Origin of the sequence: Pseudomonas germanica (assembly GCF_019614655.1) — a bacterium.
GTDB classification, from domain to species: domain Bacteria; phylum Pseudomonadota; class Gammaproteobacteria; order Pseudomonadales; family Pseudomonadaceae; genus Aquipseudomonas; species Aquipseudomonas neuropathica.
The window spans coordinates 3525039-3582371 of the sequence record NZ_CP071586.1 but is presented as its reverse complement, the minus strand read 5'-3'; the positions used below and the strand labels follow the sequence as shown (position 1 = coordinate 3582371).

Genomic DNA, 57333 nt, shown 5'->3' with positions numbered 1-57333 from the left:
ACCAGCACGTTCTGTCTCAGCCATACATGTACAAAAGGTCGTCGATCAGCCCTAGGTCCTGCTGCGTGTACTGGACCTTGTTGTAGCGTCTCATGCCCTCAAGCACACCCCTGATCGGAACTTGCCGCGAAGGATCCTGAACAATTTCGATCAGACGGTCGTAATCGGGATCTCTTCCCTTGAGGTGTTTTTCAATCAGTTCTTTGAGCGCTAAGCGCGCCACTGGATCGGATAGCACTGTCACTTCTCCCGCAAGATCGTGAATTCATCTTCCAACTCAGCGCAGACATCGCACGGGATGGTGTTGGATCATATTCCGCGCAGGCGGAGTGAAGATCAGCCTGCCGGGAATATACAAGCACGGTTATTCAGACGTCTGTTTTTGACTGCTCTGGACCCCGAAGCTGCCCTTGATGTCTGTTTGTTGTTGTCATAGGTTACGGACATTCATGGAGGATCTGACTGATGGCACGCGTGGGTTTGGTACTGACACCCGGTTTTGCGGACTGGGAATATGCTTTCATTGCTGGTACGGCGTCCCCGTTTTATGGGATCGACGTCAGGTTTTTTGCTCCCGATACGGGGCAGTTTCGTTCGCAGGGTGGATTGGCTCTAACTACCGAAGCAGCTCGATAGCGGTGATGGCAGACCGCATCATTACTGCTCCAGGCACCGCCCCTGTCAGCTTCACCTGCGCAGTGTTTGAAGGTGCCGGGTTATCTCCGGAAAGCATTTCTCAGTTCAGGTCAATGTTGGCAGCGGAACATGGGTGATCGCGTCGTCCCGGCATGTCGGGCACATTTTCAGGAGACATTTCATCGACTCATGACTGCCGCCAGTTTCGGATGGTTTTTTGCGTAATACAGCTCTGACTCAGCGTCATCTTCCAGGAAGTGCCATATCTTTTTTGATCGCATGGAATATATGACGACAATCAGAAATACCCCGAGATAAAGCCACATCAAACTGGATGCACCGGATTCGGACATGATGGCGCCCGTCATCATGAATGAAATCGAGCTACCTAGCTGACTGATCACTAATGTCGATGCCATCAGTCGTACGCGAACACCGGAGGGGATCGACATGACCCTCTTATCCATTCCGACCATCGTAATGCAAGCACTCGCGGCCCCGGCGAAAAACAGGCAAGTACTCAACTGCCAGATTTCGTCGGCTTGTGTCGCTGCACAGAGTGCAAACGTTAATAGGGCCCAACATCCAAGATACTTGTTGCGCTGATTTTCCTTTTTGCTAATCAGCGGGCTTAAGAAGAACAAACCTGCGACGGCTCCACCCGCGAACACTGCGTTGAACAAGCCCACGCTACCTTCAGCCAGACCGCGCGTGTGTATGAGCGCTGGCACCAGCATCGGTACGGTCGCTGTTACGGCCAGACCCAGTAGCAATCCGGAAAACGTCAAAAACTGTTCTGGCGGTAGAACGCATTTGAGTTTAAGCCCCAAAAGCATGTCATTAACAAGATCGGTTGATGATTTTCTGGGTTGCAGGGCAGGGGCTGCGCTGACCGGTAACGCCATGGCTAAAGCCACAATGACCAATCCCACTATCGACACAAATAGCAGTGAGACCTCCAGTGAGGAAACCGTAATCACAATACCCGCCAACAAAGGCCCAGCAACCCGGCCAACAGTAACAACGATGCGTCGGACGCGAAATGCAGCGTCCGTCCGATGTTTATCAACGGTTTCCGCAGGATAGATGCCCAAGAGAGGCTGGATCATTCCAAATGCTGATGCAGCGATCACATCGATCAGTATCAGCGCATCAAGGGAATACCAGTTTGCGGCAAAAAAGTAGCGCAATACGCTGGCCATCAAGATCGCAAAACAGCCTGCCTTGAGCGCCGTGCTGCGGCGCATTGATTCAACACGCGGCGCCAGACACAGCATTGAAATGATCGCCGCGAGCGCGAGCGCTGTTTCGTAGGCAGCCAGCTCCAGCAGGCTTCCTCGCTGCACGATGATCAGCGGTAGCGTGGTATTCCAGCAACCGAGGTAGATCCAAAGTAACAAGTCCAGGCAAAGATACTTTCGAAATGTACTCAAGTGATAATTTCCTTGCTTCGTACGAAGTTCGCAACAGCTCCATGCCATTGCGAACCCTTCATACGAATCAGCCGGCTACAAAATGATTAACCTTGAAGCTTTCTGCACTCACGCCAAACTTCGAAAAGAGGTGGTTGTGCATTTTATTCTTATAAATATCTCGGTTTTGATCAAAATACTCTCGATCATACCATCTTACGCCGAAGAACATGGTCAGGCCCCTTATCACCGTAGCCAGTTGCCAGTCGTAGAAAACAGCCTCAACCGGTCGAGCTCCAAGTCGTTCGTCAGACTCCATCACTGCAATAATACACTTATCCAGCTCGTCCTTACTTGAAAAAACCACTTCGCAGTTGGTCAGTGCAATGATTGGCTTATCAAGTTGACGTTCTTTGCCAAAGACAACTTCGTATGTTTGAGATTCCATTCTTGCCTCTACGTATTTATGGATGACTAACACGTTTACTTTCAGAAGCTTCCAGTCCAAAAAACAGACTGGTTCAACATGGAAGCTCTCGGCACAGACCATTGTGACGTCGTATGTAAAACGAAATCGAAATCACAGTAGTCGGCGAGAACCACCTTGTCAACTCAACAAGGCAGAGGGGCAGCAAGGCTTATTAACTGCGCAATATAAAAAGCTTTTACCGCCCAAAGTAACAGAGTTGCTTTGCAATGCAGTTGAGTGGCGGGGTAATTAAGATCAACTCGGAACGCGCTGTCAAACTATTTTTTTGTGCACCATTTTGGTAAATAAACAATGATCCGTAGAAGCTCTATTTTTGGAGGGTTAACTAATCAAGCATTAAAATGGGGCATGTAATAAAAGTTTCGTGCACATGCAGAGAGCAGAAGAATTTGCGTGAGTGTACACAAGACGTCGTTAGAAAATTTCCGGTCAGCCATGCCTTCACTCAAGATTTTCCCTTAAGGCAAACACCTATTGATAGTGCGCCCAAAAAGGCTATGGCCCATTCAACATCACGAGTATCCGCAAATATCAGCTTACGTCTCGGCTGACATCCGATGATGCTCCAGCAAGAAGTCCACGAACAACCGCACCCGCGCCGGCATCGCCGCGCCACCGACGAACACCGCATGAATCGGTTCCTGATCCCCGGGGTTGCAGGTTTCCAGCAGCGCAATCAGGTCGCCGCGCTGCAGATCCTCGCTCACGCTGAACTCTCCGATACGGGCAATGCCGGCACCCACTCGCGCGAATTGTGCCAGCGCTTCACCACTGCTGCATTCGATGTTGCCGCTGACCTTCAGGGAGAACGCTTTGCCATCGCGGATAAATGGCCAGTTGGGTTCGGCACGCTTGAAATTGAAGCGCAGGCAGTTGTGCTGGAGCAGGTCTTCCGGTTCCTGCGGGAAGCCGTGGCGCTGTAGATACTCGGGCGATGCCACCACAACCTGGCCGGTAGTGCCGATCCTGCGTGCGGTCAGCGGGCTGTCGGGCAGATGGCCGAAGCGCACCGCGACGTCGGCTTGTCCGGCGAGAATATCGACCACTTCGTCGCCGAGGGTGAGGTCGACGACGATGTTCGGGTAACGCGCGCTGAAGGCTGCGACCAACGGAACAATGGCCAAGCGTCCATGGCCAAGGGCGGCACTGACCCGCAAACGCCCCTTGGGCACGCCCTGATCGGCGATGGCTTCCTCGACTTCGTCCATGTCGGCGAGGATCCGCCGGGCGCCGCGCAGGAACGCTTCGCCCTCGGCGGTGAAGGTGATCGCTCGGGTGGTGCGCAACAGCAGGCGAGTGCCAAGCCGTTGCTCGGTGCGCGCAATGATCCGGCTGACGGCCGAGGGTGTCAGGCCCAGTGCACGCGCGGCGGCCGACAGGCTGCCTTCCTGCGCGACGGTGGTGAATACGCTCATTTCACCTGACCTGCCGTTGAAATCCACTTGTGCCTCCTACGCAAAGGTGATTGCCAAAAACGCTATCTACCGCCTGAAAGGGCGCGATCGTAGCATTGGCAGCATAGATGAGGAGCTTTCCATGCGTATCAATCCACCACTTGTTGCACTCGCCATCGGTGCCTTCGGCATCGGCGTTACAGAATTCGCCCCCATGGGCATGTTGCCGGGTATTGCTGCGGATCTGGGCGTTTCCATTCCCGCTGCCGGTTTGCTGGTCAGTGCTTATGCGCTGGGCGTATTGCTCGGCGCACCACTGATGACCCTGACCACCGGCAGGATTCCCCGGCGCTCTCTGCTGATCGGGCTTATGGCGATTTTCACCCTCGGTAATCTGATGTCGGCCCTGGCCACCGATTACTACAGTCTCATGGTCGCCAGGGTCGTGACCTCACTGAACCACGGTGCCTTCTTTGGCGTTGGCTCCGTCGTCGCCGCCACCTTGGTCGCCCCGGAAAAACGTGCCGGGGCGGTCGCGGCGATGTTCATGGGCTTGACCCTGGCGACCATCGGCGGTGTGCCGCTGGCTGCCTGGTTTGGCGAACTGTTCGGTTGGCGCACGGCTTTCTGGGGCATTACCGGCCTGGGCGTGCTGACCATGGCCGCGTTGTGGTTCGCTTTGCCCAACGTTCGGGCGCCGCAAAGCGTCGGTGTCATGGCGGAAATCCGGGTATTGGGGCGCGGCCCGGTGCTGGCCGCACTGGCCCTGACTGTCGTCGGCTCGAGTGCCATGTTCACTGTCTTCACCTACATCGCGCCAATCCTCAGCAGCGAGACCCATGCATCCACTGCCTACATCACCGCCATGCTGATGCTTTACGGTGTCGGGTTGACGCTGGGCAACATGTGGGGCGGCAAGGCCGCTGACCGCTCGATAGATCGCACCCTGATCGTCTCGCTGAGCGTACTGATTCTGGTCTTGTTGGCGTTCACCGTACTGATGCGCTGGCCGCTGCCAGCCGCCGTGGCCATCCTGATCTGGGGTATCGCCAGCTTCGCCTTGGTGCCGCCGCTACAGATGCGTGTCATGGAAGCGGCGAAGGACGCGCCCAATCTGGCCTCGGCGGTGAACATCGGCGCCTTCAACTTCGGCAACGCGATTGGCGCGGCGCTGGGCGGAGCGGTGATCAGTAGCGGGCTGGGTTATCCGGCGATCTCCCTGGCCGGCGCGGCAATGGCGGGCCTGGGGTTGCTGATGGTGTTGGGGTTTGCGTGGCGTTCCAGAACGGTTGAAGCGGCAACGGTGTGACAAGCTCCGGTCAGCCTGAAACAGCCGAGCTGGCTTAGTTACAAAAGCCCTTGATCGAGGCCCGCTTTGGCGGGCCTCTTTTTCACCGCCGTGAACAGCCTAATCAAAGCGTCGTGATTTGCCCATTGCGATCCAGTTCATACACCTTATTCCCCTGCAATTTCTCCTTCAACCACCGCTCGGCCTTACCCAGCGGCCGTTGCCGCGCCCACAGCAGATCCACACCAATCTGCCAGTCCGTATGCGGATATGCCGAGAGCTGCAGTTCCACCAGCTCACCCTCGGCCAGTTCACGCTGAACGAGCTGGCGGGGCAGGGTGGCCCAACCGAGCCCGGCGCGGACCATTTCCAATAACGCCAGATAGCTTTCCGCTTGCCACAACTGGGTCGAGCGCAGGTATTCGCTGCTCGGCAGTTTGCTCGCGTGGGCGCTGAAGGCCAGGCGGCGATGGACGTGCAGGTCGTCGAAGGTGACGTTGTCGAGTTGCGCCAATGGATGCTCGGGATGGCAGACGTGCAGCATGATCAGTTTGCCCAGTTGCTGGAACGCCAGTTCCTTGGGGTAGCCGGGCTGCGAAAACGCCACACCGAGTACCGCTTCGCCGCTGCTGACCAGTTCGCTGACGTCGCCATACACCGGATGGCGGATGATCAGGTCGACAAAGGGGAACGCGGCTTCGAAGGCCTTGAGCACCGGCATGATCGGGCCGTACGGCGTTTCAATCGCCAGTGTCAGGCTGGTTTCGACATTGTCCGAAAGGCAATCGGCGTGGGCTTCGAAGGTCATGCAGCGTTCGAGCACGGCTTCGGCCTGCACCAGCAATTTGTGGCCGCTGGCGGTGAGGGCAGGGCTGCGGTTGCTGCGATCGAACAGGTCGACGCCAAGGTCGGTTTCGAGGTTGGCAATCGCCGCGCTGATGGTCGATTGGGTCTTGCCCAGTTGGCGCCCGGCTGCGGAGAACGATCCGCTTTTGACCACTTGGACGAACATCAGCAGTTGATCGAGTGAGAAGCGCAAGCGGTGAACTCCCGGGTCGAAAATAAAGGTTTGGAGCGGCTAACGAATGCCTGATTGTGCCATCGAAAAAAACGATGGTTGCTAATTTGTTTCATCGTAATAAACGTTCAACTATGGCCCCGCGTCAAACGATCTCTGGGGCGGATCTGACTTTCAAGCGCCCCTGAGCATGCCCGCGATCTCAACAGATGCCGCACCTTCAGGAGCGTGTGAAATGACTACACAACGCATTCATCCGGTGGACGAGGTTTTGCCACTGCGACAGTTGTTCACGTTTGGCTTGCAGCATGTGCTGGTGATGTACGCGGGAGCGGTGGCGGTGCCGCTGATTCTCGGCAGTGCGATGGGGCTGACTTCGGCGCAGATCGTTTTACTGATTAACGCCAACCTGCTGACCTCGGGTGTGGCGACGTTGATTCAAACCCTTGGCTTCTGGAAGTTCGGCGCGCGGCTGCCGCTGATTCAGGGCTGCTCGTTCATAGCCCTGGCGCCGATGATCATGATCGGCAAGGAATTCGGCCTCAGTCAGATTTTCGGTGCGGTGATCGCGGCGGGCTTTATCACCATTGCGTTGGCACCGGTGTTCAGCCGCTTGCTGCGGTTTTTTCCGCCGGTAGTGATTGGCAGTCTGATCACCATCATCGGCATCTCGCTGATGCCGGCGGCGGCGATCTGGCTGGGCGGCGGCAATCCCGACTCGGCGGATTTTGGTAATTCCGCGAACTTGTTGCTGGGCCTGGTCACAGTCAGCGTGACACTGGTGATCTATGCCAAATGCAAGGGCTTCCTCGGCAACCTCAGCGTGCTCATCGGCCTGTTTGTCGGCAGCCTGATCGCAGCGGCTTGCGGCATGACTCACTTTAATCGGGTCAGTGAAGCCGCATGGTTCGAGCTGAGTGCGCCGATGGCCTTCGGCGCGCCGGAATTTGCGCCGGTGCCGATTCTGATCATGACCCTGGCGATGCTGGTGATCATGGCCGAGACCACCGGCAACTGCCTGGCGATCGGCAAACTGACCGGCAAAGCCACCACGCAACAGACCCTCGGCAACGCATTCCGCGCCGATGGCCTATCGACCATGCTGGGTGGCTTGTTCAACAGTTTTCCCTACAACGCTTTCACTCAAAACACCGGTTTGATCGCGCTTTCGAACGTGAAAAGCCGCTTCGTCGTGGCCGCGGCCGGGGCAATCATGGTGCTGATGGGGCTGTTCCCGAAACTCGGCGCGTTGATCGCCGCAGTGCCGACGCCGGTGCTCGGTGGCTGCGCGATCGTGATGTTCGGCATGACCACAGTGGCGGGAATTCAGGAACTGTCGCGGGTGCAATTCGAGGGCACGCGCAACGGCATCATCGTTGCGGTTTCGGTGAGTGTCGGCGTACTGCCGATGTCCTTTCCGGCGCTGTTCGAACACGTCGCCCCGACCCTGAAACTGGTGCTCGACAGCGGGATTTTCCTCGGTGCGATCACCGCCATTGTCCTCAACGTGCTGCTGAACAACGACAAAAAATCGACCGAAACCATCGGCGCTGAACTGGCCGATTGATTGTTTGTTTTCCACTGCCCAGGAGTTACTCATGAATCAATTCACTCAGCTCATCCCGGCCGGCGTCAGCGAGCTTGATCTGACCTTGCTGCGCCAGACCATCGCCTTGTCCGAGGCATCGAAACAACGCGGTCGCCATCCGTTCGCGGCATTGGTCGCCGATCGCAACGGCAAGGTGATTGTCGAAGCGGGGAATAACTCGATGCCGCCGGAAGGCGATCCTACCCAACATGCCGAACTGGTTGCAGCAGCGGCAGCGGCCAAGCTTCTGTCACCGCAAGAGCTGGAACTGTGCACGCTGTACACCAGTGCCGAACCTTGCTGCATGTGCGCTGGCGCGGTGTATTGGACCGGGATCGGGCGGGTGGTTTATGCGTTGTCGGAGCATGCCTTGCTGGGATTGACGGGGGATCATCCGGAGAACCCGACGTTCTCCTTGCCGTGCCGCGAGGTGTTCGCCAAGGGGCAGCGCAAGGTCAGTGTGTTGGGGCCGATGCTGGAGGGCGAGGCGGCTGAGCCGCATAAAGGCTTCTGGTCTTAAAGAATCGTTCGTGTTGACGCCTGCATTTCGAAGGGATGCTGGTATTTATTTTTCGCCCGAAAAAAAGGTGTTCATCACAGGCACCTTTTCAGTTTTATCTGAAGATGAGCGGCACTAAACCAAGTCATCAGGCTGCATGGTCAGAATGGTTTTCGCGACGTTTTCGGAAGACTCCATCCGCCGATGCGCATTGGCAGCCCGTGATAATGGAAATGTGCTATCGACAACCGGCTCAAGGCTTCCGGCACATCATTTTGCTGACGAATGAGTTCAGCATCGCAAACAAACGTTTAAAACGGTTCTGGGAGAAGCCTCTCCAAGCGAACGCACTTGCTCAACGTCAAGCGCCCCGGAAAATCGCGGAGAGGTCATCAAGTCGCCGCAGCAGAATAGGTATGTGCGAGGTGGTGGGTACGATGACGGGACCAGCTTTCGAGCAAGGCTTCAATTTCAGCATCGTTTACCAATCCAGCAGGATATCGGTGTAATCAATCAGGCCGCGTGAGTAAGGGTAGCAAGGGGTCAAAACGATTGAGGCGGGGTCCTGCCATCCAACGTTCATAAAAACTTAACGAGATTGCTGCAGAGTTAAGGAGCCCCTATTCAGCCGCGTTTGGCAAGCCATGCTCGGTGCTATCCCCATGAGCGTATTCGCTCGCCAGCGCATACGGGTTTCGTTCGATATCGATGACACGCTGGCCTGCCAGCTGCATCACTGTGCCGTCGAGCAGAGCTGGTTGCCGGCTTGCTTGCATCGTTGGCTCGGCGAGCCACTGCGATGCGGTACGCGCTCATTGACCCGCGAGTTGCGGCTTCAGGGCTGCAGTATCTGGGTTTACACGTCGTCCGGTCGGACCCCGGCCTATATCAGGCGCTGGCTGTTGTTGTATGGCATCCGCGTCGACGGGGTGGTCAACAGTGTGGTGCATAACCAGGCGTTGGCGACAAACGGACTGTCAAACGGCCCGTCGAAATTCCCCCCGGCCTTCGATATCGACTTGCATGTCGATGATTCCGAAGGTGTGCGCTCGGAAGGCCATGATCACGGTTTTCGCGTTGTTGTCGTGCACCCGGAGGATGAGCATTGGGCGCAGCGGGTTCTGGATGCCGTCGCTGACGTACAGGCACTGCTCGCCCGGCAACAACAGGGCAAGAGCAGGAATCCGCCGCAACAATGTCCGGAAGCCGTGTCCTGATTTTCAGTGCAGACAAAAACGCCGCTCAATGAGCGGCGTTTTTTGTAGCGGGCAGTGACGCGTCGCGGGTTATTGCGAGCCTCAGGCTACGCCGTTCCAGGGACGATCTCCGTGTTCATCCTTGATGCGGGTCGGCAGTCCCATGACGTCCAGCGCCTTGAGGAACGGCTCAGCCGGCAGTTCCTCGACGTTGGCCATGCGCTGCACATCCCACTCGCCACGGGCGACCAGCAGGGCAGCTGCAACAGGCGGTACGCCGGCGGTGTAGGAAATGCCCTGGCTGTCGGTTTCGGCAAAGGCTTCCTCGTGGTCGGCCACGTTGTAGATGAACACTTCGCGCGACTGGCCATCCTTGGTGCCCTTGACCAGGTCACCGATGCAGGTCTTGCCGGTGTAGCCGGGCGCCAGCGAACTCGGATCAGGCAGCACGGCCTTGACCACTTTCAGCGGCACGACTTCCAGGCCTTCAGCGGTCTTGACCGGTTGTTCGGACAGCAGGCCGAGGTTTCTGAGGACCGTGAACACGTTGATGTAGTGCTCGCCGAAACTCATCCAGAAACGCACGTTGGGTACGTCCAGATTCTTCGACAGCGAGTGCACTTCATCGTGACCGGTCAGGTACAGGTTCTGCGAGCCTACAACCGGCAGGTCGTCGGTGCGTTTGACTTCGAACATGGTGTTGCTGGTCCACTGGCTGTTCTGCCAGCTCCACACCTGCCCGGTGAATTCACGGAAATTGATTTCCGGATCGAAATTGGTGGCGAAATATTTGCCGTGGGAACCGGCATTGACGTCAAGAATGTCAATCGAATCAATGCGGTCGAAATACTGTTGTTGTGCCAGTGCTGCATAGGCGTTGACCACACCCGGGTCGAAGCCCACGCCGAGAATGGCGGTGATGTTCTTCTCTTGGCATTCGGCGAGGTGCTTCCACTCATAGTTGCCATACCAGGGCGGGGTTTCGCAGATCTTGCCCGGCTCTTCGTGAATGGCGGTGTCGAGATAAGCGACGCCGGTATCGATGCAGGCACGCAACACCGACATATTGAGGAACGCGGAGCCGACGTTGATGACGATCTCGGATCCGGTTTCACGGATCAGCGCCTTGGTCGCCTCGACATCCAGCGCATTGAGGGAGAAGGCTTTGATATCGGCGGGTTGTTTGAGGCTACCCTTGGCCTTGACGCTGTCGATGATGGCCTGGCATTTGGAGATGTTGCGCGACGCGATAGCGATACGACCGAGTTCATCGTTATGCTGCGCGCACTTGTGGGCCACCACCTTAGCGACACCTCCTGCACCAATGATAAGAACGTTCTTTTTCAATTGCTTTTTCTCTCCTTTGTCTGTCCGTTTCAAGAAAGGCTGGACAGGTAGTCTTCGTAACCGAATTGGCGAACTACTTCGACGGTACCATCGAGTTGTTTCACCACGATGGATGGCATTTTCAGGCCGTTGAACCAGTTCTTCTTGACCATGGTGTAGCCGGCGGTATCAATGAATGACAGTCGATCGCCAATGGCCAGCGGACGATCAAACTGGTACTCGCCGAAGATGTCTCCGGCCAGGCACGATTTGCCGCACACCATGTAGGTGTGTTCACCCTCGCTCGGCGCCAGCTTGGCGTTCAGGCGATAGATCAACAGGTCGAGCAAGTGGGCTTCAATGGAGCTGTCCACGACGGCCAGGTGCTTGCCGTTGTAGAGAGTGTCGAGCACGGTGACTTCCAGCGAAGCGCTGTTAGTGATCGCCGCTTCGCCAGGCTCCAGATAGACCTGCACGCCGTACTTTTGCGAGAACGCCTTGAGACGAGCGCAGAACGCGTCCAGTGCGTAGCCTTCACCGGTGAAGTGAATGCCGCCGCCCAGGCTGACCCAACTGACCTTGTGCAGCAGCTCACCGAAGCGTTCTTCAATGGTGCAGAGCATTTGGTCGAACAGGCCAAAGTCGCCGTTCTCACAGTTATTGTGGAACATGAAGCCGGAGATCTGGCTGATAACGCCTTCGATCTTCACCGGGTCCCATTCGCCTAGACGGCTGAACGGACGCGCCGGGTCGGCCAGCAGATAATCGGAGCTGCTGACTTGCGGGTTAACGCGCAGGCCCCGGACTTTGCCCTCAGAGCGCTCGGCAAAACGTTGCAGTTGGCTGATGGAGTTGAAGATGATCTTGTCGCAATTGTCGAGCATCTCCTCGATCTCATCGTCAGCCCAGGCCACGCTGTAGGCGTGGGTTTCGCCTTCGAACTTCTGGCGGCCGAGCTTGAGTTCGTACAGCGACGACGATGTGGTGCCGTCCATGTATTGCTGCATCAAGTCGAACACCGACCAGGTTGCGAAGCACTTGAGTGCCAGCAGGGCCTTGGCCCCTGACTGTTCGCGCACATAGGCGATCTTCTGCATGTTGGTCAGCAGTTTCTGTTTGTCGATGAGGTAGTACGGTGTCTTGATCATTTCGAGGCCTCCGGCAAGGCCAGCCAAAAAAGGATGCGCATTGTGCCCCGACTGACTACATATCGAAAGAGCAGAGCGTGAGGCTCACTGAGCGGATACCCAACAGAGTTGAACGCTCGGGACGTTGGGCCGGTATGCAACGTCTGCTTCAAGCAATCAGCAATCCCGAGAACCCCGGTAACTGCTCAGTCATAAATCGACGTCAGTATGGCAGTACCATCCAGTACCCGAGGTCTTCACCATGCCCTCAGCTCAAGATCAGTTGATACACCGCATTCAGCGCGAGCTGCTCGACCACAGTGACGAGGAGCTGGAATTGGAGTTGTCCGAAGACGGGCATGACCTGAACGCGCTGTTCGATGACCACGTTCCGAACGGTATTGAGAAGGACGACCGACGGCTTTATTTCAGCGAGTTGTTTCGCCTGCAGGGTGAACTGGTGAAGTTGCAAAGCTGGGTGGTCAAGACCGGACACAAGGTAGTGATCTTGTTTGAAGGGCGCGATGCCGCTGGCAAGGGAGGGGTAATCAAGCGCATAACCCAGCGGCTCAACCCTCGGGTATGCCGTGTCGCTGCCTTGCCCGCGCCCAACGACCGCGAGCGAACTCAATGGTACTTCCAGCGATATGTCTCGCACCTACCGGCAGCAGGTGAGATCGTGCTATTTGACCGCAGTTGGTACAACCGCGCCGGTGTTGAAAAGGTTATGGGATTTTGCAACGACTATCAGTACGAAGAATTTTTCCGGACCGTGCCAGAGTTTGAACGGATGCTCGCCCGTTCCGGCATTCAGTTGATCAAGTACTGGTTTTCCATTTCCGACCAAGAACAACACCTGCGCTTCCTTAGTCGCATTCACGACCCGCTCAAGCAGTGGAAACTCAGCCCGATGGACCTGGAGTCACGTCGGCGTTGGGAGGCCTATACCAAGGCCAAGGAAATCATGCTCGAACGCACCCACATTGCCGAAGCACCCTGGTGGGTGGTGCAAGCCGACGACAAGAAAAAAGCCCGACTTAACTGCATCAATCATCTACTCGGCCAAATGCCTTACGAAGAAGTCGAGTTACCGCTGATTGAACTGCCGCAGCGCGTGCGCGAGGAGGACTACTCTCGCAGTCCTACGCCACCGGAACTCATGGTGCCTCAAGTCTATTAAACGGCCGAACCAGGCGGCCCGACGACGGGTTGCCGGGTATCTAAATAACCTCATCCAATGCCTGCTCCAGCAGGCTGACCGTGCGCTCGATATTCTGCAGCTTCTCCAGCCCGAACAGCCCGAGGCGAAAGGTCTGGAAGTCGGCTGGCTCATCGCATTGCAATGGCACGCCGGCGGCGATCTGCAGGCCGTGCTGGGCAAATTTCTTGCCGTTTTTGATGTCGGCATCATCGGTGTAGCTCACCACGACGCCGGGGGCCTGAAAGCCTTCTGCGGCGACGCTTTTGAAACCTCTGCCGGTTAACAGGGCGCGCACCTGATCGCCCAGCGCCTGTTGTTCGTCGCGGATCTTGTCGAAACCGTACGCTTGCGTCTCTTTCATCACGTCGTTGAATCGCGCGAGGGAATCGCTGGGCATGGTCGCGTGATAGGCATGTCCGCCCTGTTCGTAGGCCTGCATGATTTGCAGCCACTTTTTCAGGTCGCAGGCGAAGCTGCTGCTTTGCGTGTGTTCGATGCGCGCAAGCGCCGCAGCACTGAACATCACCAGGGCGCAGCAAGGGGAGGCGCTCCAGCCTTTCTGGGGTGCGCTGATCAGCAGGTCGACGGCGCATTTGTGCATATCCACCCAAATGGTGCCGGAGGCGATGCAGTCCAGCACGAACAGGCCGCCCACTGCATGTACGGCGTCGCCGACCGCCCGCAGGTAATCGTCGGGAAGGAGGATCCCGGATGAAGTTTCAACGTGGGGCGCGAAGACGACTTTCGGTTTCTGCGCCGCGATGGCTGCCAGCACTTCGTCCAACGGCGGCGGGGCGTAGGCGGGCTGGCGACCCGTCTCGATCGGCCGGGCCTTGAGCACCGTAGTGGCCGCCGGGATGTTGCCCATCTCCAAAATCTGGCTCCAGCGATAACTGAACCAGCCGTTGCGTATCACCAGGCATTGCTGGCCGGTGGCGAACTGCCGCGCCACCGCTTCCATGCCGAAAGTGCCGCTGCCTGGAACCACCGCCACCGCTTCGGCGTGGTAGACCTGTTTCAGGGTTTTGGAAATGTTCTTCATCACGCCTTGAAAGGACTGCGACATGTGATTGAGCGAGCGGTCGGTGTAGACCACTGAGTACTCGACCAATCCCTCGGGATCGATGCTCGGATAGAGCTTGGACATGGTGACTCCTTCGGCAGAGAGGTAAACATCATTGGCAAGCAAGTGTAGGCAAAGGGCAGGGCAAGGGCACTGGCAATTCACGTTGGCCAAGTGGAGCCCTCTGGTTTAGTTTTGCATTCCAGGGTTTTTCTGACTTGAACTCACCGTACTGACGGATCGCACGCCCCCCATGCTTACAAACCTGTGGTATGTCGTTCTCCCATCGTCACAGTTGACTGATGGACTGATGCCGGTTCGATTGCTCGGACAACCTTTCGTAGCGTTCCGCGATGACGCTGGCGTCGCGCACGTGCTGTCGGATATCTGCGTGCATCGCGGCGGCTCACTGTCGGCCGGCAGCAAGGTCGGCAACAGCGTGCAGTGTCCCTATCACGGCTGGCGGTTTGGCGCTGATGGTGTGTGCACGCAGATACCGGCGCAGCCCGACCTGCGGATTCCCGCCAAGGCCCGCGTCGATGCGTACCCGACGCTGGAGCGATACGGCTGGATCTGGGCGTTTTTAGGTGATCTGCCTGAGTCTGAGCGTCCACCCTTGCCGATGCTCGACTGGATCGACGATCCCGCCATCCGCGTGGTCTCGGGCCACTTCGACTGGCAGGCCAGTTGGGACCGGATTATCGAAAACGGTCTGGACTTCGCGCACGCACCGTTTGTCCATGGATCAACCTTCGGCGATCCGGATCATCCCGAGATTGAATCATTCGAGGTCGACAGCGATGCGTGGAGCGGCAGCGCCCAAATGCTCATGCGCAGGCCGGCACGCAAAGGGCTGCTGCGGCGCAAATCCTCCACCGAGTTTGTCAGTGTGGCCACTGTTCCGGGGTTTCACCTGTCCGGCCCTTGTACAACGCTTGAGCTTGAGTTGCCCAACGGCTGGCGGATCTACATCGTCTCGGCGCATGTGCCGATTGACGCCAATCGCACGCGCACCTGGTGGATGATGGGCAGAACGTTCCTGCGCACCCGACTGCTGGATCGCAGGTTCATTGCGAGCAATATCCGTATCTTCGAACAAGATCACGCTGTGCTGAAAAACGTCCGGCCCGAGCGTGTGCCGGACTCTTTTCAGCAGGAGGTTTCGTTGAAATCCGATGCGCTGCAGATTGCCTTTCGCAAAGACGTGCAGGCACTGGAGTTGCGCGGCTGGCGCATTGATGAAGAGCGTCTTGCGCGAACGTTCACTGGACGCAAAGCCTGCGCAATACCCAGCCCTGAACGTCGTCAGATTCGCGCTTGGGCGATTGAACCGATTCCGCTCGTGGATATCACCCACGAATCTGAATAGCGGTGCGAGCCAGCCTGCGCTTGGCGCTGACTGGCGCAACCCCTAGCGCGTCTCACATTGCGGCGAAGGCTCGCCGCTCAGTGCATCGACCATCGGCGGATGCTCCTGCACCGCTTGACGCAAGTCTTCAGTCACCCGCAGCTCCGCACCAGTCGGCGAGAACGTCGCTGCCGCCGCAAAAGGTGCGGGATTGGCCGGAACCGGGCGTTTGCCACGGCGCCACAGGAAGAAGGTGACCATGCACAGATTGACCAACGCAAACACCCAAAACAACCCATTGGCGCCGAACGAATTCATCACCGGCGAGATCATCATCGGGCTGATCGCCGAGCCCAGCGAGTTGATCAGCAGCAAGCCCTGAATCATCGGCACCAAGGCTTCGGCCGGGGCGCGGTCGGCGGCGTGGCTGACCGCGACCGGGTACAGCGCGAACACACCACCACCAAGCAGAAACAACATCACCGCGAGCATGGTCGAGGACAACGGCAGCAGGACGATCACCAGCGATAGCACCGTGCATGCCACCGTCAGAATGGTCAGCACTTGCAAGCGATCCTTGCGGTCAGACCAGCGCCCGACTGGGTATTGCAGGAGCATCGCGCCGAGAATCGTCCAAGCCATCATGCTGCCGACTTCACCCACATTCAGACCGCTGCGTTGCAGATACAGCGGCAGCAAGGTGTAGATCGCCGCGATGGTCACACCCGAGCCGAAACAGCCGACCAGCCCGGTCGGCGTCACGCCTAGCAGTTGCCGGGGTTTGAGCGGTTCAACCTGATCAAGCAATGGCGATACGCGCGGCAGAATCACGATCGGCAGCACCGACAACGAGGCGAGCATGCCGGCGACCATGAACGGTGCGCTGTCGCTCAACCCGGTGATTTTCCCTAGCGTTGCCTGACCCAGCACACCGGCGCCGTACAAGACGATCATGTACAACGCGAGCAAGCGCCCACGAATCTTCGCGTCGCCCGCCAGCAGCAGCCAGCTTTCGATCACCAGAAACACGCCGACCGTGGCCCAGCCGTTGATCAGGCGCAGGGCGAACCAGCCCCAAGTGTCATAGAACAAGCCCTGCAGCAGAATGGTCACGGCGATCAGCGAGGCGAAACTGCCATAGGCGCGGATATGGCCGATGCGCAGAATCAAACGGTCATTGAACACCGCACCCAGGGTCAGGCCGATGAAGTAGGCCGATGAAACGATACCGATCATCGTGGTCGAGGCACCGGCAGCGTCCAGTCGAAGGGTGGTCAGCGACGACATGAAACCGTTGCCCAGCGCAACAATGAACAGCCCGAGCAGGGGCGCCAGCGCCATGGCCAGCAAACGCGGAGACATAAAAACCTCTAGAGGACGAACAGCGCAACGTGCGCCGCTGCGCATGCGATTGCCAAGCCGAAGTGTGTTGTGGTGCAGGCAGACACCGAGGGGGCTGCAAGAGAGCGCGGGATTCTAAGGCTTGTGCAGGATTTGCCAATAGCTGTTTGCTGCGACGTTAGGACGCAGGGGTTGCCCTTTATGCTTGTCCTGAGTGGCTGAGCAAAAAACAGCTTTTTGCCACCACCTAAGTGCTAAATTGCCGCGCGTACGATAAGTGTTCCGCAATCACGCAAGTTTCTGGAGATCAACAGCATGGAAGCCACCCGGATAGGCCGAAGAGCCGCAACACGTTACCTCGCAGTATTTGGCCTATCGCTGCTGTTCAACCCGTCAACCCCAGCCTTCGCCTTCAACCCCGACTTGCATTCGGCCTATGCACTGAAAGCAGCTCAGGCGTATCAACGCTGCCCGGGGGTGAAGTTGCCCGAACAGTTGGCGGAGGCTTTGGCGGCAGGCACTGACGCTGAGGATTCAAACCTGCTAACGCTCCCTCAGCGCGCTACCAATTGGCACTTCTATAACCGCAACAAAAAACTTGAGCCATTCTGGTTCGCCAACCGTAGCCTGGACGTGATTTTTTCCAAACGTATTGAAAAGCTGAACGCGCTGCTGGTGGAACCCGGTGCCGATCCCGTTGCGGTATACGAGCAAGCGGGAAGGGTCTTGCATTACATACAAGACATGAGCGTCCCCGGCCATGTCGTGCCGGCTTACCACGCCAAGTTGCCGGGCAATCATGCCGATCCGTTTGATGAGTTCGAGAGCATTGAAGCGCTGCCAGTGTTCGACTTGTCTGACGCGCAGTGTCAGGCGCTTCGTGATGAGGCGGATAAAGCCGATGCCACCCCTCAAGGTTTTCTGGACGCCGCTGCGACAGCAACCTTGCAGGCGATTGAGCAGATAGACGCGGCCGGCAAACCTGTCGTCGACGGTGCATGGCAAGCGTATTGGGTGTATCCCGCCCGAGATACCGATGAGGCCCGCAAAGGCTGGGGCCAATACGGTAGCTGCGAATTTGCAAGGGGCGATATCAACGCTGAGTGCAAGCGTGAAGAAGAGCTTGTGGCGTTGTTTGAGCAGCAATCGAGACAGGCTCAGACAAATTCGGTGTTGATGCTTTTTTATGTGCAAAAGAAGCTGGCCGAAGCAGGCCAAACTCGACCGTGAGAACCGCTGGCGAGAACCCTTCACGCACTGACTTTAACCTCAGCCTTGACCACTGATTTACGATACGTCAGCAAGACGATGCCCGTGACCACAATCACCCCGCCGAGAATCTGTCCTCTACTGAGCATTTGGTCCAGCACAATCCAGCCCATCAGCAGCGTTGCCAATGGCTCGATGTTCATGACCGGCGCATTGCGCGGCATGTCGAGTCGAGGTACGGAAATGAACAAGACGATAAAACCTGTGCCGTACAGCACCACCAGAGTGGCGAGGGCCAGCCATCCGGTCGAGGTGGCGGGCAGGTTCAATCCGCCGGGAAGAGCGCCCGTCAGCCCTGCGAGGTTGACGCTGCTGAACACGATGAAAATGGTCAGCAGACTGCGCACCGAGCCGCGTACCTGAGACAGTTTGTGGTCGGTGATCCACAGCGCGCAGGCGAACACGCTGGCGGCGCAGAACGCGAGCGCGACGCCGGTCAGCCATTGCGCACTGACGTCTGTCGTGGTCGAGAGGCGCCCGGGCACGTCCAGCACAAACACCAGACCCAATAGAATCAAACCCATCAATATCGCGGTGCGCGCGCTCGGTCGCGGGCCACCCAGCGCCCAGGTGAGCAATGCCAGCAGAATAGGGAATACGTTCGCCACCAGCAGGGCCAGCGCCACCGGCACCCGTGCGACAGCGGAATACAGACACAGACTCTGCGCAGTGATCAGCAACCCCAGCAGCAGTTGCCAGCGCCATGCGCCCGCCGGCAAACGCGGGCTTTGTCTTTGCCACAGCACCAGCATGGCGAGCACCAGCAAGGTCCCGCCGGAACGCATCAAAATCGCCAGCAACACTCCCGCACCATCATCAAATGCGACTCGCGCCGCCACATGATTGCCGGCAAACGCACAGCCCATGCACAACAGAATGATCACCGCCAGATAACGGGGGTAGGGTGGCGGCACGGTTTGCGTAGCGGTAGGGCGAGGCATGGCAGATCTCAGGATTGTTAGCCGTTCGAACGACTTGGTTTTTATTAGGTTGTCGTATAACTAGCCCGTTTTATCGCATTCGGCGACGTCGGGCAATAGACCTGGAAGCTCACAGCTACGCATATGTTCGGCGTTAAGCCGGTTTTTTACCTATTTGACTAAGCGTAGAGATCGTACGACTTGGTAGGGCAGGGGCGCATCGGCCCCTGCTTGGATTTACACATCATGAGAGGTGGGTGGTCTGCTTCTGCTCAGGCATGAAATGGATAATCGATGTAGCCACGCTGATCCCCGCCAAAGAAGCTGCTCGGATCCGGCACGTTGAGCGCCAGGCCATCGTGCAGCCGACGCGGCAAGTCCGGGTTGGCCAGGAACGGCCGGCCAAACGCGATGATGTCGGCACGATCGGCAATCAGCGCCTGTTCGGCAGATTGCGCATCGTAGCCGCCGGCCAGGATCAGCACGCCGTTCCAGGTCTTGCGCAACTGGGCAATGATCGCGTCCCAGCGCGGGTCGAAGTTCTCGTCTTTGACTGTGCCGACCATCGCCGGCTCGACCAGGTGCAGGTAGGCCAGATTCCAATGATTGAGCGCTTCGACGAGGTGGCCGAAGGTTGCCTCCGGAGTGTCATCACCCATGCCCATGAAGCGCCCCATCGGCGTCAGGCGTACGCCGACCCGCTCGGCGCCAACTTCTTCAGCCACGGCCGCGACCACCTCCAGCAGAAACCGCGCGCGGTTCTCCACGCTGCCGCCATAGGCATCGTCACGCTGGTTGCTGTTGCTGTTAAGAAACTGGTCGAGCAGGTAACCGTTGCCGGCATGAATCTCTACACCGTCCATGCCCGCCAGCAATGCGTTGCGCGCGGCCATGCGGTAGTCCTCGACGATGCCGGCGATTTCCGCGGTTTCCAGCGCGCGCGGCACCGGCACATCACCCCAGACGCCGTTACCGTTTTCGTCGACGATAAACGTCTTGCCAGGCACTGGCAGCGCGCTGGGCGCAACCGGCAGGCCAGCATCGGGTTGAAAACTGGGGTGGGACACCCGGCCGACGTGCCACAGTTGCATGAAGATCAGGCCGCCGGCCTCATGCACCGCCGCGCTGACGTCGCGCCACGCCTCAACTTGCTCAGGACTGTAGATGCCCGGCGTCCAGGCGTAACCCTGAGCCTGCCGGGAGATTTGTGTGGCCTCGGTGATGATCAGCGCGGCGCTGGCCCGCTGGCGGTAGTACTCGGCGTTCATCTGCGTCGGTACATCGCCCGGTTGGCCGGCGCGTGAGCGCGTCAAGGGGGCCATCGCCACGCGATGGGCGAGGGTGTAAGGACCGAGTGCGAGGGGTTGGAACAGACGACGGGTCATGGGTAGCTCCAGATTTCAATAAAGGAAATTCAAGCGCGGCAGCGGGGCCGCGAACCAGTGCCGCTAACTTAACCGCGCTCAGCGGGGCTGATAATCGGCGACCGGCGCTACGCTGTTTTGCGCGCAACGCAACGGCGCCCGTGCTCATCAGCGATGAACACGGGCGTGGCTCAGTCGGATTGGTTTGAGCGCGTGAGCGGTAGGTTCAGCCAGCGCCGGCCAGTGGCGTTGGCGACGGCGTTGCCAAGGGCGGCGGCCATCGGCCCTTGAACGATTTCAGCGGCACCGAGGAAGGGTTCTCCCGGTTGGTCGAGCAAATGCACATCGACTTTTTTCGGCAGTTGCGTGAAGCGCAGAATCGGATAACCGCTCCAGTCGTAGCTGCGAATGCCCCCCGCGTCGTAGGCGACTTTTTCGTACAGGGTCCAGCTCGCGGACTGCACGATGCCGCCCTCGACCTGATTGCGCAGGCCATCGGGGCTGACGATCTGGCCGACATCCACCGCCGTCACCACGTGATCGATGCGGATCTCGCCAGTCTGCGGATGCACGCGAAGTTTCACCGCGATGGCGCAGTAACCCATGATGTTTTTGTAGCGGGCAAAGGCGAAACCGATACCGGCGCCGGGCTCGCTGCTTTTTTGCGGCCAACCGATCTCATCACGCACACGTTCTACCACCGCGCGAGCACGCGGGTCGCTGAGATGGGCCAGACGCAAGGCGACCGCGTCGATGCCGGCCCTGACCGCCAGTTCGTCGATACTCGCCTCGATGGCAAAAATGTTGATGTGCGCGCCCAGTGAACGCATGGCCGAGGTGCGAAAGGGCATCTGGGTGACGAAGGTCATGTTGATGCGCGTCGAGTTCAACGCATACAGCGGTACCGCGTTGCGATCACCATCGCCTTCGGGCTGGGCGATCGGCACGGATGGCGCCGAGGCGAAGGGCCGCGCGAGCAAGCGTGCCGGCAGCAGACGCCCGGCGTTGACGATGCGTTCGTTATGCGGCGTGGTCCAGAGTTCGTAGGCCCAGTCCTGCAGACGACCCTGGCTGAGGCCTGCGTCGACTTCAGTGACCATCGCCGAGCTATACGGCTCCCAAAGATTTTCCTGTTCGCGCATCCATTGCACGCGCACCGGCGTACCGGGCACGCGCAGGGCAATCAATGCTGCATCGGCGGCGGCATCATCTGCGCCGTTGTGGCCGTAACACCCTGAGCCTTCAGTATGAATACAGCGCACCCGCTCTGGTGGCAGGCCGAGCATTTCGGCAATGCCGGCGCGCAGCGGGTAAACGCCTTGGGTGTGGGTCCAGACGGTGAGCGTGCCGTCCTTGAACCAGGCCACTGCGCAAGACGGGCCGATCGAGCCGTGCATCAGATATTGCTTGGTGACCCGCGCCTGAAAACGCGTGTCGGCCGCGCCGTTTGGCGTGCCGCTGTTGCTGATCGGATAGCGCCGTGAGGGCAGGCGTTTGAGCAGGTCATGAATCTGCGCCGCATCAGGAATCGCCTCGCCGCTGCTCCACTGCGCGACTTCGCTGGCACGGCGCATGGCTTTGATCGCTTGCCACTCATCACCGGCGACCACCGCCAGATAGTTGCCGTTGCGGATCACCTTGACCACGCCAGCCAGCGCTTCGATGGACGCCGCATCGAATGCTTGCAGCTTGCAGCCCGGACGAGGCGGGCGGATCACCCGCGCATGCAGCATGCCCGGCAGGCGCATGTCCTGGACGAAGGCCGCACCACCGCTGACCTTCGCCGGAATGTCGAGGCGCGGCAACGAATGGCCGATCAGTTTGAAATCAGCGGCGGCCATCGCCGGTGACTGAGCCTTGGCATATTGATGCACATCGACATGCTTGACCGCGTCGGCGTAACTCATCTGCTGGCCGGCCGGGCCTACGATCACAGCGTCGCGGGTGCTCAGCAGTGCTGCATCAACCTGCCAACTGCGCGCGGCGGCATCGACGAGCATTTCGCGTACCTGTGCGGCGGCGTTATACAACGCGGTACCGCTGTCGAAAATACTGTGGCTGCCGGCGGTGTAGCCTTCGTTGGGTGTCAGCGCGGTGTCGGCGGTGAATAGGTTGATCGCGGACGCCGGCACCTGCAAACGTTCGGCGGCGATTTGCAGCAGCGCGGTTTTCACCCCGGTGCCCAATTCGACCTTGCCGGTGTAGACGGTAATGCCGTCGGCGCCGATGCGGATCCAAGCGTCGAGAAACGGATTGGTGCGCAGGCTTCCGGGCAGGTCGGGGGCGAGGACCACGGTGCCGAGCGTATCGACTTCCGTATCCGCCAACACACGCCGCGCGACCGGCATCAGGGTGAACGCCATTAGCAACGCACCGCCACGCAGGAAGGCGCGGCGGCTCGGGTTCAATTCATTCGACTCACTCATGTCAGGCTCCCGTTGTGCCCGGCCACCTGTTTGATCGCCTCGATGATGCGCAAGTGCGTACCGCAGCGGCACAGGTTGCCGGCCATGTGCTCGCGAATGGTCGCCTCATCCGGGTGGCGATTACGCTCAAGCAACGCCTGCGCGCGCATCAGCATGCCGGCAATGCAGTAACCGCATTGCGCGGCCTGTTTCTCAATGAACGCCGCTTGCAGGGGGCCAGGATCTTCTGCGCTACCGAGGCTTTCCACGGTGCAGATTTTTTTGCCTTCGAGGCCGGCGCAGGGCGTCAGGCAGGCGAACACCGGTTGATCATCGACGATCACCGTGCAGGCACCGCATTGGCCGAGACCGCAGCCGTATTTGGCGCCGTTGAGGTTCAAGTGATTGCGCAGCGCATACAGCAGCGGCATGTCCGGCTCCAGCTCAAGCGGTTGCGCGGCTCCGTTGACGTTGAGGGTGATCTGGCTCATTTCGTCTCCTGACGTAACGCTTCAATAGTGGAAGAGAGGTCGGCCCACGGTTGATCGGGGCTGGCTTGCTGACGCAGATACGCGGCCAGTGCGCCGAGTTGCGCGTTGTCGAGGCTGGCGGCGAATGCAGGCATCAGCGGACCGGGCGATCCGGGTGTGGCGGGCAAGCCTTCAAGCACGGTTTTGAGGAAATTGCGCGAGCTGGCCGCTTGCAGCGCCGAGGTGTTTTGCAACCCCGGGCGACCATCGATGGTGCGCATCGGCGCCGCTGGGCCATGGCAACCGGCGCAGGCGCTGCTGAAGAGCAGGGCGTCGGTCGAGTGGTCTGCCGGGGCATTGGCGGCGCGCTGCGCTGTTGTCTCTGTCACCGAAAGCGGGTTTTCCAAACTGAGCAGGTATTCGGCAATCGCCTCGGCCTCACTGGCGGGCAAGCGGGCCAGACTCAAGCTGACCGGACGCATCGGCCCGGCGGGTGTGCCGTGGCCATCAACGATCTCAGCGCGCAGATAGCCGACCAGTTGCTCACGACTCCACGGGTTGCTGCGCTGGCCCATGCCGACCAGCGCCGGCGCGTGCCAGCCGTCAACGCTGCCGCCCTGTAGGTATGCCGAGGACTTTTCCGCGCCGATCAGGTTCAGCGGCGAATGGCAGCCGGCGCAATGGCCCGGGCCATCGACCAGATAACGCCCGCGATTCCACGCCTCGCTACGCCCCGCCAGAGGCGTCAGCGGCTCACCGTGCAGAAATAGCAGGTTCCAGAACGCCACCAACGGGCGAATGTTCATCGGAAAATTCATCTGGTTCTGCGCGGCCGGCGCGTGCACGGCGGGGCCGCTCATCAAGTAGGCGTAAGCGTCGGCGATGTCTGCTGCGCTCATGCGCCGGTAGTGCACGTAGGGGAACGCCGGATAGAGCAAGTGACCATCGCGAGCAATGCCCTGACGCATCGCCCGCTCGAAGGCCGGCAGCGACCATTGGCCGATACCGGTTTCTACGTCCGGGGTGATGTTGGTGCTGTACAGCGTGCCGAACGGCGTTACCAGCGGCAGCCCGCCGGCCAGATATTCACCGCCGGGGCGGGTATGGCAGACCGCACAATCGCCGGCCTCGACCACCCGCGCCCCGCGTTGCAATTGCGCAGTATCGAACAGCGTCGGGCGCTCGATGGGTGTAATTGCCGGACGCCACATCAACCAAACGGCACCGATCAGGCCGAGCACAGCGATGACTGCCACGCTGATCCATAGCGTTCTGGACTTCAGAAATGAGCTGTTCATGGCACAGGAAAAAACGCGGCAGGCGATGACAGGACGGATGGGCTGCGGGTCATGGAAACGCTCCTTGTGATGGCCGGGGAAGGGCGCCGCTGGGGACGACAGCGCCAGAGGCCAAAGCGTAGAGAAACCGTCTGCGCGGGAGAATCAGCGGCGCGCGCAACAGCGCGTTGCGCGAGAAGCAACGCCTGCGCCGTTGCGTCGGACGCATCACTGCGTTGCCCGCCGCGTGGATTCTGCGCATCGCCACAGGGCCGTAGCCTTGGCAGCACTTTCCTGAACTCAATGAGGTGTCATCATGCTCACAGGCAATCCGGCCGTTGCGGCGAATGCCGAACAGCCAACTTCACTGTCCGGCCTGATGGTCGCGTTCTTGGCATTTTGCTGTGGCGCGGTCGTGGCCAATCTTTATTACGCGCAGCCGATCGTCGAACTGATTGCACCGCAGATCGGACTGTCCAGCGCCAATGCCAGCCTGATCGTTTCGCTGACGCAATTTGGCTACGCACTGGGCCTGTTACTGCTGGTGCCACTGGCCGACCTGATGGAAAACCGCCGGCTGGTGGTCGGCTTCACCCTGGCGGCGAGCGTCACATTGCTGTGCGCCGGGCTGACCCATTCACCGTCGATGTTCCTGCTGTTGTCTTTGCTGATCGGTCTGACCTCGGTGGCCGTGCAGATCCTTGTGCCGTTGGCGGCACACCTGGCGCCTGAGGCCAGTCGTGGCCGCGTCGTCGGCAATATTATGAGCGGTCTGCTGTTGGGTATTCTGTTGTCGCGGCCACTGTCGAGCCTGTTGGTTGAAGTGTTCGGCTGGCGCGGGGTGTTTTACAGCGCGGCGGCCCTGATGGCGGTCATCGCGCTGATCACTGCGGTGGCGCTGCCGCGTCGGCTGCCGACGCATAAAGCTTCGTATGCTGCGTTGATCGGTTCGGTGTTTGCCTTGGCCCGGCGCTATCCACTGTTGCGTCAGCGCTCGCTGTATCAAGGGTTGCTGTTTGCCAGTTTCAGCCTGTTCTGGACCCTTGCACCGATTGAACTGATGCGTCACCACGGCTTCACTCAGGCACAAGTCGCGATCTTCGCGCTGGTCGGTGCGGTGGGTGCCATTGCCGCGCCGATTGCCGGACGTCTGGCCGATGCCGGGCATGGTCGTCGCGGCACGCTGGTCGCATTGCTGCTGGCGCCGGTTTCGCTGCTGATCGCCGCGCTCCCGGGCAGCGGCTATGTCTGGTTGGTGGTGTGCGCGGTGCTGCTGGATTTCGCCGTGCAATTGAACATGGTGCTCGGCCAGCGTGAGGTGTACGCCCTCGATCCCCACAGCCGTGCGCGCCTGAACGCCGTGTACATGACCAGTATTTTCGTCGGCGGCGCGCTGGGGTCGCTGGTTGCAAGCCCGTTGTACGAGCATTTCGGCTGGAACCTGTCCGCTGTCGCGGTGGCGCTGTTGCCAGCGCTGGCGCTCGGCTTGTTCCTGGGTCGCCAGGCCGATGTCTGAACAACCGGCGAGTGCGGGCAAGCACGGCGGTACAAGACGACGGGGGAACAGTGATGCACAATCATCCGCGTTCCCTTTCGACCGGACTCCGCTTATGGACAAGTTGCTGGCACTGAAGATGTTTGTGGAAACCGTGCGCTGCGGGGGCTATTCCTCGGCAGCGCGCAAACTCGGGATATCAACGTCGTCAGTGACCCGGCAAGTCGCGGGGCTGGAACACGAGTTGGGCGCGAGCCTGCTCAATCGCACCACGCGCAACACCAGCGTGACCGTTGCCGGCCAGACCTATTTCGAAAAAGCCGTGGCGATTCTCGACGCGATCGACGAAGCCGATGCCGTCGTCGCCGATCGTGGCGCCGAAGCGCAGGGCCGTCTGCGCATCAGCGTGCCGGTGGAGTTCGGGCGGCGCCTGATTGCGCCGCACCTGAGCCGTTTGCTTGAACGGCATCCCGGTCTGGAGATCAGTCTGTCGCTGAGCGATCAGGTCAGCGACCTGCTCAGCGAGCAGATCGATGTTTCCGTGCGGCTCGGATCGTCGGTGGTCAGTGAAGACATCGTCAGCAAACGCGTGGGGCAGTTCGAACGCTGGGTGGTAGCGAGTCCGGCGTATCTGGCGCGTAGCGCAGTGCTCTGTCACCCACGGGATTTGCTGGAGCATCAATGCCTGCGTTTCGATTACGGCGCCACCCACCAGCACTGGACTTTTCAGAATGAAGACGCGCCCATTCAGCTCAATGTCCACGGGCGGCTGCAAAGTAATAATGCCGACATCCTGCGCGAAGCCGCCATCGGCGGCGGCGGGGTGACGCTGCTGGCCGACTGGCTGGTGCGCGACGACGTCGCAGTCGGCCGGCTGACCCGCTTGCTTGAGCAGTACGAGGTCAATCCCGGCAGCGCCAGCACGTGCATCAACGCGTTGTATTTACCCAATCACCGTGGGTCCAGCCGGATCAATGTGTTTATCGACTTCCTGATGGAAATTCTCAGCCCGACGCCCGCGACCACGCCCGCTGCGTGATGCCTGCGGCTCAACGGCGCCCGGTCCGCGTACTCACATCCACCCAAACCGCCAACACCAGAATGCTGCCCTTGACGATCATCTGCCAGTAACTGTCGACGTCGAGCATCGACATGCCGTTATCCAGACTGGTGATGACCAGCGCACCGAGGAGGGCGCCGTACACCGTGCCGGAGCCGCCGCGCATGGAGGTACCGCCGATAAAGCAGGCGGCGATGGCGTCGAGTTCGCCCATGCTCCCGGCCGAGGGCGAACCGGCGGCGAGGCGCGCGGTGTTGACCACGCCGGCGAGGGCGCACATCACGCCCATGATCCCGAAAATCCACAGCTTCACCGCCTGCACATTGATCCCGGACAGGCGCGTCGCTTCCATATTGCTGCCCACGGCATAGACGCGCCGGCCGAACACGGTCTGACTGGTGACGTAACTGAACACGCCCAGCAGAATCAGCAACAACAAGACCGGCACGGGAATGCCGTCATAGCTGTTCAGCGTCTGAACGAAACCGGCGAGCACGGCGCCGATCACCAATACGCGGATGACGTCACGCACCAACGAATGCGCCGCGAGGCCGTGAAGGGCGCGATTGCGCCGCTGTTTCCAGGTCAGGAACACCGTCAGCGCGAACAGCAAAATGCCCAGGCCAGTGCCGATTGCGTGAGGCAGGTAACCCTGGCCGATGTAGACCAGTTCCGGCGATACCGGTGCGATGGTCGTGCCGCCGGTAATCCCCAGCAGAATCCCGCGAAACGCCAGCATGCCGCCGAGACCGACAATGAACGAGGGGATGCGCAGGTAAGCCGTCATGTAGCCGTTGGCGAGGCCGATCATCAGCCCACACAGGGCGACCAGACTGAGGTTGGCCAGCAGCGGAATGTGGTAGACAACATCGAGAATCGCCGCGAGACCACCGAGCAGGCCGAGTAATGAACCGACTGACAAATCGATCTCGCCGCTGATGATCACCAGCACCATGCCGCAGGCAAGAATGCCGGTAATCGACATCTGCCTTAGCAGATTGGAAAGGTTGCGCGGGGTCAGAAATCCGCCCTCGGTCTGCCAACTGAAGAACAGCCAGATCAGCACCACGGCAAACACCAGCGCGAGCATTTTGTAGCGGGTGAACAGTTGTTTGACCTGATTCATTTACGCGGTTTTCCGATCATTATTGTTATGGCTGCCAGGCTGGCTGAGGGCGGCGGCGAGTACCTGTTCCTGGGTGAGTTCATGGTTGATGAAGTCACCACGCAACTGGCCTTCGCCGATCACCAGCACGCGGTCGGAAACGCCAAGCACTTCGGCCAGTTCCGACGAGACCATGATGATCGACACGCCGGCAGCGGCCAGTGCGCCCATCAACTTGTAGATTTCGTATTTGGCGCCGACGTCCACACCTCGGGTCGGCTCATCGAGAATCAGTACCCGGGGTTTGGCCAGCAGCATCTTCGCCAGCACGGCTTTTTGTTGATTACCCCCCGAGAGGCTGGTGATCGGCAGGAACGGGCTGGCGGTTTTGAGGTGCAGGCGCGAGATTTCCTTATCGATGCTGCCCAGTTCGGCTTCGGCATCGATGCGGGTCAGTTTCGAGTAGTTGTCCAGCACGGCGAGGGTGATGTTCTGGCCAACGCCCAGGTCCGGAATGATGCCTTGGCGCTTGCGGTCCTCCGGCACCAGGCACAGGCCGGCGTGGATTGATTTGAGCGGCGTGCGGGTGTCGATGGGATGCCCATCGAGCCAGACTTCGCCCTCATGGCGACCGGGGTAGGCGCCGAACAGCGCGGTCACCAGTTCGGTGCGGCCGGCACCGACCAGACCGGCGATACCAAGGATCTCGCCGCGTTTGAGCACGAAGGAAACGTCGTCGACCCGTTTGCGCTTGGGGTTGTCGACGTCGTAGCAGGTAATGTGCCGGGCCTCGAAAATCACCTCGCCAATATCGTGCGGCTCGGAGGGGTAGAGGTTGCTCATTTCCCGCCCGACCATCTGCGTGATGATCTGCGCAATATCCATGTCGGCCATGGCGGTGGTGGCGATGTGTTCGCCGTCGCGGATCACCGAAATGGTGTCGCACACGGCGGCGACTTCATCGAGCTTGTGCGAGATGTAGACGCAGGCCACGCCTTTGGCTTTGAGGTCGCGGATGATATCCAGCAACACCTCGATTTCCGAACGGCTCAACGCCGATGATGGCTCGTCGAGGATCAGTAGGCGGGCCTGTTTGTTCAGAGCCTTGGCGATTTCTACCAGTTGCTGATAGCCGCCGCCGTACTGCGAAACCGGCAGCGACACGTTCATGTCGGGGACTTTCAGTTCGCGCATCAGCGCTTCGGCGCGGTGGATCATCGCCGGGTAATTCATGCGTCCGCCGGGCAGCGTCAATTCATGGCCCATGAAAATGTTTTCGGCCACCGACAGGTCGGGCACCAGCGTCAGCTCCTGGTGAATGATGACGATACCGGCGGCTTCCGTTTCACTGATCGATTGCGCCTTTAGCGGCTGACCGTCCCAGAGGATTTCACCGTCCCAGGTGCCGTGGGGGTAGACCGCCGAAAGGATCTTCATCAGCGTCGACTTGCCGGCGCCATTCTCGCCGCACAGGCCAACGCACTCGCCGGGCCTGACCTTGATGTCGATGCCGTTCAGCGCTTTGACACCGTCGAAGGTTTTGACGATGCCGTTCATTTGCAGCAGATAGTCGGACATGGAGAGGGCTCGTATATCAAAGACTCACACACCACGAAACCTGTGGGAGCGAGCCTGCTCGCGAAAGCGTCAGTTCAGACAATGCTTCGTTGACTGACACACCGCATTCGCGAGCAGGCTCGCTCCCACAAGGGTTTTCGCATCACCGGAGATTTGTGATGTGATCACTTCCCGGCAATTTGCGCCTTGGTGTAGAAGCCGTCCTGTTCGAGCAGGTCGATGTTGTCCTTGGTCAGCGGGGTTGGCGTGAGCAGGATGGTGTCGACTTTTTTGCTGCCGTTGTCGTACTGCGAGCTGAAGGCGGGTTTTTCGTTGCGTGCCAGTTGCACCGAAAGCTTGGCCGCTTCGGAGGCGATGAGTTTCAGCGGCTTGTAAACGGTCATGGTTTGCGTGCCGGCGATCACACGTTTGACAGCAGCAAGGTCGGCGTCCTGCCCGGAAATCGGCACCTTGCCGGCCAGTTGCTGCGCCGCCAATGCCTGAATGGCACCACCCGCCGTGGCGTCGTTGGAGGCAACGATGCCGTCGATTTTGTTGTCGTTGCGTGTCAGGGCGTTTTCAACAATGCTCAGCGCTTCGGTCGGGTTCCATTCCTTCACCCACTGCTGGCCGACGATCTTGATATCGCCCTTGTCGATGGCCGGTTGCAGCACTTTCATCTGGCCTTCACGCAGGATCTTGGCGTTGTTGTCGGTAGGCGCACCACCGAGCAAAAAGTAATTGCCCTTCGGCGCGGCATTCAGCACACCGCTGGCCTGCATCTCGCCGACCTTTTCGTTATCGAAGGAAATGTAGGCGTCGACATCGGCGTTGAGGATCAGACGATCATAGGACACGACTTTGATCCCGGCTTTCTTCGCTTCGGCCACTGCGTTGGTCAGCACCGTGGCATTGAACGGCACGATGACGATGACATCGACGCCCCGGGAAATGAGGTTTTCGATCTGGGAGATCTGCTTCTGCTCGTTGGCATCGGCCGATTGCACGAAGACCTTGGCGTCCATTTTTTCTGCCGCCGCGACGAAGTAGTCACGGTCACGCGACCAGCGTTCCAGGCGCAGATCATCAATGGAGAAACCGATTTTCGGGTGGGCTGCGTCAGCCAGCACCGGCAGCGACAGCAAGGCCAGAACAGTGGCCAATAACGTGCGTTTTACGTTCTTCATATGGGGCGTCCTTTTATTGTTGTTGGAAAGACACGGCCTGACGATGAGTATCGGGCTGGTAAAACTGTAGAGAATCCGCAGACGCCGCAGGCACAGAATTGTCGTGCAATTGTCACAGCGTCGAAGCGCCGGCAGATTCCCGTAGCAATCAGCGATAGAGGTAGCGGTTGACGATGTTCTCGAGCATTTCCTGGCGGCCGCTGACGGCTTGCGGGTTCAACTCGTTGGTGAACGCGAGCTCGGCCAACGACTCAAGGTTGAAGTCACCCGTCAACACCGCCTGCCCGAACGGCTGCTGCCAACCGGCGTAGCGTTGGTCCTTGAGCCGTTGCAGTTCGTCGTTCTGCACCATGGCCGCTGCGCGCTCCAGAGAAAGGGCGAGAACGTCCATGGCGCCGACGTGGCCATGGAACAGATCGATCTGATCGAGGCTTTGCCGGCGCACCTTGGAGTCGAAGTTGAAACCGCCATTCTTGAACCCGCCAGCCTTGAGGATTTCATAGGTGGCCAGGGTCATTTCTTCGACGCTGTTGGGGAACTGATCGGTGTCCCAGCCGTTTTGCGGATCACCCCGGTTGGCGTCGATGCTGCCGAAAATCCCCAGGGAGACAGCGGTCGCAATCTCGTGATGGAAGCTATGCCCGGCCAAAGTCGCGTGGTTAGCCTCGATGTTGACCTTGATTTCGTGCTCCAGCCCGAACTGCTGAAGAAAGCCAAACACGGTGGCGCTGTCGTAATCGTATTGGTGCTTGGTCGGCTCTTGCGGCTTGGGTTCGATCAGCAGGTCACCGGTGAAACCGATCTTGTGCTTGTGCTCGACCACCATGCGCATAAAGCGGCCGAGTTGTTCGCGTTCACGCTTCAAGTCCGTGTTGAGCAGGGTTTCGTAGCCTTCGCGACCGCCCCATAACACGTAGTTGGCGCCTTTCAGGCGATGGGTCGCGTTCATGGCGCTGAACACCTGGGCAGCGGCGCAGGCGAACACTTCCGGATCCGGATTACTCGCGGCGCCGGCAGCGAAACGCGGGTTGCTGAAGCAGTTGGCGGTGCCCCACAACAGCTTGATGCCGCTGGCTTCCTGGTGTTGCTCAAGGTGATCAACCATCTGCGCGAAATGGTTGCGATACTCCTTCAGCGAGCTGCCTTCCGGGGCGACATCGGTGTCATGGAAGCAGTAATAGTCGATACCCAGTTTGGAGAAAAACTCGAAGGCGGCGGCTGCTTTGCCGATCGCCAGTTCCATCGGGTCGCCGGCGTGTTGCCATGGGCGCTTGAACGTCCCCGCGCCGAACACATCGGAACCCGGCCAGACGAAAGTGTGCCAGTAACAGGCGGCCATGCGCAGGTGTTCACGCATGGGTTTGCCGAGGATGAGTTTGTCGGCGTCGTAGTGACGGAAGGAGAGGGGGGAATCGCTGTTTGGGCCTTCGTAGCGAATCGGCTCGACATCAGGGAAATACTGCATGGACCTTGTCCTTGTTGTTCTTGGCGGTGTCTCGATACTAGCAACGGCCCCGACCCCGCTGATTATGAAAAGCATCAACACGGAGTGCGATTTTGCGTATTGAGCTTCTTCGACCAGGCGCCTAGTCTGTGTCAATCGCCTCTGTGACAAGGGGCTCGGGACAAGCATAAAAACAATGAAAACCGTACCGCCTGTTCACCGCATCGCTCTGTTGTTCAACGGCAGCAAGATCTACGACCGTGGCATCATCAGCGGCATCGGCAACTACCTGAGCAGCACTCGGGCCTCCTGGGACCTGTTTTTGGAAGAGGATTTTCTCTGTCGTTTGAAAGGCATCGAGCGCTGGCAGGGCGACGGGATCATCGCCGACTTCGACGATCCGCTGATTGGCGAGGCGCTGGCCGATATCCAGATGCCAGTGGTAGCGGTAGGGGGCTCGTACGAGGATAAGCGCGCCTATCCGAAAGCGATTCCCTACGTCGCCACCGATAACAACGCACTGATAACGCTGGCCTACACGCACTTGATCGAGGCGGGACTGCAGCGTTTCGCCTGTTTCAGCCTGCCTGAAGCGCAAGCCAATCGCTGGGCGCAAGAGCGCGAAAAAGCCTTTCGCAAATTGATGAAGCGCGATGGTCTGCACGGCGAAATCTATCGCGGCATGGGCACCAGCGCACCGCTGTGGGACAGCGCCGTCGAACAACTGATCGCCTGGCTGCAAAGCCTGCCCAAACCCATCGGCATCATCGCCGTCAGCGACGCCCGCGCGCGCCAGTTGCTGCAAGCCTGTCTGACCGCCGGGATTGCCGTGCCGGAACAGGTGGCATTGATCGGCATCGACAATGATCCGCTGACACGCAGCCTGACCCGCGTGCCGCTGAGCTCGGTCATTCAGGGCACCGAAACCATGGGCCGTACCGCCGCGCAATTACTCCATCAGATGCTCCATGGCATGCCGTCCACCGGTACACAAATCCTGATTCCTCCCGATGCGGTCAACGTGCAGGTGTCGAGCTTGCACCAGCCTTTGGGCAATCCCTACGTCATGCAAGCGCTGCTGTTCATCCGCCAATACGCTTGCCAAGGCATCAAAACGGCGCAGGTGGCGGCGTATGTCGGTGTGTCGCGCTCATCACTCGAAGCGCATTTCCGCGCCGAGCGAGGCTGCAGCGTGCACGACGAGATCCTGCGTTTCAAACTGGCAGCGGCCACCAGCGGATTGAAAAATACTGACTCGGTGATCGCCGACGTGGCGCGCAGTTGCGGGTTTAAATCTGCGCAGTATCTGCACACGGTGTTTCGCCGGGAGTTTGGCTGTACGCCGCGTGAGTATCAGCAAGGGGCAGGGATGCGCTGATGGAATACCGGAAATGAGGTTAGAGTGGGCATCAATGTCTTGATTGTTGCGTGAACAATGAATCGTCCGCTGTTCGTTTCTCTGGATGGGCCCAAAGGCACCGGCAAAACCACACTGTTGGAAGCCGTTACGCAAGTATTGAGGGCGGGCAACCAGAAAGTCATCCGGCTTTGCGAGAGAAAAAGCGATCCGTTCAGGGGTGAAACCATGGCCTTGGTCAACACTCTGGCGAGAAATCCTTGCCGGGATCTGGAGTGGGCTGTGTGTCAGCGCCTCGCGGATAGCCGTCGCTGGATCTCCCAGAACGTTCTGACGAAGCAGCCGCTGGACAGCATCATCTTGATCGATCGCTGGTATCCCTCGGATGCCGCGTTTCGCCAAACCATCCCGTTTGCCGAGATTCTTCAATTGAATATGGAGCGAGATGTGCGGGTGCCAGATCTGCATGTCGGCGTCGTCACCGATCCGGATATTTCATGGGCCAGGGCTGCGAACCGATCACGAGGACTGGGCGGCACTGTGATCCAGAAGCACGCAGAGCATGTGGCGTGTACAGAAATGTTCGAGCAAGCGGTCAAGGATCACGGCTGGATGTTGTGCCGTAATGAAGGAACGGTTGAGGAGGCGACGATGCTGGTGGTTTCTCGGATCTATGAGGTGCTTGGGTTGAACGTCGAAGTGGATGCCAGGCTTGGCGCTCAGGGTATCGCGTAGACCTTGAAGTTCAGTGGACACGGCCCTGCCAACGCGGTTGCTCTGCGTTTTAGCGCTTAGCGTCGGCCAAGCCAGCCTCGATGAAGCGAACGGAACTCTCCATAGCCTGCTGACCTTCTGGCAGCATGGTGGCGTAGAAGTGCCAGGCGTGGAACATCGCAGGCCATACTTCCAGGTTCACGCGAACTCGGTTATCAGCCAGGTGAGCTGCAAGGCGCATTGCATCACTCAACATCAGCTCGTTCTCGCCGATCTGCACCAAGATTGGTGGAAGACCGGTGACGTCCGTGAACACAGGTGAGGCCAGAGGATTATTGGCCAATGTGTCGCCCAGGAATGCTCTGGCGAGGATTTCCAGGACAGGCTTGGAGTTCAGAGGATCCAGACCTTCAAAGCCCGAATCATGCCTTGATGCATAAACATTTCGTCGCGCGGCAGTCGCAAGCCTCGTGTGCTTCGCAAACCTTCAACAGAGGCAACGATGATGAATTCAACCTGGGCAGATCAAGTGGCACTTGTGAGTGGCGCGGGCAGTGAGCTTGGAATCGGTATGGCCATTGCCCATCGTCTTGGGGCTCAAGGGGCCAAGTTGATCGTCACGGCAAGCAGCGCACGCATCAATGAGCGGGTTGCGGAGTTACGTGCCGCCGGCTTCGAAGCAGTGGGTCGACCGGTCGACTTGACTCAGGAAACTCAGGTGAGTGAATTCGTCGCTTGGGCTGAGGCCGTTTGGGGCCGCATCGATATTCTTGTAAATAATGCCGGTATGGCGATGCAAGGGAGTCCAGAACAGTTCTCCGAGTTCACGAGTACGAGCCTCGAAAGCTGGAATCTTTCCATCGCTAGAAATCTGACAACTGCGTTTCTGTTAACCCAAGGGGTGTTGCCTGGGATGCGAGCGAGAGGCTATGGCCGCATAGTGAACATCAGCTCAACTACCGGCACACGGGCGAGTAATCCAGGGGAGGCTGCTTACAGTGCTGCAAAGGCGGGAATGGTAGGAATGAACATGAGTCTAGCTCTTGAGGTGGCTCATCAAGGTATCACTGTGAATTCAGTTGCCCCTGGCTGGATAGCTACAGGGTCGAGCACGCCTGATGAAGTCAAAGCCGCACGTTCTACGCCTCTCGGGAGAGCGGGGCGACCAGACGAAGTGGCCGCAGCCGTTGTATTCCTGGCTTCACCTGAAGCGAGTTACATCACAGGGGAATTGCTCGTGGTGGATGGAGGCAATTGCCTTGTTGAGAACAAAGCGGGTTAAGACATTTTAATTCCTGAGAGGGACCTCAACGAGCTTGAGGGATTGCGCTTGCGTCACTCGCTTTCAGGGATATCGCCCGATCAGGTCGTGCGTCGACGCTCATTTTGCGTCTCCTGCACAGAAATGCTGATAAAGGACGTTGATTTTGATGTCAATCAGCGTTGCCTGAGCTGCGCTGCGCCGACTCACTGCTCCAGCAAAAACCGCTCAATTTCCTCGACGGTACTGCGCGCCGTTCGAGTCACGCCGATCAGTGTCGCGGAAGCGGCGCCAGTCCAGTCGCCATAACCCACCAACCACAAACGCGGTTCCTGAATCGAATGCGTACCTTTGACGGCCACGCGCCCGTCGGCGGAACACACGCCCAGTGATTCCAGATAGCCGAGGGCAGGGCGGAAGCCGGTGCACCAGATCACCGCGTCGACCGGCGTTTGCGAGCCATCAGCCCAAGTCACGCCGGTCTCGGTGAAGCGCAGGAACGGCCGAACCGCGTGCAACACGCCGCGCTCCCGTGCCTCAACGACTGGCGGCACCATCACGATATCGCCCAGGCCGCCAACCGGTTGTTCAATGACGATGCCGGCCAGCTGCGCTTTCCAGCGTTCGGTGGCGCGTTCGAAGAGCACGCGTCCATCAACGTCATCGGCAAGAAACTCTGGTGGCTGCGGAGTGACCCAAGTGGCATCGGCCACTTGCGAGACTTCAGCGAGGATCTGTGCACCGGAATTGCCACCACCTACCACCAGGACTTTTTTTCCGGCAAACGGTTTGGCGTTAACGTAGTGGGCCGAATGCAATTGCTGGCCGGTAAAGGTTTCGCTGCCGGGGTAATGCGGCAGGTAAGGATGGCGCCAGGTGCCGGTCGCGCTGACCACGGTGCGGGCCAGCCAACTGCGGCCCTGGGCTTTTACGTTGAGGTGATTACCCCGACGTTCAATAGCGTTGACCCAGTAGGGCCGTGCGACAGGAAACTGGTAGCGTTGCTCATACTGGCGCAGGTAATCGAGTACGTTGTCGCGACTGGGGTAACCGTCAGTGACCGGAGGCATCATCCAACCGGCGATGGAACTCCAGGTCGACGGTGAAAACAGTCGCAGGGAATCCCAGCCATGCCGCCAGGCGCCACCCGGTGCTGCTTCGGCATCAATAATCACAAAGGAACGCCCGGTACGGCGCAGGAAGTAAGCCACGGCGAGTGCAGACTGGCCACCGCCAATAATTGCAACATCCACGTCGGCAGGCATGGGGAATCCTTGGGTCAGCGAGGTTCAGGTTAAGTTAATCCATTTGAAGTGGACGTTTGTTGATGTTGCTCAATCGGCGGCGTTGTAATAGATATGATTTAACATAATATACATTACACGTAACAAGATGTTTCGAGATTAGCCACGTTGCCCGCAAGATTTCATTCTCCTGCAATGCTCCAAACCGGCTTTCCCTCCAGCCTGATAATCCTCTGAATCTGCATCGCTCAATCCTCATCCCGCGTCAGCTGTTCAATCAATGCTCGATGCTGTGGAAACGCTGTCGTGAGCTTCTGGCGATTCCCCATCTCCATGTCGGCAAAATCAAATCCTGGCGAAACCGCTTCACTGATCAATCCAAATCCGTTTTTGCCGTCCAGCAATCGTGATGCTTTCCAGATGCCACCCGGTACGTGCAATTGCAGATGCTGTCCTGCCAGAACATCGTTGCCCATGACGACTGTCTGCAATGAACCGTCCGCATGGATCAGGCTGTATTCGATCGCGTCGCCCAGATGGAAATAATGCAGGATGTCGGACTGGTTGAAATGAAACTGGCCCACCGGTGATTGTTCGGTCAGCAGATAGTAGATCGACGTCATCAGGTAACGCGGTCCTGCAGCGGTTTCAAGCCAGTCACGATGGTCCGCCTGATAGGTTCTGCGAAAATAGCCGCCTTCGAGATGAGGCTCGAGATTCAGCGCATTGATCACGTCTTGTGCGCTTGCTTTACCTTGAGTCATCGCCCGCTCCGTTGATTTTATGGTGGTTTCTTATAGCTCAACTAAACGACCATTTAGTGTAGTTAAGCGCATATCGAAGACGAATGACGAATTTTCCAGACAAATTTCGATCTTTCGCTGATTCACTCCTCACTCGGGTCATAACTGTTCACATTGGGCACTTGCATATGCAAACGCCCAAGCAAGTCGACCAACGTATCGACCTCAGCCGGGGTCAATCCGCTGAGCAGGCGCGCTTCTCGCTCGAGTGCAACTTTGAGTACACGGTCATGCAGTTCTTTACCGCTAGCCGTCAATCGCACGGTGTAACGCCGCGCGTCCTTGGGATCCAGCTGACTGGTGATCCGCCCCGCTGCTTCCAGCGTCTGCAATGAACGACTGACCGCCGGAAGCAGCACGTCGGCGACGTAATCAGAGGCCACCAGAGTGATATGCCGGTCGCAGTTCGCCGGGTCAAAACTCAGCGGAGCGTCGACGATCTCCCAGGTCAGTGCCAACGCTGCACGCACCTTTGGCAGCAACTCCAGACCCAGCGCTGTGGGTTCCAGGCGGCGCCCCACTTGTACCAGTAACGGGTCGTTGAAGTGTTCACGCAAGCGGCCCAGTGCCGAACTGGCAGCTGACTGCCCCAGGCACACAAACGTAGTTGCGATAGGTACTGATTCGCCCTTTAGAAGAAGGTCGAACTGACCGAACGCTACATCAAACACTGCTTGGGATGAGCGATTGTAGAGCACGATGCCTTGCCCCGTTATGTAAGCGGAATGAGGGCGACCAGATCCGTATCACCTATGTCGACACCCGCTTGTGAAAGCAACGTTGTCACTTGTCCGCGGTGGTGCGTCTGATGGTTGAAAAAATGCATGACCAAGCCATAAAAGCTCCTGTCAGCAGGTATTCCTTTGATGCTTGTGTAATTGAGGGTGTGATCCAGGTCCGGCTCTGCAATGGAGCGAGACCACTCTACAATTTGCTGATCAATCCACACTCGATGTGCCGAAAGATCTCGGATATTCGAGAAAAGCAACTGGTCGAGGCTTTTGGGGGCAGGAAGCTGCTGAATCGGTGCCAGTGCCAAGTAGTTAGCAGGGTGCTTGGCGAATCGATTTAGCCAGACAGTGTCGCCGGCCACCACGTGGTTCAACGTCCCGAGAATTGAACCAAAGAATGCTTTCCTATCCACTAAGAGCTCTTCATCTGACAGGCTTCTGGCTGCCTCATAAATCTTTGCGTTCATCCATTCGTTATAGTTGGCCATCAGGCAAATATGACTGGTTCGGTTCATCGTGCTCGTCCTCGTCCTTTCAATGAATCGCTTTGCAATCGATCCACGCTTATCTTGCATCCCAGTCCAGTGTTGCGCTTTGTTGTGAGGAACCATCTGATCGTCTATGAAAGAAGCGCTCGCAACGGAGCTGGAATGGGTACAACTTCTTTACTTTCCGGTGAGACACAAACGTGTGTGACATTCGCGGTAAATGCCAGCACGCCTTCGCCTATAAAACCCTCAACCAAAAAAGTAAAAGAGTGCTCGCCCAACCTGGCCACGCTGACTTTAATAGTCAATTCGTCATCCCACGTCACCGGAGACAGCAACTCGATCGACATCGCACGCACCGGCGGCAATATATTAAAACTCATCACCGCCCTAAGCCCCGGCCCCCCTACCCATCTGTCGAGTGCTATACCAATGGCCTCTACAGCAAAATATGAGAATCGCGGGGTGTAAACCACCCCTGCCGGATCACAATCTCCGAACAAGATAGTTCTGCTTACAAAAACCGCATCAGGCATTTACTCCCCCCTACTCGCCAACGTCAGGCCGATATCGATGAGTTCTTCTCGCTCGGCCATCAAGGGCTTCTGCCTTTGATGGCGGCGATTGTCCCCACATCAGCGACTCAAAGATTTTCGCCTGGAACCTAAGCACTCAGTTGCTTGAACCAGTCAAGGCTCTCAACGGTAGTTCCAGAAGGACGGTATTCACATCCGATCCATCCTGCGTAGCCGCGCTGCTCCAGCGCCTCGAACAAGGCAGCAAAGTCGATACTCCCCGTTGCCGGCTCGTGACGACCCGGGCAATCGGCAATTTGCACATGCACGGTTCTGTCATAGAACCGCGCCAGCACATCGGCTGCATCTCCGGTCAAAAGCTGGGCATGGTAAAGATCAAGAATCAGCCCGACACTCGGGAAGGTCTCCAGTACCTGTTGCGCCTTGCTGAAGTCGGACATGTAATAGCCCGGCATCGCCTCTGCGCTGATCACTTCGATCAGCGGCCGCAGCCCCTGGTCTTCCAAGTACTTCACCGCATATTCCAGGTTGCCCGCGTAGGTTCGCTCAGCGTCATTCTGCGTGGTAACGCCCGACATGATGTGGACATCCGCACACGCCAAGGTCTTTGCGTAGCGGGCGGCCTGGAGCAACCCGTCACGAAATTCCTCTCCCCTGCCCTGTAACGCGGCGATGCCTTTGGTAACGCCAGCCGGGGCGGCGAACTGAATCAACGGCAAACCGTATTGGGCTAGATGGTCGGCAAGCAGACTTGCGTCGAATTCATACGGTGACGGGAACTCAACTGCCCGGAAACCGGCGGCTGCCGCGGCTTCGATGCGCTGCAGAAAAGGCAATTCATTGAATTGGAAGCCGAGATGAGCATTGAACTTGAGCATTGGGTAATCATCCATCCTGGGAAGAAACGACATCATTAGCCTGGAGCATCCTTTGCCGCTCCAGCACTGCACTATCGCAAGTGCGTTCAACAATTAAAACCAGGTTTCCATCTGGATGCCGTATTGCCACACCCCTCCCGCCTGGAAGTCGGACATGCCAAAGGAGTCGTTAGTACTGAACCTGTCCAGATCCGAAGACCAGTTCATGTAGCTGGCGAACACTCGCAACTCCGGACGCGTGAGTAGATCGCCGACGTCGAGTTTGAATGTCGGGGCGACCGTGAATTTCCAGAAGTTACCATCGACCGCATTACGTTGTAGATAGCCCTTGGGGTCGAGGTTCATGGTTTGCCAGCTCATTTCGTAGGCCATTTCGAAGTTGCTGTTGATTTTGTTGGCCAAGCGCACGTTGAGGGTCAGCCAGCGGTAGTCGTCACCTTTAACGTATCTATCCTTGCTCTGTTCAGCCAGCAAGCTGGGCCCGATGCGCCAGTCAGAGGTCAGCGGCGTCTCACCGTAAAGCGCCAGACGCAGCGCGCGGGCGTCGTCGATCAGTTCACCATCCGAGCCAACGTTCTTGACCTCTGCCCCCAGGCCTTGCCCATAGAGCAGCGCCGTTTTGAAGAAGCCTTCCCTGCCGAAAAAGGTTTTCTGGTGATTGGCCAGCATGCTGTGCAAACCGCTATCCGCAGGCGTCAAACCGGCCTTGTTGGTGTGGGTGCCGAAATCGTTTTTCTTGGCGCCGATGGCGTTGTACATCCACTGCCACTGGCCATCCTCGAAGAACTGGTTGGAGGTCAGGACGTAGCTTTCCACATCGGCATTGATACCGCCCTGACTGAAATCCCCGTAGCTACGCCCAATCAACGAGTAATTCGAGCGCCAATGCTTGTTCATCTGCACATCGTAAATTCCACCGCCGGTGCCGGCCAGGTAAACGACGTCGGAGTCCAGCCAGTGGATATCGAAATTATCTCTATCGAAGCGCTTGCCCGCCCACAGCGTAGCGTTCTCGAATACTGAATTGCCTTTGAACGCGGCGACATGGTCGAGCGTGGCGAATACCTGGCGTACGTTGAGGTTGCTTTCGTCGGCCGTCCAGTCATTGGAGCTTTCCACGCCGTCGGCGATGGAGACCGTGAACTTGGAACGGGTACCGTTTTGCGCATAGACCTCTTTCGACAGGTCGATACGCATGTAGGTGTCGTCCTCGTTACCGAGTCGCCCGACTGCCCCGCCCACCGAACCGGCCGGCGTTGTATAAGGGCCGCCACGCCCGCCACCCAGCCCCTCGTCAACCAGCAATCCGGAGCGCGCATAGCCGTTGAAGCTGAACCCATCGGTGAGGTTCCCAGTACTGCCCTCCTTTTCCAGGCTTTGCTGACGGGCTTCGAGTTTTGCCAGTCGGGTGTCCAGAGCAGGTGCCGAAATGGCTGTTGCGTTAGAGGCGACGGGTTGCAAGGGCGGCGTCGCGCGTTTGACCTGCTGCAATTCCTGGGCAAGTGCCTGGGTCTGCTGTTCGGCCGTGGCTGCACGCTTTTCCGCTGCGCTGGCACGCGCTTCAAGTGCGGCCATGCGCTCTTCCAGTGTCGCGCCCTGAGAAGCCGCCGCCGATGTGCCGAGCACGCCGACCAGTAGCCAGCTTGATCCTTTCTGCATGTTGATTCCCTGTTTTGTTTTTATTTTTTGGTTGCCGCAGTTGCCTTTTTTGCGTGAGTCGCGAGTTGTCACAAACGACAAAAAAAGGATGCCTCCTCGCAAATACGCTGCTACATTTGGCGATGTTAACGTTAACTTTTCTAAAAACAAAAATAAAGGACGCTCGATGAAACACCTGAAATCGCTCCTGCCCGTTGCATTGATCACCCTGTCTGCCGCACTGCCATCCGTGTCGAACGCAACCGATCTGACGATCTCTTGCGGTGCGGTGGGTGCGGAGTTGCAGCTGTGCAAAGAGGCCGTCGAGACATGGTCGAAACAGACCGGCAACAACGTCGAGGTGGTCTCCACGCCTAACTCGGCGACCGAGAGGTTGTCGTTCTACCAGCAGATCCTCAGTGCGCAGTCCACCGACATCGACATCATTCAAATCGACATGGTGTGGCCGGGGATGCTGGCCAAACACCTGCTGGATCTGCGGGAGGCGCTTCCCGCCAACGCGACCCAAGGCTACTTCCAGGCCCAGGTCGATAACGCCACGGTCAACGGCCGGCTGGTGACGATGCCGTGGTTCACCGACTCGGGGCTGCTGTATTACCGCAAGGACTTGCTTGAAAAATACAACAAACAGGTTCCTCAAACGTGGGAGGAAATGACCGCTACCGCCAGGGATGTGCAACAGGCTGAACGCAACGCCGGGAACGCCAATGCCTGGGGTTATATCTTTCAGGGACGTGCCTACGAGGGCCTGACGTGCAATGCGCTGGAGTGGATCAGTAGCCAACCGCAAGGCGGCCTGATCAATCAACGCGGCGACATCGTGGTCAACAGTCAGGCCTCGAGAGCGGCGTTGACCCTGGCGAAAAGCTGGGTCGGAGACATCTCTCCGCGTGGCGTGCTCAATTACACCGAGGAAGAAGGACGTGGTGTATTCCAGTCGGGCAATGCGCTATTCATGCGTAACTGGCCTTATGTCTGGGCCCTGGTGCAAAGCCAGGACAGTGCCGTAAAAGACAAGGTCGGCGTCGCTCCCCTGCCCCGCGGCGGCGAAACCGGCGAGCATGCCTCCACCCTCGGTGGCTGGGGCCTGGCGGTATCGCGTTACAGCGCGCATCCCAAACTTGCCGCTGAGCTGGTGAGCTACCTGAGTAGTGCCCAAGAGCAAAAACGTCGAGCGCTGAAAGGCGGCTATAACCCGGTAATCGAGTCGCTGTATCAAGATCCCGAGTTGCTCGCGGCCATGCCTTATTACGCTCAGCTGCACAGCATTCTCAACGCTGGGGTCATGCGCCCCGCCGCCATCACCGCCGATCGTTATCCACGGGTCTCCAATGCGTTCTTCGACCGGGTGCATGGCGTGCTGGCGGGCGAGTTGCCCGTGGATCAGGCACTGGCCGAACTGGAAAGCGAACTTACGCGCATCAAACGCCGGAACTGGTAAGCCACAAGGAAGGAAATCACCATGTCTGTCTCTACAACCCATGCCCCCTTTGACGAGCTGCTGCTCACGAGGGAAACGCCTGTACAACGTCGCCGGGTGCGCGCTGCCTGGCTGTTTCTGACGCCAATGCTGGTCTGCCTGGCCCTGGTCGCCGCCTGGCCGCTGCTGCGCACATTCTGGTTCAGTCTGACCGACGCCAGCCTGGCGGACACCGGTGGCGCAACCTTCATAGGCTTGAGCAATTATCTGTTGTTCAGCGGTTCCGGCTGGTCGGGCATCCTCGTCGATCCACAGTGGTGGAATGCAGTGCGCAACACGTTGTATTTCACGGTGGTCTCGGTGGGACTGGAGGTCGTGCTGGGGTTGTTGGTGGCGTTGCTGCTGAACATCAAATTCACCGGCCGTTCTCTGGTGCGGGCGTTGATTCTGATTCCGTGGGCGATTCCGACGATTGTCTCGGCGAAGATCTGGTCATGGATGCTCAACGACCAGTTCGGCATCATCAATCACCTGATGCTCAGCCTCGGCCTGATTGATGCTCCCCTGGCCTGGACGGCAGATGCCGACCTGTCGATGTGGGCGGTGATCATCGTTGATGTCTGGAAGACCGTGCCTTTCGTCACGCTGCTGATGCTGGCGGCCTTGCAGATGTTGCCGAGCGATTGCTACGAAGCGGCCAGGGTCGATGGCATTCATCCGCTGAAGGTGTTCTGGCGCGTCACCCTGCCACTGTTGATGCCTGCACTGCTGGTGGCGGCGATCTTTCGCATCCTTGATTCGCTGCGGGTATTCGACGTCATCTATGTGCTGACCTCGAACTCCTCGAGCACCATGAGCATGTCGGTGTATGCCCGTCAGCACCTGGTGGAGTTCCAGGATGTCGGTTACGGCAGCGCGGCGTCGACGCTGTTGTTTCTCGTGGTCGCGGTGATCGCCATGCTTTACCTCTACCTCGGACGCCGTCAACTGGAGGTCCGCGCATGAGCCCGTGCCTGCTGAAAAAAGCGCTGTTGCGCCTCGGATTCTGGTGCCTGATCGGGGTTTTGCTGCTGTATGCGGTTTTCCCGTTCTACTACGCCATCGTGACGTCGCTGAAGCCCTCCAGCGCCTTGTTCGAGGTGAGCTACTGGATCGAAAATCCTGACTTCTCCAATTACGCTGCGGTCCTCCACCAGGCCTCGTTCCTGCGAGCAATCGGTAATTCGCTGGTGGTTGCGCTGTGCGTGGTCACATTGGCGCTGTTCCTCAGCCTGACCGCTGCCTATGCCTTGGGCCGGGTGAAATTCCGTGGGCGTGGCACGGTGTTGATGATGGTGCTTGGCGTGTCGATGTTTCCCCAGGTCGCGGTGCTGTCGGGACTGTTCGAAGTGATCCGCGCCTTGGGCCTGTACAACACGTCGTGGGCGTTGATCCTGAGTTACACGATTTTCACCCTGCCCTTCACCGTCTGGGTGCTGACCACGTTCATGGGACAACTGCCCCATGAACTGGAGGAAGCGGCAATCATGGATGGTGCGTCGCCCTGGGTGACGCTGACCCGCGTGCTGTTGCCGCTGCTCTGGCCCGCCCTGGTCACCACGGGCTTGTTGGCCTTCATCGCCGCGTGGAACGAGTTTCTGTTTGCCCTGACGTTCACCCTCACCGACAGCCAACGCACGGTGCCGGTGGCCATTGCCTTGATTTCCGGCGGCAGCCCCCATGAGTTGCCTTGGGGCTTGTTGATGGCCGCCTCGGTGTTGGTCACCGTCCCACTGGTGATTCTGGTGCTGATCTTCCAGCGCCGAATCGTTTCCGGTCTCACTGCCGGCGCGTTAAAGGGTTGATGCCCAATAAAGACAAGGAACCGCATCGTGATGAAATTGAAACTGGACAACGTGAACAAACAATTGGGCGGCGCGCGGATTCTTCGCGACATCAACCTGGAGATCGCTGCGGGTGAATTCGTGGTATTCGTCGGCCCTTCGGGCTGCGGAAAGTCGACGCTGCTGCGGCTGATCGCCGGACTGGATTCGATCTGTGCCGGCGACCTGCTGATCGACGGGCGCCGGGTCAACGACCTGGAGCCGCGCGAGCGTGGCGTCGGCATGGTGTTTCAGTCCTATGCGCTGTACCCACACATGAGCGTCTACGACAACATCAGTTTTGGCCTCAAACTGGCCAAGACTGAAAAGAGCAGCCTGCGCGAGCGCGTACTGAAAACTGCGCAAATCCTGCAATTGGACAAACTGCTGCAACGCAAGCCAAAAGAGTTGTCTGGAGGGCAGCGTCAGCGTGTAGCAATGGGCAGAGCCATGGCGCGGGAACCGGACATTTTGTTGTTCGATGAGCCGCTCTCCAACCTGGATGCTTCCTTGCGGGTGCAGATGCGCAACGAAATCGCCCGGCTGCATGCGCGACTGCGCTCAACCATGATCTACGTCACCCACGATCAGGTCGAAGCGATGACCCTGGCCGACAAAATTGTCGTGCTCAATGGCGGTCACGTCGAGCAGGTCGGCTCACCGCGCGAACTCTACGAGCGCCCTGCCAGCCGCTTTGTCGCCGGTTTTCTCGGTTCGCCGAGAATGAATTTCCTGCCGGCCCGCCTGCATGCGCCGGGCGAAACCAGCCTGGTCGATGCAACTGTTTTGGGGATGACCACCCTGCCCTTCGACAGCTCGGACCTGGCGGCAGAAGCCTCGCTGAGCCTGGGCGTTCGTCCGGAACACCTGTCGCTCAAAGCGGCGCAGGGCACGGCAGGCGTCGTCGTGACCGGGGTCGAATACCTGGGCAGTGAAACCTATGTGCACCTGGATACCGGGCAGGACGAGCCACTTATCTGTCGTTGTGAAGTCAACGCCGGATGGCAGGCGGGCGATCGGGTCGAACTGCAGCTGGACATCAACAAGATCCATCTGTTCGGCAGCGACGGCACGGCATTGAAGCGCCACCCGCACGCCATTGAATCCGCGCAGGATGACCTCTCTTTGCGCTCAGTCCGAGCAGGCGCCCTATGACCTTGTCTTTGAATACTCCGAGCGATCCCATGTCTTCGACCCTTGACCTTGCGCAGCGCGCCCTGGCTGACAGCCAGTCTCGCGTCATCGAGGATTATCGACCCGGTTATCATATTGCCCCGCCGGCAGGCTGGATGAACGACCCGAACGGGGTCGTGTACTTCCGTGGCGAATATCACGTTTTCTATCAGCATCACCCCTTCGACGCGAAATGGGGGCCGATGTATTGGGGCCACGCCAAGAGTGCCGATCTGGTGCATTGGCAACACCTGCCCATTGCGCTGGCACCCGGCGATGACTGCGACCGCGACGGCTGTTTTTCCGGGAGCGCCGTGGTCTGTGGCGATACCCTGGCCCTGATCTACACCGGGCACACCTGGCTGGGCGAAGTGGGTGACGAACGCTTGATCCGTCAAGTGCAGTGCCTGGCAACCAGTACCGATGGCATCCGCTTCGTCAAACACGGGGCCGTCATCGACAGCGCGCCGCAAGACGCCATCATGCACTTTCGTGACCCCAAGGTCTGGCAGGCGGATGGCTATTGGTACCTGATTGCCGGCGCACGTTTGGGCGATCTGCCGCTGCTCCCGCTGTACCGGTCCACGGATCTGCGCGTCTGGGAATTCCTCGACTATGTGTCCGCCGGCAGCGAAGGCGATGGCTATATGTGGGAATGCCCGGACCTGTTTCGACTGAATGGACGCGATGTGCTGCTGTACTCTCCGCAAGGCATGCAAGCCGACGGTTACGATCGGCTCAACAAATACCAGACCGGTTATCGAGTGGGCCAGCTCGATAACCAGTGGCACTTCACGGGCGGGCCTTTTATTGAGCTGGATAACGGCCACGATTTCTATGCGGCGCAGACGCTGTTGGCCGCCGATGGTCGGCGCCTCGTATGGGCGTGGCTGGACATGTGGGAAAGCCCGATGCCCAGCCAGGCCCATCACTGGTGCGGCATGCTCGGATTGCCCCGCGAACTTGAGCTGCGCGCCGATCGCCTTTGCGTGTATCCGGCACGCGAGCTCAGCGCGCTGCGAATGGCGCAATTGCCGGGTACGCCGTGGTGGGGAGATTCGGGAACTCGCTGGGTACCGCAAGTAAACGGCGACATGCTCGAAATCCATGTGCATCTGGATCTGCTCGGCTGCACTGACGGCCACTTGGGAGTCGCTTTGCGTTGCAGCGACGATGGCCGTGAAGAAACCCTGCTCTATTACGATGCATCACTGCAGCGTCTGGTGCTTGATCGCAGCCGCTCGGGTGCGCAAGTCACAGGCCAGCGCAGCGTGGCGATAGACCCGACACAAGAGCGCTTGGAACTGCGCGTGTTTCTTGATCGCTCATCCATCGAGGTATTCGACGAAAACGGCCGCTTCAGCCTCAGCAGTCGCCTCTATCCGCGTTCCGACAGTCTGGGCGTGAAGCTGGTGGCAAGCGGGAGTGGCGGACGCGTCTCGATTGCCAAGGCATGGCCGCTCGGTTCTGCATGGTCATGAGCGGCGTCATTCGGGTCGCGAGAAGCCCGGGCCCTGTGTCATGATTCTGCGTCAACCTGACCGGCCGCACCTCGCATGACTTCAGTGAAAGACGTTGCACAACTGGCCGGCGTGTCCCTGATGACGGTGTCTCGAGCGCTCAATACTCCGGAAAAACTGAGCCCCGAAACCCTTCTACGGGTGCGTCGTGCCATTGATGAACTGCAATTCGTACCCAGCCTGTCAGCGCGCAAGATGCGCGGTGACAACCTGCAGTCGCGAACCATCGGTGTGTTCGCGCTGGACACTGCGACCACACCTTTCGCGGTCGAGCTGCTGCTGTCCATTGAGCAAACTGCGCAGCAAGCCGGCTGGAATGTCTTTATCCTCAACCTGCTAAGCAACCCGCCCACCGACCAGAACATCGACCTGATGCTGTCGCACCGTCCGGATGGCTTGATCTTCAGCGCCATGGGGTTTCGCCAGGTCAGCATTCCCGAGCGCTTGAAGAGCAAGCCTTTAGTGCTTGCCAATTGTCTGGCAGATGACAGCAGCCTCGTCAGCTATGTACCCGACGACGAAATGGGCCAGTATCGCGCCGTACACCACGCGTTGAGCCTCGGCTACCAGCGTCCGCTGTGTATCAATCTGCCGAAACAAAGTCTGGCATGGGGGCTGCGACAAAAAGGCCTGCAGCGTGCCTGTCAGGCATTCGGACTGGCGCCTGACACGCTCCTGCAATACGACCTTTCCGATCATGATGCCTATGGTGAAACAGCCGCTATCCTCGACCGGCATGTCATTGATGGTCGTCCCCAATTCGATATTCTGATCTGTGGCAACGACCGCATTGCCCTCTGTGCCTATCAACTGTTGTTGGGGCGCGGCCTGAAAATTCCCGACGATGTCGCCGTCCTCGGCTACGACAACATGATCGGCATTGCCGAGTTGTTCATCCCTCCGCTGACCACCGTGCAACTGCCGTACTACGAAATTGGGCGCCAGGCTGCACGGCATCTGATCGAGACCCTGGAGCTTTCGGGCACTCAGCGAGTTGACTGTCCATTGGTGGTCAGGACATCACTGTAAGAGTGGGTCAGCTCGCTGATAGCACGCTTTTGATTTTCCGAGTGGAATCAGAAATCCACTGTCGCTGAAAGCAGATAAGTTCTCGGTGTCGACAACGTCAACCCCGGTTCACTGTCATCCGAAGCGCCTGCTGAACTCCAGTAGCTTTTATCCAGAACGTTCTCGACATTGGCGCGCAGGGTGATGGTTTTTTCATCGACTTTGAAGGCGTACCGCGTACCCACGTCGAAGCGCTCCCAAGCGTCGATCTCCTTCTCGTTCGACTGATCCAGATACTGCGAACTGGAATAGATGCCACGGGTTGTCAGCGTCAGCCCCTGCACAGTCGGCACGTCCCACTCTGCGCCCAGATTGACGTTGTATTTCGGCGTCGCCGGCGCACGGTTGCCGTCGAACGTGCCGTTGGTGGTGTGGGTCAGCTCGCTGTCGATGTACATCACGCCGCCGAGCAACCGGACGCCTTTGAGCGGTTCGCCAAACATGCTCAGCTCCACGCCGTTGTTCTGTCGTTTGCCGTTCGGGCCGAAGACCCGGGTCGTGGCGTTGGTTTCATAGGCGGGTTGCTTGATCCTGAATACTGCTGCCGTTAACGCATACGAACCGGCGTCGTACTTGGCTCCGATCTCGACCTGACGACTGATAAACGGCGGGAAGATTTCGTCTTCGTTCACTGACGTTGACGGCGCAATCTTGCCTTGGCTCAGGCCTTCCATGTAGTTGGCGTAGAGCGACAGCTTGTCAGTCGCCTTGAACAGTATGCCGCCCGAGGGCGAAACCTTTTCCTCGTCGTAAGCCGTGTCGCCTTTGACGTCATCGCTCCAGTCATCGACTTTCACTCGTTGCCAGCGCGCACCGAGGGTTAACAGAAGCCGATCATCAAAGAAGCCCAAGGTGTCGGACAACGCCACGCCGCTGAAGCGGTTTTCGGTGTACACCTTGGCGTCGTAGCGCGTCGGCGTACCGGGTTTGGCGGTTTCCACCGGGTCATACAGATTGCTGCGCCCGGCCGCATAACGCGCGCCGCCATTCTCGAAATCCATATAAAAGTAGCTGGCCACCAGATTGACCTCATGGCTCACCGGCCCGGTATGGAACCAGTTGCGCACGCCGGCCGTTGCGGTACGGACATTCTCGTCGCGGGTGAAATCACGCGGTTGAACGCTGAAATCACCGGCATCGTTGGTGACGGAAACGGCGTGGCGCAAGAAGTCATGATTACTTTTGCGCGCGCCGACGCCGCCGTACAGCATCACCGAATCATTGACGTCGAACTCAGCGTTGAGCGTGCCGAAGGTGTCCTCGGTTTTCGCCTGAGTCCACGGTTGCGCGTAGTTGCGATGCACCTTGTTCGCGCTCGGAACCTTGGCATTGACCGCGACCTGCACGCGCTCCTGCGGCGCGTCGGTGTCGCGTTCGGTGTGACCGATATCGGTCGAAAGTCGCAAGCGCTCACCGCGAAAATCCAGGCCGAGCACGGCCATGTCGCGGTCGACACTTTGATCATCCCACTCGGTATCACCGGACTGTTTGACGCCGTTGAAGCGCAGGCCGAACTGATTGTCCTCACCGAACCGCCGGCCGACATCCACCGCGCCACCGACCTGATTGTTCGATGCATAGTTGGCCGTCAGCGAGGTGATCGGTTTGTCGGTGGCACGCTTGGGCACCACATTGATGCCTCCGCCCACGCTACCCCGTGGCGAGATGCCGTTAATGAGTTGGCTCGGGCCTTTCAGAATGTCGACGCGATCGGCCATTTCCATGTCGATCGTGTAAGTCGGCAGCACCCCATAGAGGCCGTTATAGGCGACGTCGCTGTTGAACAAACTGAAACCACGGATGGTGAACTGCTCGTAACGTCCACCGGCCGGATTGGTCGCGCGCACCGATGGATCGCTGGAAATCAGATCGCCCAAGGTGCGCGCCTGCTGATTCTTCACCGCCTCGCTGGTGTAGGTGGTCATGCTGAACGGGGTTTCCATGAAGTCTTTCGACCCCAGCAAACCCTGCGAGCCACGCCGCGCGACTTGGCCGCCGGCAAACACATCGGCATCGCTGGAACCGGTGGCACCGAGAATCGACGTCGGCGCCAGTTGCAGGCTGCTGCCCTCGGCGGCTGGAATCAGTGTATAGGCCTGCTCACCCAGCGGTTGCAGTTGCAGACCGGAACCCAGCAACAAGCGAGCGAACCCCTCCTCCACAGCGAATTCACCGGACAAGCCGTTGCTGTTGCGGCCACTCACCAGTGCCGGATCGACCGACAGATTGACCCCGGCCAACCCGGCAAAGCGGGTCAGTGCGGCGCTCAAACTACCGGCCGGCACCTGGTAACTGCGCCGAGCGGCGTCTTCGGCCCAACTGGACTGGATCAACACAGGGCTGGCACTCAGGCTCAGCAGGAGGCTCAACTGCAACAACGGACGCAAACGACTTGGGAATACTGCGGGCATTGGAAGAAGCTCTCGATTTTGTTCACTTACCTGCAATGACCGGTGAGGCGAAAAAAAGGGACAGGCTTCAGACGAAATTTTTTCGCGGCGCCAGCGTTACCCAGAAACGCGTGCGCGAATGGACCTCCAACGGCAGGCTCGCCGCCAGCAGCGTCAGCACTTTATCGGTGTCGTCGAGGCGGAAACTGCCGGTGACACGCAGACGTTCAAGTGCCGGCTCCCAGCGCAGAAGCCCCGAGCGATAACGGCTCAACTCGCGAAGAAAGTCCCCCAACGGCTGGTTTTGCGCCATCAACACACCGTCACGCCAGCCCGGCATTTTGGCGTCGAACAGCGCGACCGACCCGGCGCCGGAAGCCTGCAGATTGACCTGTTGCCCGGCGTTCAACTGCAGCGCCGGCCCGTGCAACGGCTGCAATTGCACCGAACCGCTGACCACCGACACGGTGCAATCACGCTGGTTGAGGCGCACGCAGACTTCGCTGCGGCTGACAATGATCCGACCGTACGGCGCGTTGACCGTCAACGCCGTGCTACCCGGAACGTTGAGCGCCATTTCGCCGCGCACCAACGTCAACTGACGGCTGGCCAGATCGACGTTCACCGCACTGGCGGTGTTCAGTTGCAAGGTGCTGCCGTCGGCCAGCCGTGTTCGCGTGTGTTCGCCGGTGGAAGTCTGCAAATCCGCGCGCCAGACGTCGAGCGGCAACTGGCGACTGATCAACCACGCCGTCGGCACCAGCGCCGCCAGACCCAGCGCCCTTTTCAGAGCTGCACGCCGCGCCAGATCCGGGCGATCGAGTGTGGCCATGGCCAATTCTGCTGGCAGACTGGAAAAGCGCTGGCGCAGTAATTGAATCTTCTGCCAGGTGTTTTCATGGCGGCTATCGCTGTCGCGCCAGTGCTTGAGTCGCACGTGATCGGCTTCACTGGCCTCGCCGGATTCGAGCAATGCCAACCACTGTGCGGCGGCACGGGCAACTTCGCGCGATTCGGTGCTGGGCGCAACACGCATCATAGATCCAACATCAAGCAATGTTCGTAAGCCATTGCCATGTAACGTTTTATACTGCGTTCAGAAACCTGCAGCCGTTCGGCAATTTCACGGTAAGCGAGGCCTTCGAGCTGACTCAGGAGAAAGGCCCGACGCACCGCTCGCGGCAAACCATCGAGCAGCTCATCCAGCGCTTGCAGGGTTTCCAGCAGCAGCCAACGTTGCTCGGGCGACGGCACGCATTCCTCGGGCAACTGCGCGAGTGCTTCGAGATAGGCCTTTTCCAGGCTGCGGCGGGTGTAGAAATTGCTCAGCAGGCGTTTGCCCACGGTCAGCAGATACGCGCGCGGCTCGCGCATATCTACAATCGGCTGAGCGCTGCACAGCACGCGCAAGAAGGTATCCTGGCTCAGGTCCGCCGCATCCCACGCGTTGCCCATGCGCCGCCGCAGCCAGGTTTCCAGCCAGCCTCGATGGTCGCGATACAGTTCGTGCAGGTGCTGCGGCGATGGCGTCGCTGCTTCAGTCATCTCAAGAGTCCTGCGCGAAGTCAGTTTCAAATGAGAGTGATTCTATTTAACTTGAGCGCCGACACAAAGCCTTTTTAACCGCGACAGCTTTCATGAGCGCTTCAAGGTCTCGCTCGGCAACTCCTTGAACAACGCCCGGTAACTGCTGGAAAACCTTCCCAAATGCCAGAACGACCAGTGCATCGCCACCTCCGCCACGGTGGTTTCCGTGGGTCGGCGCTTGAGCAATTCACGGTGTGCGCTGTTCAACCGGCGCAGGCGCAGCCAGTGACTCGGGGTCATCCCGGTGTAGGCCTTGAACGCCTGCTGCAATTGCCGCAACGGCACCCCGGCCACTTGCGAAAGCTCCAGCAGATTGACCGTGTCTTCCGGCGAATCGGCCGCCCACTCCCCTACCCGTTTCATGATCATCCGCTCTTCAGTACGCCGCTGTAATCCGCCGCGATCAAGACTGGTGTGAGCGTTGTCGAGAATGAACAGGCAGTCTTCGAGCAGTTGCTTTGTCAGCGCATCTTTATCAAGCAGATCAACAGCTTGCGACATCTTCGTGAGAGTCGAGCTTAACCAGCGACTGAACAAGGCGTTCTGCCCGCAGTTGAGTTGGGTCATGAACAACCCTTCGAGTTTCGCCACATTCAGACCGTGCTGGCGGACAAACTCCGGACCGAACACCACGGCGATTTCCTGGTAGTTCTCCGGGGTGATCCAGATGTTGCGGCTCTCTTCATTGAGCAGATACAGCGCGTTGTCACTGCGATCGAAACAGAACGCCAAAGCACCCGACGGCGCGCTGAAGTTCTGCTCGACGCGGGTGTTCATCTGCTCTTCGTAGACCTCGACACCCTGCAGATCCAGATAGCGGATCTGCCCGGCGAAATGGCCCGGCGACATCTGTTGGTAATGCTGGACCCAGCCCGGTGTGGCGCGGACTTGTTCGGCCACATCGGCGGTGTTGAACGCTTGAACCTGGAGCGAATTGCACGTTGTCATGGGGTGACCTTGCGCACTCTTTTGGTGCGCTTTGGTGCTGCTTAAAGTGGATAGATGGAACTGCAAGGCTCGCCCAAGATAGTCGTCAACGCGCCACAGGGGAAGGGGCGGAAGATGAAACCCGCCCTCCCCGGCGTCTATAAAACCAATAACGAGGTCTTTATGAATGCCCCTTTCGATCAGCTGTTCACGTGGCTGAAAGATCACAAGATTACCGAAGTCGAATGTGTGGTCAGCGACCTGACCGGCATTGCCCGCGGCAAGATCGCACCGACCAACAAGTTCCTGCATGAGCGAGGCATGCGCCTGCCGGAAAGTGTCCTGCTGCAAACGGTAACCGGGGATTTTGTCGACGACGACATCTACTACGACCTGCTCGATCCTGCCGATATCGACATGGTCTGCAAGCCCGTGGCTGACGCGGTCTACGTGATTCCGTGGGCGATCGAGCCGACCGCCATCGTCATCCACGACACCTTCGACAAGTTCGGCAACCCGATCGAACTGTCGCCGCGCAACGTGTTGAAGAAAGTCTTGCAGCTGTACACCGACAAAGGCTGGAAGCCGATTGTGGCGCCGGAAATGGAGTTCTACCTGACCCAACGCTGCGAAGACCCGGATCTGCCGCTGAAGGCACCGCTGGGCCGCTCGGGCCGTGCTGAAAGCGGTCGGCAGTCGTTCTCCATCGATGCCGCCAACGAATTCGATCCGTTGTTCGAAGACGTCTACGACTGGTGCGAACTGCAAGGCCTGGACCTCGACACGCTGATCCACGAAGACGGCCCGGCGCAGATGGAAATCAACTTCCGTCACGGCGACGCCCTCGATCTGGCGGACCAGATCACTGTGTTCAAGCGCACCATGCGTGAGGCCGCACTCAAGCACAACGTTGCGGCGACATTCATGGCCAAGCCGATCGGCGACGAGCCGGGCAGCGCCATGCACATTCACCAGAGCGTGGTGGACATCGCCACGGGCAAACCGATCTTTGCTAACGCTGACGGGCAGATGAGCGAACTGTTCCTGCATTACATCGGTGGTTTGCAGAAGTACATCCCGAAAGTGCTGCCGATGTTCGCCCCAAACGTCAACTCGTTCCGCCGCTTCCTGCCGGACACCTCGGCGCCGGTCAACGTCGAATGGGGCGAAGAAAACCGCACCGTCGGCCTGCGTGTGCCAACGTCCAGCCCGGAAGCCATGCGTGTGGAAAACCGTCTGCCGGGCGCCGATGCCAACCCGTACCTGGCAATCGCCGCGAGCCTGCTCTGCGGTTATATCGGCATGGTCGAAGCCATCGCGCCGAGCGCTGCGGTACAAGGCCGCGCTTACGAACGTCGCAATCTGCGCCTGCCGATCACCATCGAAGAAGCGCTGACGCAAATGGAAGAGTGCGAAGCCGTTGCGCAATACCTCGGCGACAAGTTTGTCCGTGGCTATGTCGCGGTAAAGCGTGCCGAGCATGAAAACTTCAAACGCGTGATCAGTTCGTGGGAGCGTGAGTTCCTGATGCTGAGCGTCTGAGCAAAGCCAAAAGATCCCCTGTGTCGATCGTTCCCACGCTCTGCGTGGGAATGCAGCCCGGGACGCTCCGCGTCCCATCCAAAGCCGAACGCGGAGCGTCCGTTGAGGCATTCCCACGCAGAGCGTGGGAACGATCATTCGAAAAAGAGGTGTCGAAATGCGTCTGTTGAAATCCGTACTCCCGGTCGCCCTGAGCGTGCTGTTCAGCGCGGTAGCCCATGCCCAACCCCAGGTCAGCGTCTACAACTGGACCGACTACATCGGCGAAACCACCCTCGCCGATTTCCAGAGCCAAAGCGGGATCAAGGTGATCTACGACGTTTTCGACTCCAACGAAACCCTCGAAGGCAAACTGCTCGCCGGTCGCACCGGGTATGACGTGGTCGTGCCGTCCAACCACTTCCTCGCGCGTCAGGTGAAGGCAGGCGCCTTCCTCAAACTTGACCGTGCGCAACTGCCGAACTTCAAGAACCTCGACCCGAAACTGCTCGAACTGCTGGAGAAAAACGACCCGGGCAACGAGCACTCGGTGCCGTACCTGTGGGGCACTAACGGCATCGGCTACAACGTCGACAAGGTCAAGCAAGTGCTGGGCGTCGACCACATCGATTCCTGGGCCGTGCTGTTCGAGCCTGAGAACCTGAAGAAACTCAGCCAGTGCGGGGTGTCGATGATGGACTCCGCCGACGAAGTCTTCCCGGCGGTACTCAATTACATGGGCATGGACCCGCGCAGCGAAAACCCGGAAGACTATAAAAAGGCTGAAGCGAAACTGCTGAGCATCCGTCCATACATCACCTATTTCCATTCTTCGAAATACGTGTCGGATCTGGCCAACGGCGATATTTGCGTAGCCTTCGGTTACTCCGGCGACGTGTTCCAGGCCGCCAACCGTGCCAAGGAAGCCAAGAACGGCGTGAACATCGCTTACGCCATTCCGAAGGAAGGCGCCAATCTCTGGTTTGATCTGTTGGCCATCCCCGCCGATGCGAGCAACACCAAAGAAGCGCACGCTTTCATCAATTACCTGCTCGATCCGCAAGTGATCGCCAAAGTCAGCGCTTCGGTCGGTTACGCCAACCCGAACCCGGCCGCCAAGCAATACATGGATCCGGAGCTGGTCAACAATCCTGAGGTCTATCCGCCTCAAGAAGTTCTCGACAAGCTCTACATCTCTACCACCCCGCCCCAGGCGATCATGCGTCTGATGACCCGGTCCTGGAGCAAAGTGAAGTCGAACAAATGAATCAGTACACCCAAGAACACGCTCGCTCTTACTACGCCGCTTCGGCCCGGGCGAGCACACCTTATCCGCTGCTGGACGGTGACTTGACTGCCGATGTCTGCGTGATCGGCGGCGGATTCACCGGGGTCAACACGGCCATCGAACTGGCGCAACGCGGGTTGTCGGTGGTGTTGATCGAAGCCCGGCGCATCGGCTGGGGCGCCAGTGGGCGCAATGGCGGCCAGTTGATTCGCGGGATCGGTCATGAGGTCACGGGGTTCGCCAAGTATGTCGGTCAGGAAGGCGTGCGTTACTTGCAGCGCGCCGGCATCGATTCGGTCGAACTGGTGCGTCAGCGCATCGGCGACAACGGCATCGAATGTGATCTGCGCTGGGGCTTCTGCGATCTGGCCAACACCCCGGCGCAGTTCGCTGCCTTCAAGGATGAATTGGTCGACCTCGCCGAAC

The 57333-nt window shown here is 58.8% G+C and carries 50 protein-coding genes and 3 pseudogenes (1 of these 53 cut by a window edge); 22 read left to right on the top strand and 31 right to left on the bottom strand.

Annotation, left to right across the window (positions count from 1 at the left end):
• Positions 1–16: 16 nt before the first annotated feature.
• Complete coding sequence (locus tag J0G10_RS15985) at positions 17–238, bottom strand: hypothetical protein (RefSeq protein WP_220556199.1); 222 nt, start codon at positions 236–238, stop codon at positions 17–19.
• Positions 239–465: 227 nt separating this feature from the next.
• On the opposite strand from J0G10_RS15985, the pseudogene J0G10_RS30005 reads away from it, so the two are divergent.
• Positions 466–773, top strand: a pseudogene (locus J0G10_RS30005) (hypothetical protein).
• Between the two features lie 42 nt (positions 774–815).
• On the opposite strand, the gene J0G10_RS15980 reads toward J0G10_RS30005, so the two are convergent.
• From J0G10_RS15980 to J0G10_RS15970, 3 genes are all read right to left on the bottom strand, one after another.
• A complete protein-coding gene (locus J0G10_RS15980) occupies positions 816–2069 on the bottom strand; it encodes an MFS transporter (protein ID WP_220556198.1) in 1254 nt (417 codons plus the stop codon).
• Between the two features lie 67 nt (positions 2070–2136).
• On the bottom strand, positions 2137–2496 hold the full coding sequence (locus J0G10_RS15975; RefSeq protein WP_220556197.1) for a hypothetical protein: 360 nt from the start codon (positions 2494–2496) through the stop codon (positions 2137–2139).
• 578 nt (positions 2497–3074) lie between these two features.
• Complete coding sequence (locus J0G10_RS15970) at positions 3075–3980, bottom strand: LysR family transcriptional regulator (RefSeq protein ID WP_220556196.1); 906 nt, start codon at positions 3978–3980, stop codon at positions 3075–3077.
• A 94-nt stretch (positions 3981–4074) separates the two neighbouring features.
• Here J0G10_RS15970 and J0G10_RS15965 point away from each other — a divergent pair, with 94 nt between their 5' ends.
• Positions 4075–5241 carry an MFS transporter gene (locus tag J0G10_RS15965; protein ID WP_220556195.1) on the top strand — a complete coding sequence of 389 codons (1167 nt, stop codon included), beginning with the start codon at positions 4075–4077 and terminating at the stop codon, positions 5239–5241.
• A gap of 103 nt (positions 5242–5344) precedes the next feature.
• Here the strand turns inward: J0G10_RS15965 and J0G10_RS15960 are convergent, their stop codons facing one another.
• Positions 5345–6259 carry a LysR family transcriptional regulator gene (locus tag J0G10_RS15960; RefSeq protein WP_220556194.1) on the bottom strand — a complete coding sequence of 305 codons (915 nt, stop codon included), beginning with the start codon at positions 6257–6259 and terminating at the stop codon, positions 5345–5347.
• A 214-nt stretch (positions 6260–6473) separates the two neighbouring features.
• On the opposite strand from J0G10_RS15960, the gene J0G10_RS15955 reads away from it, so the two are divergent.
• The gene (locus J0G10_RS15955) at positions 6474–7805 is read left to right on the top strand and encodes a nucleobase:cation symporter-2 family protein (RefSeq protein ID WP_220556193.1); all 1332 of its coding nucleotides are present in this window, start codon (positions 6474–6476) and stop codon (positions 7803–7805) included.
• Positions 7806–7836: 31 nt separating this feature from the next.
• Positions 7837–8346: a nucleoside deaminase gene (locus J0G10_RS15950; RefSeq protein ID WP_008077533.1), complete on the top strand. Its 510-nt coding sequence runs from the start codon at positions 7837–7839 to the stop codon at positions 8344–8346.
• Positions 8347–8460: 114 nt separating this feature from the next.
• Here the strand turns inward: J0G10_RS15950 and J0G10_RS30000 are convergent.
• Positions 8461–8580: pseudogene (locus J0G10_RS30000) on the bottom strand (zinc-binding dehydrogenase); the annotation flags it as partial.
• A gap of 389 nt (positions 8581–8969) precedes the next feature.
• On the opposite strand from J0G10_RS30000, the gene J0G10_RS15940 reads away from it, so the two are divergent.
• Positions 8970–9542, top strand: coding sequence for a hypothetical protein (locus tag J0G10_RS15940; protein ID WP_220556192.1), 573 nt, complete (start codon positions 8970–8972; stop codon positions 9540–9542).
• A gap of 81 nt (positions 9543–9623) precedes the next feature.
• On the opposite strand, the gene J0G10_RS15935 is transcribed toward J0G10_RS15940, so the two are convergent.
• Entirely contained in the window at positions 9624–10868 is a 1245-nt protein-coding gene (locus J0G10_RS15935; protein WP_220556191.1) for a saccharopine dehydrogenase family protein, read from the bottom strand.
• 29 nt (positions 10869–10897) lie between these two features.
• A complete protein-coding gene (locus J0G10_RS15930; protein ID WP_095048979.1) occupies positions 10898–11995 on the bottom strand; it encodes a carboxynorspermidine decarboxylase in 1098 nt (365 codons plus the stop codon).
• A gap of 241 nt (positions 11996–12236) precedes the next feature.
• Between J0G10_RS15930 and ppk2 the strand changes: the two genes are divergently transcribed.
• A complete protein-coding gene (ppk2, locus tag J0G10_RS15925; RefSeq protein ID WP_095048978.1) occupies positions 12237–13154 on the top strand; it encodes a polyphosphate kinase 2 in 918 nt (305 codons plus the stop codon).
• Between the two features lie 40 nt (positions 13155–13194).
• On the opposite strand, the gene J0G10_RS15920 is transcribed toward ppk2, so the two are convergent.
• On the bottom strand, positions 13195–14322 hold the full coding sequence (locus tag J0G10_RS15920) for an aminotransferase class V-fold PLP-dependent enzyme (RefSeq protein ID WP_220556190.1): 1128 nt from the start codon (positions 14320–14322) through the stop codon (positions 13195–13197).
• A gap of 169 nt (positions 14323–14491) precedes the next feature.
• Here J0G10_RS15920 and J0G10_RS15915 point away from each other — a divergent pair, with 169 nt between their 5' ends.
• On the top strand, positions 14492–15607 hold the full coding sequence (locus tag J0G10_RS15915; RefSeq protein WP_220556189.1) for an aromatic ring-hydroxylating dioxygenase subunit alpha: 1116 nt from the start codon (positions 14492–14494) through the stop codon (positions 15605–15607).
• A 42-nt stretch (positions 15608–15649) separates the two neighbouring features.
• Here the strand turns inward: J0G10_RS15915 and J0G10_RS15910 are convergent, their stop codons facing one another.
• A complete protein-coding gene (locus J0G10_RS15910; RefSeq protein WP_095118906.1) occupies positions 15650–16948 on the bottom strand; it encodes an MFS transporter in 1299 nt (432 codons plus the stop codon).
• Positions 16949–17242: 294 nt separating this feature from the next.
• Here J0G10_RS15910 and J0G10_RS15905 point away from each other — a divergent pair, with 294 nt between their 5' ends.
• Positions 17243–18157, top strand: coding sequence for a phospholipase C/P1 nuclease family protein (locus J0G10_RS15905; protein ID WP_220556188.1), 915 nt, complete (start codon positions 17243–17245; stop codon positions 18155–18157).
• Positions 18158–18177: 20 nt separating this feature from the next.
• On the opposite strand, the gene J0G10_RS15900 is transcribed toward J0G10_RS15905, so the two are convergent.
• The 5 genes from J0G10_RS15900 to J0G10_RS15880 form a co-directional block, all read right to left on the bottom strand.
• Positions 18178–19137 (bottom strand): EamA family transporter, encoded by a 960-nt coding sequence (locus tag J0G10_RS15900; protein ID WP_220556187.1) that lies wholly within the window; start codon positions 19135–19137, stop codon positions 18178–18180.
• Positions 19138–19388: 251 nt separating this feature from the next.
• Entirely contained in the window at positions 19389–20501 is a 1113-nt protein-coding gene (locus tag J0G10_RS15895; protein WP_220556186.1) for an alkene reductase, read from the bottom strand.
• A 170-nt stretch (positions 20502–20671) separates the two neighbouring features.
• Positions 20672–22906, bottom strand: a complete 2235-nt coding sequence (locus tag J0G10_RS15890; RefSeq protein ID WP_220556185.1) for a xanthine dehydrogenase family protein molybdopterin-binding subunit — start codon at positions 22904–22906, stop codon at positions 20672–20674.
• On the bottom strand, positions 22903–23376 hold the full coding sequence (locus tag J0G10_RS15885) for a (2Fe-2S)-binding protein (protein ID WP_220556184.1): 474 nt from the start codon (positions 23374–23376) through the stop codon (positions 22903–22905). Before J0G10_RS15885 ends, J0G10_RS15890 begins: the two co-directional genes overlap by 4 nt.
• Positions 23373–24611, bottom strand: coding sequence for a c-type cytochrome (locus tag J0G10_RS15880; protein ID WP_425355393.1), 1239 nt, complete (start codon positions 24609–24611; stop codon positions 23373–23375). The genes J0G10_RS15885 and J0G10_RS15880 overlap by 4 nt, the downstream gene beginning before the upstream one ends.
• A 337-nt stretch (positions 24612–24948) precedes the next feature.
• Here J0G10_RS15880 and J0G10_RS15875 point away from each other — a divergent pair, with 337 nt between their 5' ends.
• Positions 24949–26148, top strand: a complete 1200-nt coding sequence (locus J0G10_RS15875) for an MFS transporter (RefSeq protein ID WP_095048968.1) — start codon at positions 24949–24951, stop codon at positions 26146–26148.
• 94 nt (positions 26149–26242) lie between these two features.
• The gene (locus J0G10_RS15870; protein ID WP_220556182.1) at positions 26243–27166 is read left to right on the top strand and encodes a LysR family transcriptional regulator; all 924 of its coding nucleotides are present in this window, start codon (positions 26243–26245) and stop codon (positions 27164–27166) included.
• 10 nt (positions 27167–27176) lie between these two features.
• On the opposite strand, the gene J0G10_RS15865 is transcribed toward J0G10_RS15870, so the two are convergent.
• The 4 genes from J0G10_RS15865 to xylA form a co-directional block, all read right to left on the bottom strand.
• Entirely contained in the window at positions 27177–28313 is a 1137-nt protein-coding gene (locus J0G10_RS15865) for a sugar ABC transporter permease (RefSeq protein WP_007913196.1), read from the bottom strand.
• Complete coding sequence (gene xylG / locus J0G10_RS15860) at positions 28314–29870, bottom strand: D-xylose ABC transporter ATP-binding protein (RefSeq protein WP_220556181.1); 1557 nt, start codon at positions 29868–29870, stop codon at positions 28314–28316.
• A 164-nt stretch (positions 29871–30034) separates the two neighbouring features.
• Positions 30035–31036 carry a D-xylose ABC transporter substrate-binding protein gene (xylF, locus tag J0G10_RS15855; protein WP_220556180.1) on the bottom strand — a complete coding sequence of 334 codons (1002 nt, stop codon included), beginning with the start codon at positions 31034–31036 and terminating at the stop codon, positions 30035–30037.
• Between the two features lie 148 nt (positions 31037–31184).
• On the bottom strand, positions 31185–32501 hold the full coding sequence (gene xylA, locus J0G10_RS15850; protein WP_220556179.1) for a xylose isomerase: 1317 nt from the start codon (positions 32499–32501) through the stop codon (positions 31185–31187).
• A 175-nt stretch (positions 32502–32676) separates the two neighbouring features.
• Between xylA and J0G10_RS15845 the strand changes: the two genes are divergently transcribed.
• Together J0G10_RS15845 and J0G10_RS15840 are read left to right on the top strand one after the other, a co-directional pair.
• Positions 32677–33858: a XylR family transcriptional regulator gene (locus J0G10_RS15845; protein WP_220556178.1), complete on the top strand. Its 1182-nt coding sequence runs from the start codon at positions 32677–32679 to the stop codon at positions 33856–33858.
• Positions 33859–33915: 57 nt separating this feature from the next.
• On the top strand, positions 33916–34572 hold the full coding sequence (locus J0G10_RS15840; RefSeq protein WP_095125971.1) for a dTMP kinase: 657 nt from the start codon (positions 33916–33918) through the stop codon (positions 34570–34572).
• 49 nt (positions 34573–34621) lie between these two features.
• On the opposite strand, the pseudogene J0G10_RS15835 reads toward J0G10_RS15840, so the two are convergent.
• Positions 34622–34972: pseudogene (locus tag J0G10_RS15835) on the bottom strand (alpha/beta hydrolase fold domain-containing protein); the annotation flags it as partial.
• An 84-nt stretch (positions 34973–35056) separates the two neighbouring features.
• Here J0G10_RS15835 and J0G10_RS15830 point away from each other — a divergent pair.
• Positions 35057–35833, top strand: a complete 777-nt coding sequence (locus tag J0G10_RS15830; RefSeq protein ID WP_220558868.1) for an SDR family NAD(P)-dependent oxidoreductase — start codon at positions 35057–35059, stop codon at positions 35831–35833.
• A gap of 185 nt (positions 35834–36018) precedes the next feature.
• Here the strand turns inward: J0G10_RS15830 and J0G10_RS15825 are convergent, their stop codons facing one another.
• From J0G10_RS15825 to J0G10_RS15790, 7 genes are all read right to left on the bottom strand, one after another.
• The gene (locus J0G10_RS15825) at positions 36019–37077 is read right to left on the bottom strand and encodes an ArsO family NAD(P)H-dependent flavin-containing monooxygenase (RefSeq protein WP_220556177.1); all 1059 of its coding nucleotides are present in this window, start codon (positions 37075–37077) and stop codon (positions 36019–36021) included.
• Positions 37078–37304: 227 nt separating this feature from the next.
• Entirely contained in the window at positions 37305–37820 is a 516-nt protein-coding gene (locus J0G10_RS15820) for a cupin domain-containing protein (RefSeq protein ID WP_220556176.1), read from the bottom strand.
• Between the two features lie 122 nt (positions 37821–37942).
• On the bottom strand, positions 37943–38557 hold the full coding sequence (locus J0G10_RS29995) for a hypothetical protein (RefSeq protein ID WP_245397980.1): 615 nt from the start codon (positions 38555–38557) through the stop codon (positions 37943–37945).
• Between the two features lie 14 nt (positions 38558–38571).
• Positions 38572–39105 carry a DinB family protein gene (locus J0G10_RS15805; RefSeq protein WP_220556175.1) on the bottom strand — a complete coding sequence of 178 codons (534 nt, stop codon included), beginning with the start codon at positions 39103–39105 and terminating at the stop codon, positions 38572–38574.
• 104 nt (positions 39106–39209) lie between these two features.
• Complete coding sequence (locus J0G10_RS15800) at positions 39210–39614, bottom strand: acyl-CoA thioesterase (protein WP_095048932.1); 405 nt, start codon at positions 39612–39614, stop codon at positions 39210–39212.
• A 128-nt stretch (positions 39615–39742) separates the two neighbouring features.
• A complete protein-coding gene (locus tag J0G10_RS15795) occupies positions 39743–40492 on the bottom strand; it encodes a hydroxypyruvate isomerase family protein (protein ID WP_220556174.1) in 750 nt (249 codons plus the stop codon).
• Between the two features lie 93 nt (positions 40493–40585).
• Positions 40586–42151 carry a carbohydrate porin gene (locus J0G10_RS15790; protein WP_220556173.1) on the bottom strand — a complete coding sequence of 522 codons (1566 nt, stop codon included), beginning with the start codon at positions 42149–42151 and terminating at the stop codon, positions 40586–40588.
• Between the two features lie 166 nt (positions 42152–42317).
• On the opposite strand from J0G10_RS15790, the gene J0G10_RS15785 reads away from it, so the two are divergent.
• From J0G10_RS15785 to J0G10_RS15760, 6 genes are all read left to right on the top strand, one after another.
• Positions 42318–43592 (top strand): ABC transporter substrate-binding protein, encoded by a 1275-nt coding sequence (locus J0G10_RS15785; protein ID WP_220556172.1) that lies wholly within the window; start codon positions 42318–42320, stop codon positions 43590–43592.
• A 21-nt stretch (positions 43593–43613) separates the two neighbouring features.
• Positions 43614–44576, top strand: a complete 963-nt coding sequence (locus J0G10_RS15780; RefSeq protein WP_095048929.1) for a carbohydrate ABC transporter permease — start codon at positions 43614–43616, stop codon at positions 44574–44576.
• Positions 44573–45415, top strand: a complete 843-nt coding sequence (locus J0G10_RS15775) for a carbohydrate ABC transporter permease (RefSeq protein WP_220556171.1) — start codon at positions 44573–44575, stop codon at positions 45413–45415. Before J0G10_RS15780 ends, J0G10_RS15775 begins: the two co-directional genes overlap by 4 nt.
• A gap of 27 nt (positions 45416–45442) precedes the next feature.
• The gene (locus tag J0G10_RS15770) at positions 45443–46588 is read left to right on the top strand and encodes an ABC transporter ATP-binding protein (RefSeq protein ID WP_245397979.1); all 1146 of its coding nucleotides are present in this window, start codon (positions 45443–45445) and stop codon (positions 46586–46588) included.
• Positions 46589–46617: 29 nt separating this feature from the next.
• Positions 46618–48087: a glycoside hydrolase family 32 protein gene (locus tag J0G10_RS15765; RefSeq protein ID WP_425355392.1), complete on the top strand. Its 1470-nt coding sequence runs from the start codon at positions 46618–46620 to the stop codon at positions 48085–48087.
• Between the two features lie 75 nt (positions 48088–48162).
• Positions 48163–49155, top strand: a complete 993-nt coding sequence (locus J0G10_RS15760) for a LacI family DNA-binding transcriptional regulator (RefSeq protein WP_220556168.1) — start codon at positions 48163–48165, stop codon at positions 49153–49155.
• Positions 49156–49202: 47 nt separating this feature from the next.
• Here the strand turns inward: J0G10_RS15760 and J0G10_RS15755 are convergent, their stop codons facing one another.
• The 4 genes from J0G10_RS15755 to J0G10_RS15740 form a co-directional block, all read right to left on the bottom strand.
• Positions 49203–51605: a TonB-dependent receptor gene (locus J0G10_RS15755; protein ID WP_220556167.1), complete on the bottom strand. Its 2403-nt coding sequence runs from the start codon at positions 51603–51605 to the stop codon at positions 49203–49205.
• A 67-nt stretch (positions 51606–51672) separates the two neighbouring features.
• Entirely contained in the window at positions 51673–52620 is a 948-nt protein-coding gene (locus J0G10_RS15750; RefSeq protein ID WP_220556166.1) for a FecR domain-containing protein, read from the bottom strand.
• Positions 52620–53129 carry a sigma-70 family RNA polymerase sigma factor gene (locus tag J0G10_RS15745; protein ID WP_220556165.1) on the bottom strand — a complete coding sequence of 170 codons (510 nt, stop codon included), beginning with the start codon at positions 53127–53129 and terminating at the stop codon, positions 52620–52622. The genes J0G10_RS15750 and J0G10_RS15745 overlap by 1 nt, the downstream gene beginning before the upstream one ends.
• Positions 53130–53219: 90 nt before the next feature.
• Positions 53220–54119, bottom strand: coding sequence for a helix-turn-helix domain-containing protein (locus tag J0G10_RS15740; RefSeq protein WP_220556164.1), 900 nt, complete (start codon positions 54117–54119; stop codon positions 53220–53222).
• A gap of 162 nt (positions 54120–54281) precedes the next feature.
• Between J0G10_RS15740 and J0G10_RS15735 the strand changes: the two genes are divergently transcribed.
• The 3 genes from J0G10_RS15735 to J0G10_RS15725 all read left to right on the top strand — a co-directional run.
• The gene (locus tag J0G10_RS15735; RefSeq protein WP_095048920.1) at positions 54282–55640 is read left to right on the top strand and encodes a glutamine synthetase family protein; all 1359 of its coding nucleotides are present in this window, start codon (positions 54282–54284) and stop codon (positions 55638–55640) included.
• Positions 55641–55797: 157 nt separating this feature from the next.
• A complete protein-coding gene (locus J0G10_RS15730) occupies positions 55798–56886 on the top strand; it encodes a polyamine ABC transporter substrate-binding protein (RefSeq protein WP_220556163.1) in 1089 nt (362 codons plus the stop codon).
• Positions 56883–57333: the 5' portion of an NAD(P)/FAD-dependent oxidoreductase gene (locus tag J0G10_RS15725; protein ID WP_220556162.1), read on the top strand. It continues 851 nt past the right edge of the window; only the first 451 of its 1302 coding nucleotides appear in the window; it begins with the start codon at positions 56883–56885; the stop codon falls past the right edge of the window. The genes J0G10_RS15730 and J0G10_RS15725 overlap by 4 nt, the downstream gene beginning before the upstream one ends.

Coding starts and splice junctions, on each gene's coding strand:
- J0G10_RS15965 (WP_220556195.1), top strand. CDS start 4,075: ATGCGTATCAATCCACCACTTGTTGCACTCGCCATCGGTGCCTTCGGC.
- J0G10_RS15730 (WP_220556163.1), top strand. CDS start 55,798: ATGCGTCTGTTGAAATCCGTACTCCCGGTCGCCCTGAGCGTGCTGTTC.
- J0G10_RS15760 (WP_220556168.1), top strand. CDS start 48,163: ATGACTTCAGTGAAAGACGTTGCACAACTGGCCGGCGTGTCCCTGATG.
- J0G10_RS15795 (WP_220556174.1), bottom strand. CDS start 40,492: ATGCTCAAGTTCAATGCTCATCTCGGCTTCCAATTCAATGAATTGCCT.
- J0G10_RS15915 (WP_220556189.1), top strand. CDS start 14,492: ATGCTTACAAACCTGTGGTATGTCGTTCTCCCATCGTCACAGTTGACT.
- J0G10_RS15840 (WP_095125971.1), top strand. CDS start 33,916: ATGAATCGTCCGCTGTTCGTTTCTCTGGATGGGCCCAAAGGCACCGGC.
- J0G10_RS15820 (WP_220556176.1), bottom strand. CDS start 37,820: ATGACTCAAGGTAAAGCAAGCGCACAAGACGTGATCAATGCGCTGAAT.
- J0G10_RS15780 (WP_095048929.1), top strand. CDS start 43,614: ATGTCTGTCTCTACAACCCATGCCCCCTTTGACGAGCTGCTGCTCACG.
- J0G10_RS15745 (WP_220556165.1), bottom strand. CDS start 53,129: ATGACTGAAGCAGCGACGCCATCGCCGCAGCACCTGCACGAACTGTAT.
- J0G10_RS15895 (WP_220556186.1), bottom strand. CDS start 20,501: ATGACCCGTCGTCTGTTCCAACCCCTCGCACTCGGTCCTTACACCCTC.
- J0G10_RS15740 (WP_220556164.1), bottom strand. CDS start 54,119: ATGACAACGTGCAATTCGCTCCAGGTTCAAGCGTTCAACACCGCCGAT.
- xylF (WP_220556180.1), bottom strand. CDS start 31,036: ATGAAGAACGTAAAACGCACGTTATTGGCCACTGTTCTGGCCTTGCTG.
- xylG (WP_220556181.1), bottom strand. CDS start 29,870: ATGTCCGACTATCTGCTGCAAATGAACGGCATCGTCAAAACCTTCGAC.
- J0G10_RS15875 (WP_095048968.1), top strand. CDS start 24,949: ATGCTCACAGGCAATCCGGCCGTTGCGGCGAATGCCGAACAGCCAACT.
- J0G10_RS15900 (WP_220556187.1), bottom strand. CDS start 19,137: ATGCCTCGCCCTACCGCTACGCAAACCGTGCCGCCACCCTACCCCCGT.
- J0G10_RS15845 (WP_220556178.1), top strand. CDS start 32,677: ATGAAAACCGTACCGCCTGTTCACCGCATCGCTCTGTTGTTCAACGGC.
- J0G10_RS15775 (WP_220556171.1), top strand. CDS start 44,573: ATGAGCCCGTGCCTGCTGAAAAAAGCGCTGTTGCGCCTCGGATTCTGG.
- J0G10_RS15940 (WP_220556192.1), top strand. CDS start 8,970: ATGCTCGGTGCTATCCCCATGAGCGTATTCGCTCGCCAGCGCATACGG.
- J0G10_RS15930 (WP_095048979.1), bottom strand. CDS start 11,995: ATGATCAAGACACCGTACTACCTCATCGACAAACAGAAACTGCTGACC.
- J0G10_RS15735 (WP_095048920.1), top strand. CDS start 54,282: ATGAATGCCCCTTTCGATCAGCTGTTCACGTGGCTGAAAGATCACAAG.
- xylA (WP_220556179.1), bottom strand. CDS start 32,501: ATGCAGTATTTCCCTGATGTCGAGCCGATTCGCTACGAAGGCCCAAAC.
- J0G10_RS15920 (WP_220556190.1), bottom strand. CDS start 14,322: ATGTCCAAGCTCTATCCGAGCATCGATCCCGAGGGATTGGTCGAGTAC.
- J0G10_RS15890 (WP_220556185.1), bottom strand. CDS start 22,906: ATGAGTGAGTCGAATGAATTGAACCCGAGCCGCCGCGCCTTCCTGCGT.
- J0G10_RS15805 (WP_220556175.1), bottom strand. CDS start 39,105: ATGAACCGAACCAGTCATATTTGCCTGATGGCCAACTATAACGAATGG.
- J0G10_RS15905 (WP_220556188.1), top strand. CDS start 17,243: ATGGAAGCCACCCGGATAGGCCGAAGAGCCGCAACACGTTACCTCGCA.
- J0G10_RS15830 (WP_220558868.1), top strand. CDS start 35,057: ATGAATTCAACCTGGGCAGATCAAGTGGCACTTGTGAGTGGCGCGGGC.
- J0G10_RS15790 (WP_220556173.1), bottom strand. CDS start 42,151: ATGCAGAAAGGATCAAGCTGGCTACTGGTCGGCGTGCTCGGCACATCG.
- J0G10_RS15975 (WP_220556197.1), bottom strand. CDS start 2,496: ATGGAATCTCAAACATACGAAGTTGTCTTTGGCAAAGAACGTCAACTT.
- J0G10_RS15750 (WP_220556166.1), bottom strand. CDS start 52,620: ATGCGTGTTGCGCCCAGCACCGAATCGCGCGAAGTTGCCCGTGCCGCC.
- J0G10_RS15755 (WP_220556167.1), bottom strand. CDS start 51,605: ATGCCCGCAGTATTCCCAAGTCGTTTGCGTCCGTTGTTGCAGTTGAGC.
- J0G10_RS15765 (WP_425355392.1), top strand. CDS start 46,618: ATGTCTTCGACCCTTGACCTTGCGCAGCGCGCCCTGGCTGACAGCCAG.
- J0G10_RS15910 (WP_095118906.1), bottom strand. CDS start 16,948: ATGTCTCCGCGTTTGCTGGCCATGGCGCTGGCGCCCCTGCTCGGGCTG.
- J0G10_RS15955 (WP_220556193.1), top strand. CDS start 6,474: ATGACTACACAACGCATTCATCCGGTGGACGAGGTTTTGCCACTGCGA.
- J0G10_RS15865 (WP_007913196.1), bottom strand. CDS start 28,313: ATGAATCAGGTCAAACAACTGTTCACCCGCTACAAAATGCTCGCGCTG.
- J0G10_RS15950 (WP_008077533.1), top strand. CDS start 7,837: ATGAATCAATTCACTCAGCTCATCCCGGCCGGCGTCAGCGAGCTTGAT.
- ppk2 (WP_095048978.1), top strand. CDS start 12,237: ATGCCCTCAGCTCAAGATCAGTTGATACACCGCATTCAGCGCGAGCTG.
- J0G10_RS15800 (WP_095048932.1), bottom strand. CDS start 39,614: ATGCCTGATGCGGTTTTTGTAAGCAGAACTATCTTGTTCGGAGATTGT.
- J0G10_RS15785 (WP_220556172.1), top strand. CDS start 42,318: ATGAAACACCTGAAATCGCTCCTGCCCGTTGCATTGATCACCCTGTCT.
- J0G10_RS15885 (WP_220556184.1), bottom strand. CDS start 23,376: ATGAGCCAGATCACCCTCAACGTCAACGGAGCCGCGCAACCGCTTGAG.
- J0G10_RS15825 (WP_220556177.1), bottom strand. CDS start 37,077: ATGCCTGCCGACGTGGATGTTGCAATTATTGGCGGTGGCCAGTCTGCA.
- J0G10_RS15870 (WP_220556182.1), top strand. CDS start 26,243: ATGGACAAGTTGCTGGCACTGAAGATGTTTGTGGAAACCGTGCGCTGC.